Here is a 57,671-nt window from a genome sequence, read left to right on the forward strand (position 1 = left end):
GAGAAAAGCAAAACACTGTAACCTAGGATGTGGCAAGGCAACACTACATACTAAAAACGCCTACCAGAAACAGACAGCAAAAACAAAAAAGCCATCGTCCGTCAGACAATGGCTTTTTTTAAAATAAGTGGCGTCCCCACGGGGATTCGAACCCCGGTTACCGCCGTGAAAGGGCGATGTCCTAGGCCTCTAGACGATGGGGACGCAATCGCACGAGGTGCTCTAAGCAGACTTAATAGTGGTGGAGCTAAGCGGAGTCGAACCGCTGACCCCTTGCATGCCATGCAAGTGCTCTACCAACTGAGCTATAGCCCCATTTTGGGAATTATTTAGACTGCTTTGCCTAAGAGTGCGCGTATTTTATTGAAAACTTATTTTGCTGTCAAGATGATTTTTGCCTAAAAGCACAAAATTTTTACCCATTCTTGCTATAATGATGCCTGCTTAATGTTGCCTTCATATAACGACTGTAGATTAGTTATATTTTGTTGTTTTGTCTAAAATTATAAGGATAGCCCATGTGGTTGGTAAATTTTATTTTGCATATCGGTGATCATTTACAAGAGCTGGTCAACAACTATGGCAATTGGATTTATGCGATTTTGTTTGCCATTGTGTTTTGCGAGACGGGTCTGGTGGTGTTGCCATTTTTGCCAGGGGATTCGATGTTGTTTGCGGCAGGCACCATTGCCGCAGTGGGCGATATGAATATTTTTGTGCTAATTGGTTTATTGATTGTGGCGGCAGTATTGGGCGATTTTGTCAATTTTGAGATTGGCAAACACTTTGGGCAAAAGTTATTTTCCAATCCCAATTCCAAGATTTTTAAGCAAAGCTATTTGCAAAAAACCCACGATTATTATGAAAGATACGGCGGACGCACCATTATTATTGCCCGTTTTATTCCCATTGTACGCACGTTTGCGCCGTTTGTAGGCGGTATGGGTAACATGAATTATGCCCAGTTTGCTCGCTACAACATCGTTGGCGCGGTATTATGGGTCGTATCTTTTACCACGCTAGGTTATTTTTTTGGTCAATTACCTTTTGTCAAAGAACATTTTTCGTGGATTATGATTGCCATTATTGTGTTTTCGGTGGTACCAATGATTGTCGAAATCATTCGCCATCGCAAGGATAAATAATTGAATTAGTGTTCAAAAATAACGCTAACTGCCAAAGTCAATCTAGCATTTAGCGTTGCCTTCCAAATTTATATTTTATCAGCCACCTATCATCGCTAGGATTCAATTTATAAAAATTCGATAGTCGGCTATAATAGCCGCTAATTTGAAATTTTTGTAAAATTGAGAAATCCATGTCAAAAGTCCGTACCCGTATTGCCCCAAGCCCCACAGGCTTTCCCCACGTTGGCACCGCCTATATCGCACTATTTAACCTTGCCTTTGCCAAAGCGCATGGCGGTGACTTTATCCTACGCATTGAAGACACCGACCAAACGCGCTCCACCACGCAATCTGAACAAATGATTTTGGACGCCCTGCGCTGGGTCGGTCTTGACTGGGCAGAAGGTCCAGACGTCGGCGGTCCACATGCACCGTACCGCCAAAGCGAGCGTAAAGACATCTACAAACAATACGCCGAAGAACTGTTGGACAAAGGTCATGCATTCCGCTGTTTTGCCACCAGTGATGAACTCGACCAAATGCGAGCCGAACAGATGGCGCGGGGTGAGACCCCAAAATATGACGGTCGCTATGCGAACCTTACGCGTGAACAATCGGACAAGCTCGCCGCCGAAGGCAAGCCATTTGTCATTCGTATGCGTGTGCCAGACGAGGGTGTCTGCAAATTTGACGATATGCTACGTGGCGAGGTCGAGATTCCTTGGGCACAAGTGGATATGCAAGTGCTACTTAAAACCGACGGTCTACCAACCTACCATTTGGCAAACGTGGTCGATGACCATTTGATGCAGATTACCCACGTCATCCGTGGCGAAGAGTGGATTAACTCTGCCCCAAAACATCAACTGTTGTATAAATATTTTGGTTGGGATATGCCCGTACTCTGTCATATGCCACTGCTTAGAAACCCCGACAAATCCAAACTATCCAAACGCAAAAACCCAACGTCTATCACTTATTACCGTGATGCAGGTGTATTGCCAGAAGCCTTGCTTAATTATTTGGGACGGATGGGCTATTCGATGCCAAATGAAGCCGAAAAATTCACGTTGGATGACATGATTGCCAGTTTTGACATCAAACGGGTGTCGCTTGGCGGTCCGATTTTTGACGTGGAAAAACTCACTTGGCTCAATGGCGAATGGTTGCGCTCACTGTCACCCGAAGCCTTAAAAACCAAAATTCTCGATTGGGCCAATGACAGCGACAAACTTACCGCGATTGCCAAAGCCATCCAGCCACGCATTAACTTGTTGTCAGATGCGGTGAATTGGTCGGGCTTTTATTTCCAAAACTTGCCAACGATTAGTGAGGTGGACTTTGAGCATAAAGTGTTATCCACTGAGCAAACCGTGGAGATTCTGCAACTTGCGCAATGGCAGTTAGAAACCTTGCCTGTATGGACGGAGGAGCATATCCAAGCGGTATTGTCTGGTTTGGCAGGCGAGATGGGCATTAAGTTGCGTGATTTTATGTCGCCATTTTTTATTGCCATCGCAGGTAGCAAGTCAAGCACGCCTGTGATGAATTCAATGTATTTGATTGGGGCGGATATGACATTGCAGCGCCTGCGTCATGCCATTGAGGTATTAGGCGGTGTCAGTAAGAAAAAAGCCAAAGAATTGGAAAAACGTCAAAAAGCATTGCCAAGCTTTTTGACTCCATAAGCTTAATTGTTTTGTATAAAAGTCCGTCGCTGTGGCGGATTTTTTATTTTAGTGCGAGTAACTCAGGGTCATGCTAAATAACATGAATAAACCTAACAAAGATGGTATCATACCTAGCAAAATCAGATTCTAATTTTTACAATTTAAAGGTAATCATCATGGCAAATCTTCAAAACGAACTCGCCCAAGTACAGCATATCAGCGGTGAATTACACACCAATGCCCACGCCAAAATCGGTATGGTGGTAGGACGTTTTAACAGCTTTGTGGTAGAAAGTTTGGTCAGCGGCGCGATTGATACCTTACTGCGTCATGGTATCGCAGGTAGCAATATTACTGTCGTGCGTGTACCGGGTGCTTGGGAAATTCCACTGGCGGTTGCCCGTATGGCACAAACCGATAAATTTGACGCTATCATCGGCTTAGGCGCGGTGATTCGTGGTAGCACGCCGCACTTTGATTTTGTCGCTGGTGAATCTGCCAAAGGCTTGGGCGCGATTGGGTTGGATTATGACGTGCCTGTTATTAATGCGATTTTGACCACAGACAGCATCGAACAAGCCATTGAGCGCTCGGGTACCAAAGCAGGAAACAAAGGCTCAGAAGCAGCCATGGTCGCGCTTGAGATGATTAACGTGTTGGGTCAAATTGACGCACAAATGGCTGGTGAATAAGGTAGCAATATGACTGACAATTCAACCCACACCCCACCAGAGCAGGCGAGTCAAGACAACGCCATCAATTATAAAACCAGCCTGACCGCGATTCGTAAAGCACGCCGTTTTGTGGTGCAAGGGCTATATGAATGGCTGTTGACAGGCAACCCATCGCACGAAATCGAAGCGCATACCCGCAGTGAGAATGCCATGCACACGGTGCATTTGGGCTATTATCACGAGCTACTAAGCAAAATCATTGAGCAAAGCGATGACTTAATCGCCTATATCGACAGCCTACTTGATCGCCCTTGGACACGTCTAGATAAAGTGGAGCAAGCGGTATTGCTTGTCGGTGCCTATGAAATGAAGCAGCACTTGGAAGTGCCTTACAAAGTAGTGATTGATGAAGCGATTCAGCTCAACACCCATTTTGGCTCATCAGATGGTTATAAAATGATTCACGTGGTGATGGATAAAATCGCCAAAGAGGTGCGTATGCCTGAAGTAGAAGCAGATGCCAAAAAAGCCAAAACAGAGGATGCGCCGCAGCCGCCATCGCAAGCGACCACTGAAGAAGAAAAATAATACCGTAAAGGGTGTAGCCAATATGCCCTTTTATGCTCGATACGGATGGCTAAGATGTCCGAATTTTCTTTGATTTATCAACATTTTCAACACTGTACACGCAACAATCCCTTGACCCAAGTGGGTATTGGGGATGATTGCGCAATAAGCAGCATGCCGAGTGATTGCGAACTGGTGAGCTGTATTGACACGCTGGTTGCAGGTCGGCATTTTCCCTTCTCAACATCCGCTTATGCCATCGGCTATAAATCGGTCGCGGTCAATTTATCCGATTTGGCAGCGATGGGTGCGACACCCTATGCGATATTGCTGGGTATTAGCTTGCCTACTAAGCTTGCACAGGATGACTGGCTCAAACCATTCGCCCAAGGCATCGCGGACATTTGCAACCGATTTGATGTCGAGCTCATCGGTGGCGATACCACCCAATCTAACACCTTAACCATCTCTGTCACTGCACTGGGTTTTGTGCCAACCGGGCAAGCTATTACCAGAGGGGGCGCAAAAGTCGGTGATATCATCTGTGTGAGCGGTGAGATTGGCTCAGCAAGTTTTGCGTTACAGCAGATTTTACACGCTGAAAAATCTGAGCGGCACAATATCGCTTTACAACAAATCGCTTTACAGCCGGCACTCGATTTACCTGTTCCGCAAGTTGAGCTCGGGCAAAAATTACGTGGGTTTGCCCATAGCATGATTGATATTTCAGACGGGCTAGGGCAGGATTTGGGTCATATCCTAACTGCATCCAAGGTGGGCGCGGTGGTCGATTTGGCTAGCATTCCAACGCATCCACGATTACAGGGTTTACCAAATACTGAAAAGTGGCAACATCAGCTCAATGGCGGTGATGATTATCAGCTGTGCTTTACCATGAGTGAGCAAAATTTTGTCAAATTTAATCAACAGTTTTCGGATAAAATTTTTGCCATTGGCAAAATTGTCACAGAAAACGGCTTGAGGCTGACTTATAATAACCAACCAATTGAATTTTCGATCACTGGCTATCAGCATTTTTAGCCAAAGAACGCCCTATGACTCAACTGCACAAACCCGACGTCCGTAAAGCCAATGTTTGCCCGCCTTGTCCGCCAACCGCGAGCGTTTGGGAAAAGCTGATTTATTGGCTCGGTATCGGCTTAGGCTCAGGATTGCCAAAGCGCGCTGCTGGGACGTGGGGCACGGTGGGTGGACTGGTGGTTGCCATTCCGATGTTGTGGCTTGGCTTTTGGGGGTTTTTGGCGGTGACGGTGGTGGGCGCTCTAGTCGGTAGTTATATCTGTGGCAAAACATCGGATTTGATGGGTGTACACGATGACCCGCATATCGTTTGGGATGAATGGGTCGGGATGTGGGTGTCACTCTTGCCAATTTTATGGCTGCATTTCTATGATGATGCTTTATTGCAAGGTCATCAGTTAAGTTTACTGCTACTATACTTTGCTGCATTTGTCGCGTTTCGTTTTTTTGATATTTTAAAACCCTTTCCGATTAAATGGGTGGACAAAAATGTCAGTGGCGGTTTTGGTATTTTGATTGATGACATTTTGGCGGGGCTGATGGCGGGGGTTGTGCTAATAGTTTTTGTAAGTGTACTCGTTACTTATGTTTAACCTGTTGTATCATTAAAATTAATTTAAAAAAGAATAAGGAATTCCCATGACCAACTTAACCATCATCATCATGGCAGCAGGCAAAGGCACTCGCATGAAATCGAGCAAGCCAAAAGTACTACAACCGCTGGCAGGCAAGCCTTTGCTACATCACGTACTCGCCACTGCCAAACAGTTGGGTAGCCAAAAAAATATCATTATCTATGGTTTTGAAGGTCAGCAAGTCAAAGATGCCTTTGCCGATGAACAAATTGATTGGGTCGAGCAAGCTGAGCAATTGGGCACGGGTCACGCGGTGCAAATGACTTTGCCGGTGTTGCCTAAAGAGGGTAAAAGCTTGATTTTATCAGGCGACGTGCCACTTATTGGCGTCGATACCTTGCAGAAATTGACAAATACAGAGAGCCGTTTTGCCATGCTGACCTTAAACTTAGCCAACCCATTTGGCTTGGGGCGTATTGTGCGTGACAACAACCAAGTAATCGCCATTGTCGAAGAAAAAGATGCCAACGATGAGCAAAGACAAATCACTGAAATCAATAGCGGTGTGTACTGTGTCGCCAATGATATTTTGCATCGATATCTCAATAACTTGACCAATAACAATGCCCAAGGCGAATATTACCTGACCGATATCGTCAAAATGGCGGTGGATGATGGCATCGAAATTGCCACCGTATCGCCGACCCATCAGTTTGAAATCGAAGGCGTGAATGACCGTCTGCAGTTGGCAAATCTAGAGCGTACTTGGCAAACGCATCAAGCCCAAGCGCTGATGAAACAAGGCGTACATTTGATTGACCCAAGCCGTTTTGATTTACGCGGTTCGCTAAAAGTTGGCAAAGATGTGCAAATTGATATTAATGTCATCATTGAAGGTGACTGTGAGCTAGGTGACAACGTCAAAATCGGCGCAGGGTGTATCATCAAAAACAGCAAAATCGCCAGTGGCACCGTGGTGCAACCTTACAGTTTATTTGACAATGCGGTAGTAGGCGCAGACAACCAAATCGGACCATTTGCCCGTCTGCGCCCCAATGCGGTCACTGATAAAGACGTGCATATCGGTAACTTTGTGGAGCTTAAAAACACCCAAATGGCAAGCGGCGCCAAAGCCAATCATTTGGCGTATTTGGGCGATGCCACCATTGGACAAAAGACCAATATCGGCGCAGGCACTATCACTGCCAATTATGATGGCGTCAATAAGTTTAAAACCGAAATCGGTGATGAAGTTAGAATTGGCTCAAATGCGGTGCTGATTGCCCCTGTGACCATTGGTGACCGTGCCACCATTGGCGCTGGTAGTGCCATCAGTAAAGCCTGCCCTGCCGAAAAACTGTCCATCGCCCGTGGCAAACAAGTCACGATTGAAGGTTGGCAACGTCCTGTTAAAGTGAAATAGTGAGAAAATATGAAAATCTTAGAATTTGAGCTTTTTATAAAACAAGCATCACTAAATGCTCTACTAATAACATTCGCTAACTCAAAACCCTTCGATAGTAAAGGTGCAAAAGGTTTTGTAATTGAATCATCTTATAAAGCGTCAAAATATGCTCCTTATCCATTAACTGAAGAGATCTATCAATTAAACAACCAATTATTATCAGAATTTTCAGGGCTGGATTTTCAGTTAAATGGTACGAAACACCAATTTTTTATAAAAAGCTTATTCGTAACTGATGAATTTTTTAAACATATCTATAAGCAAATTCAAATCAAACGTATTGAAAGTCAAATTTCTGATGATGAGTTTTCAGATTTGATTTTATTGGCATTTTTTGCGTTTCGTGGTAGCCCTGATTTTAAACTGAATTTTTATAGTTTGGATTTACCTCGCCAAATTGTCAGCTCATTTTATTTAGATAGTTTATTTAAACTCTTAACTAATATTAATGATTTACGTCAATTAAACTTGAACTTTAGAGAATTACAAGATCAGTTTATTACTGGCGAAAATGAACGTAATACCCAATTTCGCATAAATTTACGGTATTTTGCTGATAATTTTACCAACCAATTATCTCGAATTAATCAATTCAAAGCTGATATCTTAAAACAAAATCAAGCCTTAATTCGTACCAAAAACATCGCCCAAGAAAGTAAAACCTTTATTGAAAGATTGATGTTTTATAAAGACAATGTTCTAAATCAACAAAAAACCGAGCGAGAAATTGAGCAGTTACGCAAAGATTTGGGCTTTTTATATGACAATGTAATTGATGAAAAAATCAAACGCAATCAAGGAATTGTTCAATATGTGCGTGCTTTTTTTGATGATGAATGCGTATGTTGCAAAAATCATTATCCACTTGATAATCGTACCTTTAAACTTCGCAATTCCGACCGTTATTATTTAGAAATTCATCACGTTATTTCATTTTCAGCAGACAAGACACTTGACCAAATTGATAATTTGGTGAAAGTTTGCCCTACCTGTCATCGTGCTTTAACCAAAAATCGAGCGGAAGAAACGTATCAAAAACAAATGATTTCTGAAATTTTAGTCAATGCTCCGAATGTGAAAGAATTTTGTTTAAACTTTACTGATAATAATAATTGCGTGCAATTTATTTACGATAGATTAAGATAACATAATGAGAATACTAGATTTATTTTGTGGTGCTGGTGGATTGTCGTATGGTTTTGAACAGGCAGGGTTTGAGCCTGTTTTGGGCGTAGATTTTAATGCCCAAGCCTTAGAAACTTATCAAAAAAATCATAAAAATAGCCAAATTTTATGCGGTAATTTGACATCACAAGAGCTAAAACAACAAATTATTGATTTTGCTAAACAACACCAAATTCAAGGGATTTTGGGAGGACCTCCTTGCCAAGGTTTTTCGTTAAAAGGCAAAAAATTGGGCTTAGAAGATAGCCGAAATTATTTGTTTAAAGAGTATTTGGCAATTGTTCAAGCCATTAATCCTGAATTTATTGTGATGGAAAATGTCAAGGCTTTGACCAATAAAACCAATGAGTATTTTTTAAATCAGATTTTATTAGGTCTAAAAAATATGGGGTTTTTTGTGCAATATAAGGTATTAAATGCCAAAGATTTTGGCGTACCACAAAGCCGTGAACGGATATTTATTATCGCAACCAAAAAACAGGCGTTTGATTTTAATACCATTGAAAAAAAACCTTTGGTGACGGTGGCAGATGCGATAAGTGATTTACATTTTTTGGTAAGTGGAGATGGGCAATTTTTACAAGATTATCCTACTTTACCACAGTCTGATTACCAGCTTGAGATGCGGAAAAATTCAGAAAAATTATACAATCATCAAGCCACTAATCATAATGCAGTAGCTTTGGCTAAATTAGCATTAATTCCCCCTGAAGGAGATAAGTCTAGCTTACCAGAATATTTGAAAGGTAAGCAAAAATTTGATACAACGTGGGGACGATTAAAATGGCAAAGTGTATCGCCAACGATTGATACACGATTTGATACGCCAAGCAATGGTTGCAATTCACACCCAGTTTTAGATAGAGCAATTACCCCAAGAGAAGCTTCTCGGTTGCAAAGTTTTCCTGATGATTTTGTGTTTTATGGTAAAAAAACTGAAATTTGTAAACAAATTGGTAATGCTGTTCCACCGAAATTGGCGTTTGAAATTGCTAAAGCCCTGCAAAAGCTGATTAAATAAAGGGGATAAGTTTGAATATTACTTTATTTAATTCAGATATACATTATCAATTATTTAATGATGATTGTATGAATGTAATGAAAAATTTACAACAGCAAAGCAAAATGGTTAATCACATTATCACCGACCCACCGTATGCCATTTCGCAAAATAATAATTTTCATACGATGAATAATCCAAGAAAAGGGGTGGATTTTGGCGATTGGGATTGGAATTTTGACCCATCAGCTTGGCTAGATTTGGCGTATCCGCTACTCGACAAAAATGGCTCAATGATAATTTTTTGTTCATACCGTTTTATTTCTCAAATTACTCAAAAAATTGAATATTTGGGTGGCGTGGTTAAAGATATTATGATTTGGCAAAAAGCAAATCCGATGCCAAGAAATATCAATCGGCGATATGTGCAAGATATGGAATTTATGATTTGGGGGGTAAAATCCAAAAATAGCAAATGGATTTTTAATAAACCTGAAAACAAACCATATCAACGTGGTTTTTTTCAAACGCCAACTTTACTTGGCAAGGAAAGAACGGCTCACCCCACCCAAAAACCCATTACGTTAATGCGAGAAATTATTCAAATTCATAGCAATGAAAATGAGTTAATTTTTGACCCTTTTATGGGAGTGGGTTCAACAGGCGTGGCAAGTGTAAATCTAACTCGTGCGTTTATTGGTGTAGAGCGAGAGAAACAATGGTTTGATATTGCCAAACAAAGATTAAACTGTTCTGTATTATGATAGATTAACAATAGCTTACTTAACGACTTGGAGTAAGTTTTTACCGATAATATATTTAAATTTTATCAAAAACCTGATACTAAGGAACATTTATGTGCGGTATCGTTGGCGCCATTCGTGCGCAAGACAATGTGGTAGATTTTTTAACCGATGGCTTAAAACGCCTAGAATATCGGGGTTATGACTCATCGGGTATTGCGGTGCAAACCGATGAAGGACTCAAACGCGTGCGCCGAGTAGGGCGTGTTGCCTTGATGGAAGCCGCTGCCAAAGAGCGCGGCGTGTATGGTCACACCGGCATCGGTCATACTCGCTGGGCGACCCACGGCGGCGTCACTGAGCCAAATGCGCATCCGCATATCTCGGGTGATTTGATTTCGGTGGTACATAACGGCATCATCGAGAACTTTGAAGCCGAGCGCGCCCGCCTTCAGCAAAATGGCTATCATTTTGAGTCACAAACCGACACCGAGGTCATCGCCCATGCGGTGCACCAGCACTATGTACAAAACGGTGGTGATTTATTCAAAGCGGTACAAGCGGCGACCCAGCAATTTCATGGCGCGTATGCGATTGCGGTGATTGCCAATGATATGCCACAAAACATGGTGGTGGCGCGTATGGGCTGTCCGTTACTCATTGGCTTAGGTGAACATGAAACCTTTATCGCATCCGATGTCTCAGCAGTTGTCGCCTTTACCCGTCAAATCATGTATCTTGAAGATGGTGATATTGCCCAGTTGACGGCAGATGGCGTGGTACAAATGATTGATAAACAAGGCAATCCAGCGACCCGCAAAGCCACCACTTCGCAAGTGTCCTTAGCGTCTCTTGAACTAGGGGCTTATAGCCACTTTATGCAAAAAGAAATCTACGAGCAGCCAAAAGCAGTGTCAGATACCGCCGAAATCTTTTTGGATGCCGGGTTTATCGCCAACAACTTTGGTGAAAATGCTGAAGCCGTCTTCAATGATATCGACAGTATTAAGATTCTTGCCTGTGGCACGTCGTATTATGCTGCATCGACCGCCAAATATTGGTTGGAAAGTATTGCCAAAATTGCCACCGATGTCGAAATCGCCAGTGAATACCGTTATCGTGAGGTGATTGCCAATCCAAAACAATTGATTATCACCATCTCGCAATCAGGGGAAACGCTAGATACCATGGAGGCGCTAAAATACGCACAAGCCATGGGCCACAAACATAGTCTATCCATCTGTAACGTGATGGAATCCGCCTTGCCTCGCGCCAGTGAGCTAGTAGTCTACACCCGAGCCGGTGCGGAGATTGGGGTCGCCTCAACCAAAGCCTTTACTACCCAGTTAGTGGCTTTATTTGGTTTGGCGGTGACACTCGGTCGTGTGCGTGGCTATGTGGATGACACTAAACTGGTCGAATACACCAATGCGCTGCGCAGCTTGCCCAATGATATTCAATATGCGCTCAATCTTGAGCCACAGATTAGCAGCTGGTCAAGCAAATTTGCTGATAAGCCAAGCGCGCTGTTTTTGGGACGTGGTATTCATTACCCGATTGCATTAGAAGGCGCATTGAAGCTCAAAGAAATCACTTATATCCATGCAGAAGCCTATCCTGCTGGCGAGTTAAAACACGGTCCACTGGCATTGGTTGATGAAAACATGCCTGTGGTGGTGATAGCGCCAAATGACAGCCTACTCGACAAAGTCAAAGCCAATATGCAAGAAGTCTCGGCGCGTGGCGGTCAGTTGTTTGTCTTTACCGATCTTGACAGTGATTTTTCTGATAGTGAAGGCGTACACGTGATTCGTACCCCACGTCATATTGGTGTGTTATCGCCCATAGTACACACCATTCCTGTACAATTGTTGTCTTACCATGTTGCGCTTGCCAAAGGTACAGACGTTGATAAACCCCGTAATTTGGCCAAGAGCGTCACGGTGGAATAAACTAAGCTATAAGTTAAGCTGGCACAAAAAAACCGCTAATCGTTAGCGGTTTTTTTGTGGAAAAGTATTAAGAAGGGTCATCATCGTAGGTATAATAGCTATTTGCAGTTTCATCGAAGCTGTCGATACGCTCAGGGTAATTACCTTCATTAAAGCGCTTTTCGTTGTGCTCATGGGCGTGACGTACATCGTGATTGTAAGCAATTAACGCCTCATTATTTGCCAAAAAGCTATCAGGATTTGCCATGACCCACATTTGGTTAAAAACATCTGAGCGCGCCGATAAATCCAGTAACACGCCAGGTTCCGTAAAATAATAAAACTTGGATAATAGCTTAATCTGCCCATTTTCCAGGCGTCTGGCGATATGATACGCTTGTAAATCTTTTGGGTGTTTTAAACCTACCGCACCGACAATCGCTGCCAATGATTTAAGCGTGTTTTTATGAAAATTATAGACCCGCTGTGCCTTATCAGGAATATGTAATGCCCGTTGACGATACGGGTCTTGGGTAGCAACCCCAGTTGGGCATTTGTTGGTATGGCACGCGCGTGATTGGATACAGCCCACCGCAAACATAAAGCCACGCGCTGAGTTACACCAATCTGCACCTAGCGCTAGCATGCGAGCGATATCAAAGGCAGAGATGATTTTACCACTGACACCGATTTTGATTTTGTCACGCACCCCCGCACCCACCAGTGTGTTGTGCACAAGCAAAAAGCCATCGAGTAGTGGCATGCCAACATTATCCATAAACTCAACAGGCGCAGCACCTGTACCGCCTTCTGCACCATCAACCACGATAAAATCAGGGTAATTATCTGCTTCAATCATAGCTTTGACAATCGCCATAAACTGCCAAGGCTGTCCGACACACAGCTTAAAACCAACCGGCTTGCCCCCTGACAGTTCACGCAGCTGTTGCCAAAACTGCACCATTTCACGCGGGGTGGTAAAGGCTGAGTGGCTCGCTGGGGAAACGCAGTCTGCATCCATCGGTACATCACGGGTTTCGGCAATTTCGGGGGTGATTTTTTCTTTGGGCAATACCCCGCCTTTACCAGGTTTTGCCCCTTGCGACAGCTTGATTTCAATCATTTTGACTTGCTCAATGCGCGAGCGCTCAGCGAATTTTTCGGGACTAAACGTGCCATCGTGATTACGGCATCCAAAATACCCGGTACCCAGCTCCCAAATCAAATCGCCGCCGTGTTTTTTGTGGTACGGACTAATCGCACCTTCACCTGTATCATGAGCAAATCCACCGAGTTTTGCGCCCTGATTGAGCGCTTCGATTGCCGCGGCTGAAAGACTGCCAAAACTCATGGCAGAGATATTAAACACCGACATCGAGTAGGGCTGCAGGCATCGTTCACCGCCCACCATAATACGAAAATTGGTTTCTTTGAGGGGGTAGCTAAGGGTGGATTGTAAAAACCATTCTTTGCCAGACTGGTATAGATTTTCTAAGGTACCAAAGGCATTGGTATCACTGACGTTTTTGGCACGTTGATAAGCAAGCGCACGCTGCTGGCGCGAAAACGGCACGGCGGCTTGGTCATCTTCAATCAAATACTGGCGCAGTTCAGGTCGAAACTCTTCCAATAGATAACGAATATGTCCCGAAATTGGGTAGTTACGTAAGACGGCATGGTGGACTTGTATCAAATCATAAATGCCCACCACAAAGCCCACCAGACCAATCACTATCAGCCACCATTTAAGTAGCACAATCCCCAACGCAAGGATAGCAAAGGCAATGACAAACACGCTGTAGCGAAACACAACGCCTTGCAAATAGGGCTCTTTATGGGTAGGGGTTACCGTGATATCAGTGCGCTTGTCAACCATGACAATCTTCCTTATCAGATAGGATCGCGGACAAAATAATCATCGCAAATTTGTGGTTATTTTAAATGTCGGAGGGGGTAATGCGATTACAAAATGGTCAATCACTTGTCAGCAAGGTGGTGTGACAAGTGATTGTGTGATTAAGCTTGAAGGGCAGCGGCGTGGTGAGCAAAATGGTCAGCGATAAAACTACTGATAAAATAGTAGCTATGGTCATAACCGTCGTGCATACGCAGCGTCATCGGATAATTGGCATCCTTGGCAGCTTGCGCAAAAAGCTCAGGTTTGAGCTGCTCAGCCAAAAACTCATCCCCACTACCTTGGTCAATCAATAGCGGTAATTTTTTGCTATGCGCAGACTGTTTCATCAACCCTAAGCTATCGTAGTTTGCCCAGGTGCTTTGGTCATCGCCTAAGTAAGCGCTAAAGGCTTTTTGTCCCCAAGGCACTTGTGACGGTGCGACGATGGGTGAAAAAGCCGACACGCTGGCATAGCGCTGCGGATTGCGTAGGGCAATCATCAGCGCGCCATGTCCACCCATACTATGACCAAAAATACTGCGCTGGTCACTGGCTGGGAAATGCTGTTCAATTAGATTAGGCAACTCATCGACGATATAATCATACATCTGAAAATGCGTTGCCCAAGGCGCTTGGGTGGCATTCACATAAAAGCCTGCCCCTTGCCCCAAATCATAAGCGCTGTCATCAGGCACATCATTACCGCTAATATCAATACCCCTAGGACTGGTATCGGGTGCTACCACAATCACGTTGTGACGACTGGCATACTCAGCAAACCCAGATTTTTGAATAAAGTTTTGCTCAGTACACGTCAGCCCTGATAGCCAATACAGCACCGCACATTTTTGAACTGTTGTTTCAGTGGTTTTGGCTGCTTCATGGGCGATGGCTTTGGGTGGCAAATAGATGGCAAATTTCATCTCCGTGTGTGTGGTAGCACTGGTATGCTGCCACACTTGTAGGTCACCACCGTGCAATTTATGCGATTCAATTTTTTTCATGGTGAATTTCCCATTCTTTATAATGCCAAGTTTGGTAATGGTTTAGTAATGCAACACTGAACGAATGGACTCACCTTTATGCATCAAATCAAATGCGGTATTAACATCTTCAAGCCCCATGGTATGGGTGACAAAAGGTGCCAGTTGGATATCACCGTGCATGGCTTGCTCCACCATACCTGGCAGTTGTGAGCGACCTTTCACCCCACCGAATGCAGAGCCTAACCAGCGGCGACCTGTCACTAGTTGGAACGGACGAGTGGCAATCTCTTGACCTGCGCCAGCGACACCAATAATTACGCTTTGACCCCAACCGCGATGCGCGCATTCAAGTGCCGAGCGCATGACATTGACGTTACCGATACATTCAAAACTGTGATCCACACCCCAACCTGTCATCTCAACAATCACTTGTTGAATGGGTTGGTCATAATCTTTTGGATTGACAAAATCGGTCGCGCCAAACTCACGGGCTAACTCAAATTTGTCGGGGTTGGTATCAACCGCAATAATGCGGCCTGCTTTGGCAAGTTTGGCGCCTTGAATAACAGCAAGCCCAATACCGCCAAGCCCAAACACCGCGACGCTATCGCCTTCTTGTACTTTAGCGGTATTTTTTACCGCACCTAGTCCTGTGGTCACGCCACAACCTAATAGACAGACTTGCTCAGGATTGGCTTCAGGATTGATTTTGGCAAGCGATACGTCAGCAACGACAGTATATTCACTAAACGTTGAGCAGCCCATGTAATGATAAATTGGCTGACCCTGATAGCTAAAACGGGTAGTACCATCAGGCATCACGCCTTTACCTTGGGTGGCACGCACCGCGACGCATAGATTGGTTTTGTCACTTTTACAAAATAAACATTCACCACATTCAGCCGTATACAGCGGAATGACATGATCACCAGGTTGTACACTGGTTACCCCTTCACCGACTGCCATCACAATACCTGCGCCTTCATGACCCAAAACCGCTGGAAAAACCCCTTCAGGGTCATCGCCACTCAAGGTGAATGCGTCCGTGTGGCAAACGCCCGTATGAGTAATTTTGACGAGTACTTCACCTTTACGCGGTGGTTCAACGTCGATTTCGACGATTTGTAATGGTTCTCCCGCAGCAAAAGCTACCGCAGCACGCGATTTGATAGGTTTGCTAAAATCTAATGGCGCTGTGGCCGCAGTCATATCTGTCATCGGTTTATCCTTGTTATATTGGTTTTATTAAAAATGCCTTTGGTCGGCATTATAACATAACCAATTATCGCATGATTAAGCTTGAAATTGTAAGCAATTGGGTTTAATTAAATCATCATTAAAATTAAAAATTTGAATTGGATTTTTAAAAATATTTAACAAGAAAATTTTGCCCATACCTTACAAAAAGTCATCGATAAAACGCCCGTTAAAAGAGTAGTGATTATCACGTTGGGTGATTTGCTAGGCGTTAAAGGCAAGTTTGTCAATCTTGGCGTCAAATATGTCAAAAAACTGGTAGCACCTTACCAAATTGACAACAACTATCAGCCGTTACGCTTAAGTCAGGTATTAACAGCTGCTCAAAATTTACCTTATCAACCGCCAAATAAATCACTGGATGATGTTGCCTTTATTCAATACACAGGCGGCACCACAGGCAGGCCCACGTCATTATGCATTTATTGAACAATTGCCCAAAACCGCGGTTGGCAAAATTCAAAAGACTCAATTACGACTGATTGATCAATAGGGCTTTTTACCGCTTTTTACGCCATTTTTCTTTATACAACCGCTTAATACAAGCGCTTAGATAAGCTGGGGCAACCTGATAGACTAGAACAGGCTGGGCATTTGATGGCTAGTGTAAATCACTTGTCACTATTTTATCAACTTTTCAGCCTGTTTTTTCAATCATCACTTTTTTATTCAATGATACTTTTACATTTAACAATCATCCATAGGGTTTTTTAAGCAACCCTATGATTATTAAGCACATTTTTTCAGCCTAACCGACACGGTTTTAAAGGCAGGCATGCCTGATTTTTTATCAAAATCTGTCATCGCAATCAGTGGATTGGCTTCAGGGTAGTACATGGCTAGATTGCCTTTAGGGATATCATACAAAATGACTTGAAAGCCTGTGACTTTTCGCTCAATACCATCGCCGTATTCACTTTGGATAGTCACCTTATCACCTGCTTTTAAATCCAATCTATCAGCATCATCAGCATTCATAAAAATTACTTGCCGCGTGTCAAAAACGTTGCGATAGCGGTCATCCAACCCATAAATGGTGGTATTGAATTGGTCATGAGAACGGATACTGGTTAGTGTTAATAAATCATCGGGCTGAGCCGTCAATTTATCTGCATAAATCTCGGTTAACGGTGTAAAGAAAAAGGTGGCTTTACCAGATTGGGTCTGCCATTCATAACGGTTGGCAGGATGCGGTAGATGAAAGCCTTGTTTGGTATAGACTTTTTGGTTAAAGTTATCAAAGCCTTCAATGGCTTTAGCAATGTCATTACGAATTCGGTCGTAATCTTCTACATACCAAGCCCAACGAATCGGGCTATGCCTAAGTGTAGCCGCAGCGATACTTGCGATAATCTCAGTTTCAGCGCGCAATTTATGTGAAACAGGCTGACGCGCTCCTTGTGACAACACCACATTACACATGGAATCTTCAATACTAATGTATTGGTTATTGTCGCCTTGCTTATCAATTTCAGTTCGTCCTAAACAAGGTAAAATAATGGCTTCTTTACCATGAATCAAGTGGCTACGATTGAGCTTGGTCTGTATCTGTACCGTTAACTCACAGCCGCGAATACCCGCTTCTGTACGTGCTTTATCGGGGGTTGCCACTGCAAAATTGCCCGCTAGGCTCATAAATACTTTAACCTTGCCTTGTTGCATGGCTTCAAGGGTCTCTACAACGTTATAGCCATGCGCTCTAGGGGACTTAATGCCAAAAACTTTGTCGATTTGATCAAGTAGCTTATCTGAAGGCTTGTCCCATACACCCATGGTACGGTTACCTTGAACATTACTATGCCCACGAATCGGCGCAAGTCCCGTCCCTGTCTTGCCAATATGCCCCATAACCAAGGCTAAATTTGCCAACATATGCACATTGTCCGTACCATGACGATGCTGGGTGATGCCCATACACCATGTTAAAATAGGACGTTTACTCTCTCGATAAAGCTGGGCTAGTTGCTCAATTTGCTGCGCGTCTAACCCTGTAATATGATAAATGGTTTGCCAATCGGTCGCCCTTACCCCTGCAATCATTTCATCAAAGCCTACGGTCTGGGCTTGAATAAAGTCATGATCAAAAATAGCGGCTTTACCGTTATCCCGTGCCTCGCGATCCCAATTATCTAAATGCTTGAGTATGCCCGTCATTAACGCATAGTCTGAGCCAATGTTTAGCTGGAAAAAATAGTGACTAAGTGGCGTGCTACCATTTGTCAGCATTTGGCTTGGGCGTTTTGGATCTTGAAAACGGGTAAGTCCCCGCTCTTTAAGCGGATTAATCACAATGATTTTGCCACCACGCTCAGCGACATTTGCCAATGTTTCTAGCATACGTGGGTGATTGGTACCTGGATTATGCCCAAAACTCCACACGCTGTCACAATGCTCAAAGTCATCCATTACGATGGTTGCTTTACCTAAGCCGATACTATCTTTTAACCCCACACTGCTTGCTTCATGGCACATATTGGAGCAATCTGGCATATTGTTCGTGCCATAGCATTTGGTAAATAACTGATACAAAAACGACGCTTCATTACTGGCTCGACCAGAGGTATAAAAGACAGCTTCATTCGGGTCATCCAATCGATTGAGATGACTGGCAATCAACTGATAAGCAGCTTCCCATTCGATGGGTTCGTACTTATCAGTCGCCGCATTGTACTGCATAGGCTCAGTCAAGCGTCCTTGGTTTTCCAAGAAATAATCACTTTGCGCGAGCAGTTCAGTGACGGTATATTTGGCAAAAAAATCAGCCGTCACGGTTTTTTTGGTGGTTTCAAATGCCGTTGCTTTAGCCCCATTTTCACAAAAATTAATGGGCTTTTTTTTGCCGTTTGGAAATGCACAACTTGGGCACTTAGTGCCAAATGGCTGATTTAGGTCTAATAATGTGATTGGCGCACGGGTCAATGCCTGCTGCTTTCGCATATTACCTTGCACGGCTATCAACGCACCCCAACCCCCAGATGGCGTAATAAGCGCATCAAGTTTATTATCGGTTTGGTTCAAATCGGTGGTATGAGTCAAACTATGAGGAAGATTGACATAGTCAAAAATTTGATTCGTCAACGTATGGAAGGGTTGCATTAATCGCATGGCGTTTTCCAAAATATTTGAGGAGAGATAAATTAGAAACCTTTGCACGAACAAATAAACAAAAGTTTGTAAAATTGATATAATAAAGTAAAATTAACCAGATAGCGAAAGATACCAATATGGCATGGAAACAAACAGGGCAACTCTCCCTAGCAGACAGTCTCATTAACGCTCACAAAGCCATCAAAGAATTAGATGAACTACATAACCTAATCAACTGGCAAACTATCGAGCAAACCTTACGCCACGTTCATAGCAGTGACCGTGGCGAAAGTGCCTTTCACCCTGTCATCATGTTTAAAATCTTACTACTACAAAAACTCTATAACCTATCCGACCCAGCCATGGAAAAACAACTGGCAAGAGATTTACTATTTCGTCGCTTTGTTGGTCTATCGCTTACCGATAACGTACCCGACCACAGCACCATCTGGCGATACCACAAACACTTAGGTGAACTTTGACTCATTGAACCCTTATTCAACCAAATCAATGAGCAACTAGCCGAGCAAAATATCATCATCAAAGCAGGCAGTGTTAGCATCATTGATGCCAGTATCGTTGAAGCCAAAAACAAACGAGCTAAAAAAGGCAAACATACCGACAATACCCAAGATAACGAAGCTGCATACGTCAGTAAAAAAGACAGCACAGGCAAAGTAAAAACCACCTACGGCTTTAAAATCCATCTTAATTGTGATGAAGACAGCTTTGTCAAAAAGATTCAAACTACCCCAGCCAATGTCCATGATTCACAATGTTTTACCACGCTTTTAACAGGTGATGAATCTGCCGTTTACGCCGACAGTGCGTATAAAAGCCAAGCCCATGACAACTATCTTGCCGAGCATGAACCGCCTATCAACAATCATATCCATGATAGGGCATGGCGTAATACACCACTTACCGAACAACAGAAACGTACCAATACCCAAAAGAGCCAAACCAGAAATACGGTAGAACGGGTATTCGGTCATTTTAAATTATGGGATGAGCAAGGCTCGTCATCTTGGCTTAATGCAATTTCATACCCGTACATTGCTTGCTAGCATTGTGCATAATTTAAAAACTGCCCTAGGTTTGAAGCGAAAATACGGACTATCTTAGGATTATTGTGTCTGTTGGTTGGCAAAACTAGCCAATAGACGTTAATTTACTGCAATTTAGGAGACTTTTATGCCAATTCGGTGACTTTTTTCGCTTTTTTAACACCAATTCCAGTTTTTAGTTGAGTTTGAAATTGGTGTCGAGAGATAGTCGCTGGTTTGTGCAAAGGTCTCTAACAATTAAAAAACCATGAAAAAACGCCTGTAACTACAGACGTTTTTTCAATTTTGGGCAGAAATTAAGCGGGTTGTTTATCGGCTTTAACCACATTGATAAGGTTATCAACCACCTCTGGTTCTGCCAAGGTTGAGGTATCGCCTAAACCTTCAAATTCATGCGCGGCAAGTTTACGCAGAATACGGCGCATGATTTTACCGGAGCGCGTTTTTGGTAAGGCTTCGACCAAATAGAGCGAATCTAAGTTGGCGATTGGACCAATCTCACTACGGACATGACGGTTGATTTCACCTTTGAGCATCTCGCTTGGCTCTTCGTCTGATTTTAAGATGACGTAAGCGGCAATGCCTTGTCCTTTAAGCTCATGCGGCATACCCACAATCGCCGCTTCAGCGACTGAAGGGTGCGATACTAAAGCACTTTCAATCTCTGCTGTACCTAGGCGATGCCCAGAGACGTTTAAGACATCATCCACACGACCTGTAATCCAATAATGACCGTCTTCATCGCGCAGGGCACCATCACCTGTGAAGTAAGCGCCTGGATAGGTGCTAAAGTAAGTTTCTAAGAAGCGTTTATGGTCTCCCCAAATGGTACGCATTTGACCTGGCCAACTGTCTTTGATGATTAAGTTGCCTTCGGCAGCGCCCGTTAATTCAGTACCTTCGGCATCGACAATCGCTGGCTTGATGCCATACAGTGGATTCATCGCGGCGCCTGGTTTGAGATCAACCGTATTGGGGATTGGGGCCATCAAAATACCGCCGGTTTCAGTTTGCCACCAAGTATCAACAATCGGACAACGACCTTCGCCCACCACCTTATAATACCAGTTCCAAGCTTCAGGATTGATAGGTTCACCCACCGAGCCCAATAGACGTAAGCTAGAACGGTTTGATTTACGAACGTAATCATCACCTTCTTTCATCATCGCGCGAATGGCGGTTGGCGCAGTATACAAGATGGTAACGTCATGCTTATCAACGATATGACCGATACGCGCCCAATCTGGGTACTGTGGCACCCCTTCAAACATCACGGTCGTTGTGCCGTTGGCAAGCGGTCCATACACCACATAGGTGTGACCTGTGACCCAGCCTACATCCGCGGTACACCAAAATACGTCATTGTCTTTGATATCAAACACATCACGGAAGGTGGATAGGGCATAGGTCAAATAACCACCCGTTGTATGTACCACGCCTTTGGGCTTGCCAGTTGAACCTGAGGTGTAAAGTAAAAATAGCGGGTCTTCGGCATTCATTGGTTCTGGTGGACAGTCTTCCGACGCATTGTCGATTAAGTTGTGATACCAAATGTCGCGGCGTCCGCTCATTGGAATGGATTCACCGGTACGGTACACCACAATGACCTTTTCAACACATTCGGTACCGTCCTGGTCTAGCGCACGATCCACATTTTGTTTAAGCGGCGTATGTTTGCCGCCACGCACAGATTCGTCAGCGGTGATGACAATTTTTGATTGGCTATCGATGATACGGCTGGCTAGACTCTCTGCTGAAAATCCGCCAAATACCAGTGAGTGAACCGCACCAATCCGCGCACAAGCCAGCATCGCAACTGCCGCTTCAGGAATCATCGGTAAATAAATAGTGACGCGGTCGCCTTTTTTGACGCCTTTACGACGCAGTGCATTACCAAGGCGGCATACTTCTGAATGTAGCTCTTTGTATGAGATAATTTTGTGAAGTGAGGGGTGGTCGCCTTCCCAAATAATCGCAGGTTTGTAAGGGTTTTCAGCCACATGACGGTCAAGGCAGTTGACCGATAGATTAAGCTCACCATCTTCAAACCATTTAATGCTAAAATTGTTTAGGTCATAGTTGACGTTTTTGATTTTGGTGGGTTTTTTTATCCAATCAATCCATTCAGCGCGTTTTGCCCAAAACGCTTCGTTATTTTCCACAGACTCTTGATAGGTCTCGGCGTATTTTTGGGGAGTGGTGTTGGCTTTAGCGGCAAATTCAGCGCTATGAGGGTAGCTCTTCATAAAACATTCCTTGTTGTGACTCGTAGGTTGGTGGGGTAATACGCTAACTGGCTACGAACTGACAAACGGCTCAAATAGGTAGCGGGCTTAACTTAAAAAACAACATTTTCACCTTGATAAACTAACATTGACAAGCTGGCAGTAACACGGGCTATCAACAGAGCCATGAAACGAGCCATCAATAAACGTCCGCTCACTATGAAAATGCAATACAATCTAATCCTTGATTTTAGAGTGCCTTTTCCTTAGTTTGGCAAAAAATCACAAATTTTGCAATGTTACTCAAGATATTTTAGGGATATTTTTTCAGATCTTGGGCAAAAATCTTGATTCTAAGCGGATTCCACTTTCGTCTTTTACGTAATAAATAGCGGTTATTATGCAGCAACAACATACTTCACCAAGTACTTCACCAAAGATTGACACGGCTCAAAATCACGCTGGGTCAACCAGCGCACCGTCCGCTTTTGCATATGATGTCATCATCATCGGAGCAGGGGCATCAGGGCTATTTTGTGCATTGACAGCGGGCAAGCGCGGACGGCGTGTACTCGTAATAGATCATGCCAATAAAGCGGGCAAGAAAATCCTTATGAGTGGCGGTGGGCGCTGTAATTTTACCAACTATGACATTGAGCCCAAGCATTATTTAAGTAGCAATCCGCACTTTTGCAAATCAGCATTGTCACGCTATTTAAATTGGGATTTTATTGGCATGGTTAGCCAGTATCAGATTCCCTATCATGAGCGTGAGCATGGACAACTGTTTTGTGATAACTCTGCCAATGATATTTTGCAAATGCTGCTGACCCAATGCCGCGCCAATCAAGTAACCATTCAATTAAAAACCGCCATCCAGCAAATCCAAGCGTTACCCGATAATACGGGGTTTGTTTTAACGGTCAATCAACCAGCTAGTCAACAGCCTCATCAACAGGCTAATCAACAAGCCAATCAAAAAAGTAGCGAGCAAATCTTAACTTGTCAATCCTTGGTAGTCGCCACAGGCGGGCTGTCAATTCCGACCATGGGTGCGACAGGGTTTGGTTACCAAGTAGCGCAGCAATTTGGGCATACCATTGTGCCAACATCGGCAGGACTCGTACCCTTTACCTTTACCGATAAGATTGGCGATGCGATTAAATCGTTATCGGGGGTTAGTTTTGAGGTCATTGCGTTTAACGAGCGTATCAGTTTTAGGTTGCCCGTGCTATTTACCCATCGCGGTTTATCCGGGCCTGCGATGTTACAGCTATCGAATTATTGGCACGTGGGCGAGCCGATTTTTATCAATTTATTCCCAAGCCTTGATATGGCAGCATTTTTAGCTGAGCAAAAAAAACAGCACCCAAAACAGCTGATCAGAACCGTACTAAATGACCACATAGGCGCGGCGGCGCTACCTAAAAAAGTGGTGGCTACTTTGCAAAATTTATTGTGGCAAGACATGGCTGAGACTGAGCTTGCCAATATCAAAGACGAGAAGTTAGCGCAGCTCGGTGAGCAGCTCAATGCTTGGCGTTTGACGCCATCAGGCACTGAAGGTTATCGTACAGCTGAAGTCACCCGTGGTGGCGTTGCTACTGATAAAGTTTCTTCAAAAACCATGCAAAGTCAGTTACAACCGAATTTGTATTTTATCGGCGAGGTGCTCGATGTTACTGGTTGGCTAGGTGGCTACAATTTTCAGTGGGCTTGGGCAAGCGGGTTTGTGGCTGGCGAAGTGGTTTAGTTATAAAATGGTTTAGGTTTGAAATGGGTTAGGTATTGATAAACCTAAAAAAACGGTTAAAAAAGGCATCAGCGAAATGCCTTTTTTATTTTAACCGATTTATTTTAACGCAATTATTTTAATCAAGTTTGGTAGGTGTTTAGTGTTGGCGGGCAACCGGTTGTTGCAGTGCTTGAGGTAACTCAAGAATGGTCAGATTACTGGCGGCAATATCATCGGGACGCCCGACGACCAAGGCTTCAAAACCTGTGTCAGTGGCAATGCTATTGACCACATCCACGTTGCCAATTTTTTCACCTGCATTAGGTACATCACCGGTACCTGCTACGCGGTGGAGCCAAGCTTTTGGGCTGGCTTTAAAATATAACCGCGCAATGATTTCTTGACCTAAATAACAGCCTTTATCATAGTCCACTCCGCCTTGTTGGTGTAGACGCAACTCTTGGGGTTGCCACAAGCCTGCGGTGGCTTTGACAATCCAGTAATTGCCTGTAGCGATACTTGCTTTTTGCCATGCTTTGCGATTAGCGTCGGTGTCAGTGCCATTGTCTGACTCGCTAAAACTAGGTACCCCATTGTCAACAACCGCAAAAATATCACGTGGGGCTGATAGGGTGAGTTTTGAGAACGCCGCATATTTTTTGATATGCTTGGCAAACTCATCGGCACAGTCTTGGCTGATGACGATTTGGTAAGCGTCATCCGCTATTTTTCTAATCCAAATACCCAACGCAACGCGCCCTTTGAGATTACTAATCGCGGTCGCTTGGAATTGATCGCTGAGTTTGGTGACGTTGCAGGTTACTTGTCCTTGCAAGAATTTTTGGGCATCGGCACCGGTTATATCAAAGACGACGAAATTTGTCATGGTGTCTCTCTTTTTATTGGCTAAAAAAATTATAATCAAAGTTTTGCACAATTGGGCTCGGACTGCAATCATGCTTTATTAGGTTCTGCTTGACTAAATGCTGTTACTAGGTCATCTGTCAGCGGGTTTGTCTGTGCTAGCTGATTACTATTATTGAGGTGACTTATCGCGTACAATACACTACCTGACGACTATTAAATTTTTTTTCAGATAATTGAGCGTGTGCTATGAGTTTACCTGCCTGTCCCCCATGCCCCAAGTGTAAAGAAAATTATACGTACCAAGATGGCGATTTATTGATTTGCCCGATATGTGGCTTTGAAGCACAGCAGCAGGCATGGCAAGCGGGCGAAACCGAAGCAGCCAGCGAACAAATTATTAAAGATGCCGTCGGCAATGTGTTACAAGATGGGGATAGTGTGACGGTTATTAAAGACTTAAAAGTCAAAGGCGCAAGCACGCCCATTAAAGTTGGCACTAAAGTCAAATCCATTCGCCTGCTCCATGATGCGCCCGATGATCATGATATTGATTGTAAAATTGACGGTTTTGGCGCGATGAAACTCAAATCCAGCGTCGTCAAAAAAGCCTAGCTTGGGGAGGGTTTGGGCTTTGTTTGGGGCTTTGGGTATGCAACAGATATTGACACCCAAAGCTTATCCTCTGTTGCCGTAAAACCACCGACTTCAGGCGGTGGATATAAGGCAACTCCGTAACCATGCTTACGCACAAAATTTTGCTAAATGTGTTAAAATAAACCCATGAAAACACTCAAGCTACGCATACGAGATAAACATATAGACCAACTGAACCGTCTAAGCGGTTCGGTGAATTTCGTATGGAACTACGTCAATGACTTGAGTTATAAGCACCTACAAAAAACCGGCAAATTCTTTAGTGCTTATGACCTAAACGACTACACCAAAGGTAGCGGTGAACTACTAGGCTTACACAGTCAGACCATTCAAGCCATTAATGAAACCCACGCCAAAGCTCGAAAGCAATTCAAAAAGGCTAAACTTAGCTGGCGCACTAACCACTCAAACTCTAAGCGTAAATCATTAGGGTGGCTACCATTTAAACAATCTGCCATTAAGCATATTGCCACGCACCAAACTGGTAAAAAGGGCTTAAAATCCACCTTGCAACTAAGCCTAGCCAAAGGGCAAAAACTTATCATCGACTTATGGGACAGCTACAACCTTAGCCTATACCAAATCAACACCCTTGAGGTCGTGCAAGACAGCCGTAATCGTTGGTATGCCTGTGTCACCGTCAAAGAATACCCAAAACAGCAATGTGGTACAGGTAGCGTAGGCATAGACTTAGGCTTAAAGGAAAGTGCTACCACATCAAACGGTGACAAACTTACTATCAAGCAAACGCTCAAATACGCCAAAGATTTAGCCATTGCTCAAAGAGCCAAAAACAAAAAACGTGTAAAGGCTATCCATGCCAAAATCAAACATACACGGCAAGACCTAATTCACAAATTCACCACCCAATTAGTCAAAGACAATGCCCTAATCGTGGTGGGTGACGTTAAAACCAATCAATTTAACAACAAAAAAGGCAAACTAGCCAAATCGGTTTACGATGCTGGTTGGTTTGAAATGAAACGACAACTGACCTACAAATGCGAGAACGCAGGTTGCCGTTTTGAAATCGTGAATGAACGATACACGACCCAGCGATGTTCGTGTTGTGGTGAAATCACCGACAATAGTCCGAAAGGTAGAAAATCGCTTGGAATAAGGGAATGGACTTGTGCTAAGTGTGGCACATGGCATGATAGAGATATTAATGCCGCCAAGAACATTCTTGCGGTCGGGCTTGACCGTCTTGTAGAAGGAATCCCCTTGCTAAAGCAAGGGGAGGAAGTCAAGACCTCCCAAAAGCTGTCACAATAAATTCAGTAGGTGATTGTAGAAAAATACGTTACAATAAGGCTATTTTTCTACAAATTTAATCATATACTTTTTTGTTAGTAGGTAATTGTGACCGCCTTATCTCATATTCGTAATTTTTCTATTATTGCCCATATTGACCACGGTAAATCTACGCTTGCCGACCGCATTATCCAAATGTGTGGGGGGCTACAAGCACGTGAAATGCAGGCGCAAGTACTTGACTCGATGGACATTGAGCGCGAGCGCGGTATTACCATTAAAGCCCAATCTGTCACGCTGTATTATAACCACCCAAACGGTGACAAATACCAATTTAACTTTATTGATACCCCAGGGCACGTCGATTTTTCGTATGAAGTATCGCGTTCACTGGCAGCTTGCGAAGGCGCTTTGCTGGTGGTTGATGCCGCACAAGGCGTAGAAGCGCAGTCGGTTGCCAACTGTTATACCGCGATTGAGCAAGGTCTTGAAGTATTACCGGTACTCAACAAGATTGACTTACCGCAAGTGGATCCTGAACGGGTGATTCAAGAAATTGAAGACATTATCGGGATTGAAGCGATGGATGCACCGCGCGTTTCTGCCAAGACAGGGGTGGGCGTGGATGATTTGCTACAAGCGATTGTTGAGCGTATTCCTGCCCCTGAAGGCGACCGTGATGCCCCTTTGCAAGCGTTAATTATTGACTCATGGTTTGACAATTATCTTGGGGTTGTGTCACTGGTACGTGTACGTCAAGGCACGCTCAAAAAAGACGATAAAATCCATATCAAATCGACCAAAGGCACGCATATTGTCACGTCAATTGGGGTATTTACCCCAAAATCGTTTGAGACCAATATCTTAGAAGCCGGCGAAGTGGGTTTTGTGATTGCCGGTATCAAAGACATTGGCGGCGCGCCTGTGGGCGATACCATTACCCTTGCCAAAACTCCAGATGTAGATAGCATACCAGGGTTTAAAAAGGTCAAGCCGCAAGTCTATGCCGGTATGTTCCCTGTCGATTCGAGTGACTTTGAGGCGTTTCGTGAAGCGCTACAAAAACTGCAAGTCAATGACGCTGCGTTGTTTTTTGAGCCTGATACCTCTGATGCCCTTGGGTTTGGTTTTCGCTGTGGTTTCTTGGGGATGCTGCATATGGAAATCATCCAAGAACGTCTTGAGCGTGAATACGATTTAGATTTGATTACCACCGCCCCGACCGTTATCTACGAAATCAAAAAACGGAGTGGTGAGATTATCCAAATCGATAACCCATCAAAAATGCCTGACCCAGGTCTGATTGATGAGTTTCGTGAGCCCATTGCGCGCTGTCACATTCTGGTACCACCCGATTATCTGGGTAACGTGATGACATTATGTATCGAGCGTCGTGGTATCCAAGTTGATATGAAGTTTATGGGACAGCAAGTGCAGTTGACCTTTGATATTCCGATGGGTGAAGTGGTCATGGACTTTTTTGACCGTCTAAAATCGGTGTCACGTGGCTTTGCGTCACTTGATTACGGCTTTGAGCGCTTTGAAACAGATAAATTGGTGCGGGTAGATGTGCTGATTAATGGCGAAAAAGTTGATGCATTGGCGATGATTTGTCATGCTGAGCAAGCGCGCTATCGCGGTAATCAGCTGGTTGAAAAAATGAAAGAATTGATTCCGCGCCAAATGTTTGACGTGGCAATTCAAGCGGCGATTGGTAGCCAAATCATTGCCCGCAGCACTGTCAAAGCCATGCGTAAAGACGTACTTGCCAAATGTTATGGCGGTGACGTGTCACGTAAGAAAAAACTACTGTCAAAGCAAAAAGAAGGTAAAAAACGCATGAAGCAAGTGGGACGTGTTGAGATTCCACAAGAAGCGTTTTTGGCGGTGTTAAAAGTGGATAACCAGTCGTAGAGGCAAGTATGGATTTTGATTTTAATTTGATTCTTGTCCCTGCGACCTTGATTTTGGGCGCTATTTGGCTACTGGATAAATTGGTACTAAAGCAAAAGCAAAGCAAAGGATTGGAGAAATCGACTGCGCCGGTGCGATGGGCTTATGATTTTTTTCCGATTTTAGCCATCGTCTTGGTGGTGCGCTCGTTTTTGATTGAGCCATTTAATATTCCCTCATCGTCGATGGTGCCAACCCTGTATACGGGTGACTTTATTGCGGTCAATAAATACGCGTATGGTATCCGCTTGCCACTGGTCAATACCAAGGTGCTTGATTTGGGCGCGCCACAGCATGGTGATGTGGTGGTATTTCGCTATCCTGAGAACCCAAAAATTTATTATATCAAGCGGGTGATTGGCGTGGGTGGTGATACGGTGAGTTTTAACAACGGGCAGTTAAGCGTCAATGGCAAAGCGATTGCGACCACGCCAGCAAACTTTACCCCTGACCCTAAGATGACAGCGCAGCTATATCCGCCAGGTAAAACCGAGACTGGTGAGCTTGTAACAGCTGAACAAGCAGCGCAACTGGGCAATCAAGAAGAACAAACAGCCCAGTATGTGCAAGAATCGCCCAGCAGTAATCATCAACATTTGGTGCGCTATTTGGGTGACAAAAATTGGTTTCAATATGCCAGCTTTTTGCAGCAAGCCTCACCTCAATTGATGGTAAGCCAAGGTCAACAATGGCAACTAACAGTGCCTGAAGGACACTATTTTGTGATGGGCGATAACCGTGATCGCAGTGCTGATGGTCGTTTTTGGGGGTTTGTACCCGATCAAAATTTAGCGGGTAAAGCCGTGTATGTGTGGACGCACAAAGCCAGTGGATTAAGTCTACCCACCTTTAATCGCAATGGCGCAATACACTAACCGCTTGCTTTAAAAAATTGGATATCAAAGCCTTTGTTGTTGAGAATATTTAATTAACTAAAGCTTACATTAACCTATCTTGAGCGATGATAAAAGGAGAATACGGCATGAACCTACCAAGTCATCAGCGCGGCGCCAGCGTAACGGGTATCGTGATTATGATTGTACTCATCGTCGTGTGTGCCAAACTCGGTTTAGCTATTATCCCTGCCCAAGTCGGTCACTACCAACTCAAAAAATCGTTGGCTTTTGAACTCAAAAAGTCCAATGACAATAAAGAAAGTGTCAAAGAGTTTTTAGGTAATGTCAATTCCCAATGGCATATCAACGGTCTCAGCCAAAAGGCAGAGGACGTCGTGGAAGTGGTGGATAATACGCCAGGTGCGATGTCAGTGAAACTGACATACGATGAAGCAAACAACTTTTTTGGTAACGTCGATATCGTCAATCGCTTTGAAGATACCATTAGCGCAGAAGATGCCAAAGTCGCCAAGCAATAGTTATCCCCAATCTTAAGTAAGTGATAGCCATGTGATGATTTCACTGGCGAATACTTTTCTAACAATTTGAAGCAGATGAATTTACCAATCACTATCCCCACCTTTAATCTCAAAAAACTACCGCCACAAGTGCGTCAATTAACCGCGCTGTTTTATCAAATGGGTTATCAGTTTGATAATGTGAATTTACCCATTATGGCACTCATGCATCGCTCATTTGATAGCGAACACAATTATGAGCGATTAGAGTTCTTGGGAGATGCATTGCTCGGTGTGATCATCGCAGAAGCCTTATTTTTGCGCTATCCCGACTATAATGAAGGTCGGCTCAGTCGCTTACGTGCATCGCTTGTGCGCGAAGAGACCTTGGTGATTATCGCAAAGCAGCTCAATTTGTCAGATTATTTGATTTTAGGGGTGGGCGAGCGTAAAGGCGGTGGTCGTCAGCGCGCCTCAATCTTGGCAGATAGCGTTGAAGCCTTGATTGGCGCTATTTATCTTGATAGTCAAAATTTTGATACGGTTAAGGCTTGTGTGCTGGCGTGGTTTGAAGATTTGTTCGAAAAAGTGAAAGAACAAAAAGTGCTAAAAGATGCCAAAAGCCGTTTACAAGAGCTGTTGCAAGCACACCAACTTGCGCTGCCCCGCTATGAAGTGACCGAAACCATTGGCAATGCCCCCAATCAAATTTTTGTGGTCAGCTGCCAAGTCGAAATTATTTTTGACAATAAAACCGCCAAACCCATAGCACCGACCCAAGCTTTAGTCACAGCACAAGGGGAAAGTCGCCGTATTGCCGAGCAGCGCTGCGCCGAAGCCATGCTGGCTAAAATCAGTGATTTGTTACCCCCGCTGCGCTAATTTGCCGACCTGCCATAACGTCAACACCCAAATTTGCTGAAATGCTTACTGAAATTTGCTCAAAACTATTCTACAATAATTTGTACCCTTTAAACCAATGTTGAGATCCCACTTTATGTCTAACCAAGCAGACGCTACCCAACAAACCACCACTGACCCAGCTGTCGACAATCCATCAGCGGACAACAACCAGGATGTTATCAGTCAATTCTTCAGTGGGCAAAGTGAAGCAGCGCCCGTGCGCGCAGTGGATTTTCGCACGGGGTATGTAGCCATTGTCGGACGTCCAAACGTGGGTAAATCAACATTGATGAATCATGTGTTGGGTCAAAAATTGTCGATTACCTCGCGAAAACCCCAAACCACCCGCCATCGCATTATGGGAATTTTGACCAACGAGCAATTACAAGCGATTTTTGTTGACACCCCAGGTATCCATAGCCGCGAAGTGCGCGCTATCAATGAGCGCATGAATAAGGCAGCAACTTCGGCTTTGGCAGACGTTGATGCGGTATTGTTTGTGATTGATAGCCTAAAATGGGTGGAAGATGATGAGCTGGTGTTTGCCAAAGTGCAAAATTTGGGTGTACCTGTGATTGCAGTGATTAATAAAAGCGACACCATTAAGGACGAGTCTCAGCTGTTCGCGCTACTACAAAAACTGCATGATACCCAAGTATTTAGTGATATCGTGCCCGTATCTGCATTACGTGCGCATAACTTAGATGAGCTAGTACGAGTCATCGGTAAGCATTTACCGATTGCAGCGCCCATCTATGATGCAGAACAAGTCACTGACCGTTCAGAACGCTTTTTAGCCAGTGAAATCATTCGTGAAAAAGTGATGCGCGCATCGGGCGATGAGATTCCTTACGATTTAACCGTACAAATTGATACCTTCAAGGATGAGCCCGCACATCAAGACCCAAAAACAGGCAAATGGCGTAAAGCTGTGACCTTCATCGATGCCACGATTTTTGTCGAGCGTCAGGGTCAAAAGGTGATTGTCATCGGTGATAAAGGCGAAAAAATCAAACAAATCGGCATCGAAGCGCGCCAAGACATGGAAAAAATGTTTGATAAAAAAGTGATGCTAACGCTGTGGGTCAAAGTCAAAAAAGGCTGGTCAGATGATGAGCGTGCGCTAACGAGCTTGGGCTACTAGGTTATAGGCTAAAGGCTACTATGCGCAATCAACTGCTAACAGGTTATATTCTGCACCAGAAGCCGTATGGTGAAAGCCGTAGTTTAATTTACCTGTTTAGTGAAGAATGGGGCGTAGTACATGGTATCGGTAAAAAAAACTTACCGCTATTTGTCCCCATACAATTTTTTGGCAATGGTAAAAACAGCCTAAAAACCTTTAGTCAAAGCCAAATTTTGCAAAATCACATTACCCTTACAGGACAAAGCCTGTATGCAGGCATGTATCTTAACGAGATTTTGCAAAAACTATTGCCTGTTGAAGAGCCGTTTGCTGAGATATGGCAAGCATACCAGCAGTGCGTTGCAAACATGGCAACGCTGTTTGTCGACCCAGCGCAATCGCCATATGATATGACCCGTTTAAAGTGGTATTTAAGACGCTTTGAAAATGTATTGTTTGAACAATTAGGCTATGGGTTCGATTTTGCTAAAGATGCGTTAGGGGATTTAATAATCCTATCGCAGCATTATCAATACCAACTACAGCAGGGATTTATGCCAGTTTTACCCTTGGATAAAACCGACATAGCATTAACAGGTGAGCAGCTGCTAACTTGGTATCAATGTTTGCAAGATGAAACGATGTTTAACCAAATGATGCAACAAGATTTTGATTTAGCCAAACAATTGGTCAATAGCATCAGTGCGATGCACCGACATTTGATGGATAATTTACTCAATTATCAAACCTTGCAAAGCCGAGAACTTTGGCAGCAGCTTACCCAATATCAATAAGCTTACTCAGTATCAATCATAGACAAAATAGGGAATGTCATGACCAGCAATCAACCCTTACTTGGTGTCAATATCGACCATATTGCAACCTTGCGTCAAGCGCGTGGCGTGGCGTATCCCGATCCTGTGGCAGGTGCGTTAATTTGTGAGCAGGCGGGGGCGGATGGTATTACGCTGCATTTGCGTGAAGATCGTCGTCACATTCAAGATGATGATGTTTATCGGCTCGCCAAAGTCATAACCACTCGTATGAACCTTGAAATGGCAGTCACTGACGAGATGGTAGCGATAGCCTGTGATGTTAAGCCAGCTTGGGTGTGCTTTGTCCCTGAAAAACGCCAAGAACTGACCACCGAAGGCGGGCTTGATGTGATTGGTAATCAGCACAAAATAGCCAGTGCGATTCAACAGTTACATCAAGTCGGCACTCAAGTATCACTATTTATTGATCCAGAGTTGGCACAAATTGATAAAAGCATTGCGCTCGGGGCAGATGCCATTGAACTACACACAGGCGCTTATGCTGACTATTGTTTGCAACATGACCAAGTTAAAATTAGCCATGAAATCACCCGTATCAAAACAGCCGTGACTCATGCCCACGAGGCAAAAGCAAGTTTACTGGTCAATGCAGGGCACGGTCTTACCCGTGACAACGTTGCACCCATTGCTGATATTGATGGCATCCATGAACTAAACATCGGTCATGCCATTATTGCAGACAGTGTGTTTATGGGACTTAGCGAAGCGGTGAGCGCAATGAGAAAAGCATTTACAGCAAAAGCCTAGCTATTAGGGGCAATTAAATTGTTCAACTGAGTAGGGCTTATATTTAATAATGCCTGTTTTACTAAAACTTACCTTTAGTCGATTATCGACCTTACCATCTAAAGGGCAGTATTGAATATTACCCATATAACCAATGGGTCTAGCGTTTTCTGGCTTAAAAATAATATAGTTGTTATTCAGCGAGATATTTGCCGTCAGCACCCCCCAGGACAAATCTAACGTAAGCTGATGATTGAGTTTATCTACCGCTGCCTCATAGCTGTTATTGTTATTTTTATCGATAAAGCTAATCAGCTGATGACCGCCAGTTGTCACGCAAGCCAAGTTATCATTGGCGACACAGGCTATCACAGGGTTTTGATAAATCAACGCCTCTTGTTTTGCACTGCTTAAAAAATTCATTAAGCTTGAAGCGGTGCTTTTTGCTTCCATTTGCTTTAAGCTGTTGGTAATAGTAATCGAAGCCATCGCTACGATGATAGATAAAACAGTCAAAACGACGACTGTTTCAATTAAAGTAAACCCCTGTCTTTTTATTGAGAATACGTTGGCTTTCGAATCATTCATGCTATTAAAGCTACCGGTTAAGTGATGATGGGATAACACAATAAAGGACTTTAGTTCATTATTATATAGAGTTCAAAAGAATTAACAAACAAATATTGAACTATAAGGTAAGGCTGGTGGCTAGAAAGTGAATGAAAGCGACTAAACGACTGATGTTATCAGGTAATGGAATGTCTATTCTAGATAGTAAGGATTTCATAGGCACAGATGGGTTTAAATGTTCAAATACCTATTGTTACTGGTTCTAAAACATTATTGAGAAAAAACTGTTGTGCCTGAAACGTAAATGTCTCATTTATTTAGTAAGTGAATGTCACTAGAATGTATCATTTAGTGACAGTATGAATTTAAGATATGGTAAATTTAAATAGACTGTATTAAAATCCTTTTCGAGAGAAGTGTATAGTTTTGATGTGTAATGTCGAATCATGATGGTTGTTGAATTCTTAGTATCGAGCGTAAGCGATTAGCTTGGCTACTAAAAAATAAAAATATAACATATTGTGATGTTCGTGTAATATTGTGTAGCAATGTAAAAAAAAGAGTTGTAAACACAATTTTTAGGCGTTAAGCTATATTTAACAAGTTCATAAAGTACATGTTTTTTGATGTATTATTTTGTGAATTAACTATCAGGTTATTTTAATTTAAAATGAGCCAATCCTTTGGAGGACTTCTATGAAGCTAAATAAAATCGCTCTAGCAGTTGTTGCTGCAGCTGTTATGCCAGTAGCCGCTAACGCAGGCGTTACTGTTACACCTTTACTACTAGGTTATCATTATGTAGATGGTATCAGCAAAACTGAAGACAAACAAGGCGAACAATTCGCAGGTACTCACCAAGATAACGACTTGTACACTGGTGCAGGTATTGGTATTGAATTGACACCTACTATCGCACTTGAATTAGAGTACGGTGAAACTGATTCTGACGCATTAAATGGCAACGGCGATAAAGTTAACGGACATAAGTTTGAACAAAAATCATACTCAGGTAACTTTACTATCGGTACTGAAACCTTTAGTGGCTATACTAACAGCCCATTCAAGCCATATGTGTTAATCGGTGCAGGTCAATCAAAAACCTCAATGGCATTTGATGATGGCAGCAAAGCAACTTCTAAAGACACTATCGGTAACTTAGGTCTTGGTGCTTACTACCGAATCAATGACGCATTAAGCTTACGTGGTGAAGGTCGTGCGATCTATAACTTCGATAATGATTGGTGGGAAGGTCTAGCGTTAGCAGGTCTTAACGTGGTTCTAGGTGGTCACTTGGCACCAGCCGCCCCAGTAGTTGAGCCTACACCTGTTGAGCCAATCGTTGTGACTGATGGTGATGACGACCAAGATGGCGTACCAAATAGCGTTGACAAATGCCCAGGTACACCATTAAACGTTGTTGTAGATGCTGATGGTTGCCCACGTGAAATCCCAATTGACGATGCGTTGCGTATGGAATTACGTGTATTCTTTGACAATGACAAAACTGTCATCAAAGATCAGTACAAACCAGAAATCCAAAAAGTTGCTGAAAAAATGAATGAATATCCAAATTCAACAGCTTCTATTGAAGGTCATGCTTCAAAAACTGGTCCATCTGCGCGCTATAACCAACGTTTGTCTGAAGCACGTGCAAATGCGGTTAAATCAATGTTAGTTAACCAATTTGGTGTTGCACCACAACGTATTAGCACAGTGGGTTACGGTTATGACCGCCCAATCGCAGACAATAATACTGCTGAAGGTCGTGCAATGAACCGTCGTGTATATGCTATCATCACTGGTAACAAATCTGGTACAACCGTTCAAACTAAAGACATGAACGTACAATAATTAGCTATTAAATATAAAAAGCTACCCTCGTTGGTAGCTTTTTTTATTTTTATTATCAGCTATAAACTCAACTTAGATAAATTTAATCTATTTTTAATGATAAGATGTTATACTACCGCGTGTTTTAATTTCCCTTCCTAGCCGAATTTTCAAGAGCTATTTTTTTATGTCAGATTCAATCAAAAATCTTCGCAATATTGCGATTATTGCCCACGTTGACCATGGTAAAACTACTTTAGTCGATAAACTGTTACAACAATCAGGTACTTTTGGTGAGCGTGCCGCAGAAGTTGAACGTGTCATGGACTCTAACGCATTAGAGCAAGAGCGTGGTATTACCATTTTAGCCAAAAATACGGCGATCAAATGGACCAATCCTAAAGACGGCGTTGAATACCGTATTAACATCGTCGACACCCCCGGTCACGCCGACTTCGGTGGTGAAGTTGAACGTGTGATGTCGATGGTTGACTGTGTGTTGTTATTAGTTGATGCCGTTGATGGTCCTATGCCACAAACCCGTTTTGTGACCTCAAAAGCATTTGCCCGTGGCTTAAAGCCAATCGTGGTGATTAATAAAATTGACAAACCAAGCGCACGTCCAGACTGGGTCATGGATCAGGTGTTTGATTTGTTTGATAATTTGGGTGCGACAGATGAGCAGCTAGATTTTCCCATCGTTTATACCTCTGCAATGAATGGTATTGCAGGGTTAGCGCCTGACGAGCTTGCAGAAGATATGCAGCCATTGTTTGAAACCATCGTTAATGTTGTTGAGCCACCACAGGTGGATACGGACGGTCCATTCCGTATGCAGATTTCAAGCCTTGATTATGATAACTTCAAAGGTTTGATTGGTATCGGTCGTATTCAGCGTGGGTCAGTTAAAACCAATACACCTGTAACGATTGTTGATAAAGAAGGTAATAAACGTAACGGCCGTATCCTACAAATCATGGGTTACCATGGTCTTGACCGTATCGAAGTACCTATGGCACAGGCAGGTGATATCGTCTGTATCACGGGTATCGATGCGTTAAATATTTCTGATACAATCTGTGATCCACAAAATGTAGAAGCCTTACCACCGCTAAGTGTCGATGAGCCAACCGTATCGATGACTTTCCAAGTGAACAACTCACCATTCGCGGGTAAAGAAGGTAAATTCGTGACGTCACGCAATATTCGTGAGCGCCTAGAACGTGAGTTAATTCATAACGTGGCACTTCGCGTAGAAGATACCGACAGTCCTGATAAATTTAAAGTCTCAGGTCGTGGGGAACTTCACTTATCTGTATTGATTGAGAATATGCGCCGTGAAGGTTTTGAGCTGGGTGTGTCACGTCCAGAAGTAATTGTTCGTGAAATCGAGGGTGAGAAACAAGAGCCGTTTGAAAATGTGATTTTTGACGTTGAAGAACAGCACCAAGGCGCGGTAATGGAGCAAATGGGCTACCGTAAAGGCGAATTGACCAATATGGAAGTTGACGGTAAAGGTCGTATCCGTATTGAAGCGGTAGTACCGTCACGTGGTTTAATCGGTTTTCGCTCTGAGTTCTTAACCATTACCTCAGGTACCGGTATCATGACCTCAAGTTTCTCACATTATGGTCCTGTGAAAACAGGCGATGTGGCAAAACGCCAAAATGGGGTGTTGATTTCTATGGTGAATGGTACTGTATTGGGCTATGCGCTATTTAACCTTCAAGAACGCGGTCGTATGTTTGTATCGCCACAAACTGAAGTCTATGAAGGTATGATTGTCGGTCAAAACTCACGTAGCGATGACATGGTAGTCAATCCAACCAAAGCAAAACAGTTGACGAACGTGCGCGCCAGTGGTACCGATGATGCGATTATTTTAACGCCGCCAATCATTTTCACCCTTGAACAAGCGCTTGAATTTATTGAAGATGATGAGCTGGTTGAGGTGACACCAAAATCAATTCGTCTACGCAAAAAATACTTGACTGAAAATGAGCGTAAACGTAACGGTCGTAAATAATAGCGAATCTACGCGATAAAAATTTTGAAAAAGCCTAACATTTATTTACAAAAAGCTTGTACCTGTTACAAGCTTTTTTAATTTAATCTACACACTGGCAAAGCAAAGGTTTAAAATTTTATACAATTCCTTATGATAATAAGGGCTTTTTAGTCAACGATTGTAGCAATTATTTTGAAAGTAGGAGAAGTTATATGAGTATGATGTCAGAATTTAAAGAGTTTGCCCTCAAAGGCAATGTGATGGATTTGGCAGTGGGTGTCATCATCGGCGGCGCATTTGGTAAAATCACCACGTCGTTGGTAGAAGATATTATTATGCCGATTATCTCTGCGATTATGGGCGGCAGAATCGACTTTACCAATATGTTTGTGGTGTTAGGTGATGTACCTGCAGGCACCGCTATGACGTATGATGCGCTCAAAAAAGCGGGTGTGCCTGTATTTGCATATGGTAATTTTGTCACCATCTTAATCAACTTTATTATTTTGGCATTTATCATTTTTATGTTGGTGAAAGCTATGAACCGCCTACGCCGTCAAAGCGAAGCACAAGAAGCGGCTGCACCAGAACCTTCAGAAGAAGTACTATTGCTGCGTGAAATCAGCAGTAAATTAAGCAAATAACGGTTTGTAAAAAAGCTGATAGATTAAAATTTCAGCCCATGTTATTTATAAATGAAAAAAAGCCTCCATGATAACTGGGGGCTTTTTATTGATTGCTAGTCAATCTACCTTTTTTATCTATACATATTCATCAGCTAATGACAGTAAGGCAAGTTATGACAAAGCAGGTAATCGTGCTTGGTGCAGGGGTGGTGGGTGTCACCACTGCTTGGCAGCTTCGACAAGCAGGGTTTGAGGTAACGGTAATCGAGCGCGAAAGTAGCGCGGCATTGTCAACATCGTTTGCCAATGGTGGGCAAATATCTGTGTCACATGCTACGCCTTGGGCAAATCCTGATACACCCTATAAAGCGCTAAAATGGTTATTTCGAGAAGATGCGCCATTGTTGTTTCGCTGGCGTCGGTTGTTGGGTTTGCCGGGCAACGCGGGACAAGATGCAGCCCCTGATATGGCGCTGTGGCGATGGGGTTGGCAGTTTTTGCAGCAGTGTAATGCGAAAAGTGCCGATGCTAATTTGGTGCAGATGGTCAATTTAGGATTATATTCTCGGCAAGTACTCGGCGAAGTCAGGGCGCAAACGGGCATTGATTATGACTGTTTGACACGCGGTATTATGCATTTTTATACCGATCATGCTGAGTTTCAAGCAGCGATAGCACCCACTAAACGGATGCAGCAATTGGGTTGTGATCGGCAAGTAATTAGTGTGGATAAAGCGATAGAATTAGAGCCTGCGTTAACTGGTATTGGCAAAGAATTGGTTGGGGCGACTTATACGGCACTTGATGAATCAGGGGATGCGCAAAAATTCACCCATCGCTTGGCCGCACTTTGTCAACAGCAAGGGGTAACATTTTTATTTAATACTGCCATCAAACGACTTATTTATCATAACCAACACATTGACGGTGTGGAAGTAATGTCCGTTGATAGCAGAGATAATGCCGCTTTGCCAGCGCAGTCACAGATACTGTCTGCGGATGCTTATGTACTGGCGTTAGGGAGTTATAGTCCTGCCTTAGTCAAAGATTTGGGTATCAATCTACCCATCTATCCTGCCAAAGGCTATTCAGCCACGTACCCCGTGTTGCGACCCGATGAGACACCTTATGTGAGCTTGATTGATGATGAGTTTAAACTGGTATACTCGCGCTTAGGCGATCGCTTGCGAGTAGCAGGAACGGCTGAATTTAACGGTTTTAACCTTGAGCTAAATCCCGTTCGTTGCCAAGCCATTACGCGGCGGGTAAGAGAGGTGTTTGGGGATGCGGTAGATTTGACTCAGCCAAATTATTGGACAGGGCTGCGACCGATGACACCGTCAAATGTGCCAATTATCGGTCGCGCGGTCAATCGCCACGGACGTATTGATAATTTGTATCTCAACACCGGACATGGCACTTTGGGCTGGACGCACTCGAACGGCTCAGCAAAAGCGATTGCTGATATCATGCAAGGGCGTCAGCCACAAGTAAATTTTAACTTTGTGGGCATGCAGGATTAAGGGATTGGGTTGGAATACTGGCGGATTTTGGAAAGGTCACAGTAAAGGTCGAGCCTTTGCCAACCGTGGAGGTGATATCAAGGGTGGCATGGTGCTGATATAAGACATGCTTGACAATCGCTAGCCCCAAACCGGTACCCCCTGTGTCACGGCTTCGACCCGTGTCCACGCGATAAAAACGCTCGGTTAAGCGCTGAATATGGCGCTGCTCGATACCAATGCCATTGTCGGTCACGCTAAAACATACCCCCGCGTCACACTCATGCCAGCTAATACTAATCTCCCCACCTTTGGGGGTGTATTTCATGGCATTGGTAATCAGGTTACTGAGCGCACTTCGCAGATAATCTTCATAACCCAAAATATGTAACGTGCTGTCGATATGCAAATGAATCATATGGTCGTATGACTTGTTGTACATTTGCGCATCGTCAAACAATTGCATCAGCATTTTGGGAATATCAATGTCTTTGGGCTCAGCGGGCTTTTCATCGTTCTCTAGTCGAGATAATAACAGTAAGTCATTGATGATGTTATTCATGCGCTGACTTTGCTGCATCATCTGAGTAAACGCGCGAGCAATACGCGGATCTAAATCAGGCTGTTCACTCAAAGTCTCCACATACCCCATGATGACGGTAAGCGGCGTGCGAAGTTCATGCGAAACATTTGCCACAAAGTCTTTTCGCATCTGTTCTAAATGCTGAAAACGGGTGACATCATAAATCAGCAGTAATTTTTCTTGCCCAAATTTGGTAATCTTGCACTGCACATAGCGCTCGATATTAGACGGGTTATGGATACGCACACCATCTGGATAGTCTTCAATGTGGTGATAATATTGATGAAAAAGCGGGTTGCGAATAATGGTCAACACATTGCGACCTTGGTCGGGCGCTTTAAATTGAAAAAGCCGCTCGGCAGAGTTGTTCCACCATTCGATACAGTCATTTTTGTCAATCAGCATAATCGAGTCTTGCAATGCGCTTAGCGAGTCGCGCACTTTTTGCACCAGCGAAACGGTTTGCTGATGCGCCAATTTCTCTTGGCGATTGACTTGGTAGATATTGCTGGCAACGACACTAAGGTTGGACTCAAATGCAGGCGGCGGCTCATCGGGATTTTTGTTATACCATGCTTTAAAGCGTTGTATTGACCATAAAAAATATAGCTGATACAGGCACAGCCCTATCGCCAGTCCCCAACCCCAAAACCCTAATAGCCCGCCAATCAACAGCCCGGCAACCCCAGCTGTGACGACGGGTGAAATGCTCGCCCACATATTAATTTTTCTAGCATCCATTGAGAAAGCTTACTATAGCGAAGTTGGGATAAGTTGGCAAAAATTTCAATGCGATTAATAAGGCTATTGTTAGTCGATTTTATTAGAAAAGCGATAGCCTGTGCCACGTACAGTTTGGATATAGTCCGCAAACCCAAATGGCTCAAGCACTTTACGCAGGCGGCGGATATGCACGTCAATGGTACGATCTTCGACATACACATTGCCACCCCACACTTGATCGAGTAGCTGGGTGCGGGTATAAGCGCGCTCAGGATGACTCATAAAGAAAGCAAGTAGCCGATACTCTGTCGGTCCGATATCTACCGCTTTGTTATTGGCACTCACGCGCTGACTGGCAGGGTCTAGCGACAAGCCGCCTACGTCAATGGGTTTTTCGCCTGACAATGCGCTACTACGGCGCAATACCGCTTTGATACGGGAAACCAATTCACGGGTGGAAAACGGCTTGGTGATATAGTCATCTGCCCCAGCGTCAAGTCCTTGGACTTTGTTGTCCTCTTCGCCTTTGGCGGTGAGCATGATGATAGGAATTTCAGAGAGCATTTCATCTTTTTTCAGGCGGCGGCATAAATCAATGCCTGATAGCCCATTGGGTAACATCCAATCTAATAAGATAAGGTTGGGGCGATGATCTACCGCCAAATGATGGGCTTGAGAGACTTCTGAGGCTTGCAAACAATCAAATCCTGCCATCTCTAGTGTGGTTACGATCATTTCTCGAATGGCAGGCTCATCTTCCACTACCAAAATAGTTTCATTTTTCATAAATTTCTCAAGCGATAAAGTAAGCAACTGTTTACCAAAATAATTTTATGACAATAATATTACAATGCCCATATTACAACTTCAGAATATGACAAAAAAATGACAACGATAAGTTTTTAGAGGTTTTATTTGTGCTGTTGTAAAAAATTCGGCGTTTCACTCAATTTTTATTACTTAATATAGGTCGCATCACAGTTCAAAAATAAAATTTATCGGACCATCATTGCAACTGCTGACTTGCATATCTGCGCCAAATTCGCCTGTTTGCACAGCTGCATATTGCGTCTTGGCATACCCTACTATCTGGGCAAACAAAGCTTCGGCCGTGTCGGGTGCCATCGCAGGCTTAAAATCAGGACGTCTACCCGATTGGGTATTGGCAAGGAGGGTAAACTGCGACACTAACAGTAAGCCGCCATTAACCTCTTGCACATTTTTATCCATTTTGCCTAGCTCATTTTCAAATACGCGATAGGTGAGGATTTTATCAATCATTTTTTGCCCCATGGCGAGCGTATCATCATGCCCAAGGCCAAGGTAAACAAGTACGCCGTGTGCAATCTCGCCGACGATTTGTTGTGAGTGAGGCGCTTGGTTAACTGCTACTTTGGCAAATTTCACCCGTTGTAGTACTGCTTTCATGATTTTTCCTATCCGTCAGTTTGAGCGTAAGCGGCTTAACTTAACAGCTAGCTTGTCGCTTAACTCGTAGCCCAGTGTTTAATATACCGTGATTCTAAGGGGGATTTTGATTATAATAAGCCAACTTTAAAATGCCAATCTCGAGTAACTTATGACCTTGTTTACCACATTACAATCGCTTGTCCCACAACAAAAAATCAGTGAAATCGCAGGTCGTCTTGCCCAAAGCCGTCATCCGATGGTGAAAAAAACCTTTATTCGTACCTTTGCTTCGGTGTATGGCATCAAGCTAGAGGAATATGCGCGCGGTAGTTTTTCTCAGTATGACAGTTTTAATGATTTTTTTACCCGTGAGCTCAAAGACGGCGCGCGCAAGATTGATGATGACCCAGATGCGCTTATCTGTCCTGCAGATGGCATGATATCGCAATTGGGGCAAATCGATAAAGACCAAATCCTGCAAGCCAAAGGCAAATCGTATGAAGTTGGGCAATTGCTCGCGGATTATGAACTTGGTAAAGCCATGCAAGAGGGGAGTTTTGTCACCGTGTATTTGGCACCGACCAATTATCACCGCGTGCATATGCCGTTTGACGGTACCTTGGTAGAGACCATCTATGTGCCAGGACAGCTATTTTCGGTCAATAACGAGACCGCTGAAAACATTACCGATTTGTTCGCCCGTAACGAGCGCTGCGTGTGTGTGTTTGATACCGAATTTGGTAAAGCTTGCGTTGTGCTAGTCGGGGCGATGATTGTAGCAGGGATTGAAACAGTGGCCACAGGCAAAATCAAACGTAGCGATCGCGTGCAGCGTCAAACCCATCACATGACGCTGAAAAAAGGCGATGAACTTGGGCGGTTTTATTTGGGCTCAACGGCGATTGTGGTATTACCAAAATCAGCGGGCATGGCTTGGGGTGCAGGTCTTTATAATTCAGTGCCTGTGACAATGGGTCAACGTTTGGGTACTTTTTTGCAGTAAGCTGTCAAGGTATAGGCTAAAAAAGGTAGCAAAGGCTGCCTTTTTTATGCTGTGTTTTAGCCAATCTGCATGGTTGATTGCTCACATAAACTAAACGATAACGAAAAATATTTTAGGGAAATTTGTTTATAATAGCCGACTTATAATTTTTGCCTGCTTTTTTATTTAGACGCGCTTTTTTATTTAAATTGATCACTATGAACCTACCGCCAACACCGCACCCCCAACCATCGCACGACTTAGACTATCCAACCGTTTGGATTATGATTTTGGGGTTGATTATTGCCATCGGTCCGCTGTCGATTGATATGTATTTGCCGGCTTTGCCCAGTATGGCACAAGATTTTGGCGTGGCAACGGCTTTTATGTCCAATTCGGTGCCTGCCTATTTTGTGGGATTGGTGGTCGGGCAGTTGTTTTATGGTCCGATTTCGGATCGGATTGGGCGCATTAAGCCCTTGTATGTGGGCATGGTACTGTATGTGATTGCTTCGGTGATGTGCGCCACCACCACCAATGAATACGTGTTGTTTGTCTCACGAACGCTACAGGCGTTGGGCGCGTGTGTGGGAACGGTGGTGTCGCGGGCGATGATTCGTGACCGCTTGCATCCCAAGCAAATGGCAAAGGCATTTTCGCTGATGGTCCTAGTGATGGGGATTGCGCCGATTTTGGCACCAAGCTTGGGGTCGTTGTTGTTAAAAGTCGCCAGTTGGCGGGTGATTTTTTGGTTTTTGGCAGGGTTTGGTATTTTAAATATCGTGCTGACCCGGCTGTTTCTGCATGAAACCTTGACCGATGAGTTTCGCAACAACCGTCCGATGAATGACGTGCTCAGTCAATACTGGGATTTGCTTAAAGACACCCAGTTTAATTATCCTGCGATTGGTGCAGGGCTGCTGATGGGTTCGATGTTTGTGTATATCAGCGCGGCACCTGAGCTAATTATGGAAGGGTATGGGGTGACGCCGCAGCATTTTAGCTGGATTTTTGGCATGAATGCGGCAGGTTTTATTGGGTTGACACAGGTCAATCAATGGCTGGTGAACCGTTATCGTCTAGTCAGCTTGCTGCGATTTGGGGCGGTGATGCAAGTAATCGCGGCGGCGTGTTTGATGCTGCTAGGCTTAGTTTTTGGCACGCAAGCTTGGCTACCGTTGGTGCTCGCCAGCATTTTTTGTTGTATTGCAGGGTTAGGACTCACTCAGCCCAATTCAGGTGCCATTGCTTTGGCATTTCAAAAACGCCGCGCTGGCATGGCGAGTGCCTTGCAAGGCTCACTTAACTTTGTCGTCGGTATTTTTGGCGGATTAGTATTAAATATCCTGCCCTTTAATCCCGTGGCCAAGCTGGGTATTACCATGTTTATGCTCATGACTATTGGCGCATTTTTGGTATTTCAAATCGACAAAAACCTCGATGTGGCGGATGTGGACTAAGGATTAATCAAACCGATACACATCCATACCCAAACTAAAATGGGCAAAACTTTCATGCACGATGCTCATCTTTGTGCCTGCGCCTGCCGCAAAAAATAACGGCAATAAATGCTCAGGGGTGGGGTGATTGTGATGGGCAAATGGATGTGACCGCCAATCTAAAGCCGTTGGCATATGTTGTTTGAGTTGATGAATCAACCAATATTTAAATTCACGTGCCTCAGCATCCACCTCACCGCTATCAAACTGTACCTGCGCCAAATTATGGGTGACACTGCCAGAGCCGATGAGTAATACTTGCTCTGCCCGTAGGGGCGCCAATAAAGCCCCTAGCTGAAAACACGCATAACTATCAAAATGCTGCGGTAGCGAAAGCTGCACAATCGGCACATCTGCCTGCGGATACAAATGCACCAGCGGCGACCATACCCCATGATCAAACGGACGCAGTCGATTGACCGACGTGTTAACGCCCAAAGCCTGCAACTGCTGTGCCAGCTGCTCGGCAATCAGGCTATCACCTTTGACAGGATAATCGATTGTATACAGCGCTTTTTGAAAGCCGCTAAAATCATGCCAAGTAGCGGGCGCGGCATTGCCATTAATTTCTAGATGCTGGCTTTGCCAATGCGCAGAAATGATGATAATCAAGCGTGGTTTTGGCATATTTTGCCCAAATTTATTCAGCGCTTGGGTAGTACGGTTGTTTTCGATGGCAATCGTCGGCGCCCCATGTGAGATAAACAAACTGGGCAAGGTATAAAGCGGGTACGGTGTTTTGGGTAAAAATGGCTGCAGGCTGATTGGTTGTTTTTCGGTTTTTTCCATCAATTTTCTTAAAGTTGCCGTGATAAATAGAAATGATAACGAATGAATAAGGATTAACTAAAAAGGATAAGGATTAACTAAAAAGGATTAATAGGATAAATAAGGGAAAAATTCGCAAAAACAAGCCATGTCAGCGATTCCATACATAATCAGATATAACAGGTTGACGGGAAAAACTTAAAAATAATCACCGCGATGATACGGATGATGATGGATAATGGTCATAGCGCGGTACAGCTGCTCCATCAGTAGCACACGCACGAGTGGATGCGGCAAGGTAAGATTGGACAGCGACCATTTGAATGTCGCATGGGCTAATACCTCTTTTGAAATGCCATCAGCACCCCCAATCACAAACGCCATATCGTCACCCAACTGCATGGCTTCGCCAACTTTAGCCGCTAAATCTTCGGTTGATAGATTTTTGCCGCGGACGTCTAGGCAAATCAGCTGCTCGCGTTTGCCTGCTGAATTTTTGGCTTGGTGCGCTTGCAGAATTAGCCCGCCTTCGGTGATGGCATATTTTTCAAGTTCGGCAGGCGAGGGGTTTTTGGTACGTTTGCAGGCGGGGATTTCAACGATTTCGGTGCTGAGCATCGGCTGAATACGTTTATAATAGTCGTCAAATCCCGTCTGCACCCAAGCTGGCATTTTTTGTCCAACGGCTAAAATTCTTGCTTTCATGGGTTCCCCTCTGTTATTTTTTTGACCAATCTATGTCGCTGTCTATATCACTGTGGTAATTCACCGTTAGCCATTGAACACTCGCTATCGAAGCCAGCTATATTAAGGCTTAATTCCAGCTATATTAAAGCTTAAAACGAACCATTTAAAAACCCACCATTTAAAAACGCTTGCAACGCACCCATATACAAGGCGATAAAGCCTAAAAACCTAAGCTGAGCTAAAGCCTGAACTAAAACTAAGCTTAGCAACAAAATTTTAACATGATTTTATCGCTGTGATGGATAATACTTCCCCTAGCATTTAACTAAGGTGATAAAATAATTTGCATGACAAAGTTTAAATGACAAATTTTAAATGATAAGAAAAGACGACAACAATATGAAAAATTGGCAAGACCCCAATGCCGCTGTTGAAGCAGCCAACTATGACAACCCGATTCCAAGCCGCGTACTGATTTTGCAAACCCTACTTGAGCGCGGACAAGCTACCCAACACGAGCTTGCGACGATTTTTGATTTAGATGACAACGAGTACGATGCACTGGGTAACCGTTTAAAAGCCATGCTGCGGGATGGACAATTAAGCCGTGATGCCGACGGCGGCAATCCTTACATTTATCGCCCATTGACTGAGAACGATGCTGTGACTGGCGTGGTCGCTGCTCATGCCAAAGGCTTTGGCTTTGTCGTGCTTGAGGATATGCCGGATTTGTTTTTGAATGAAACTGAAATGCGCTGGGTATTTCATGGCGATAAAGTAAAAGCCATCGCTACTAGCACCGACAACCGTGGTCGTATGATGGGACGTGTGTTGTCGGTGGTATCCCATGCCCAGCTACAATATATCGGTAAACTTGCAAAAGATGACGATGGTTACTTTGTAGAACTCATTAGCCCAAACAATCATCAACCGATTACGGTGACGGAAGAAAACGTCGAAGCGCTACAACTTAAAATTGGCGACCCCGTCAAAGTCGATATCATCGACTATCCCACCCAACATGAATACGCAACGGGAAAAATTACTGAAAGCTTGGTCGATGATAACGAGCGTGAATTGATTATCAAAACCACGCTGCTAAATTACGATATTCCCCATGAGTTTAGCCCAAAAGTCATGCAGCAAGTCGATGCGTATAAAGAGCCGACGCAAAAAGATTATCAAGACCGTATTGACTTACGTGCCTTGCCGCTAGTCACCATTGATGGCGAAGACTCGCGCGATTTTGATGATGCCGTCTATGCCGAAAAACGTCGCGGCGGTGGCTACCGCTTGGTGGTCGCGATTGCCGATGTTAGTCATTATGTGACTGCCAACTCAGTACTTGACCAAGAAGCCTATGAACGTGGTACATCGGTGTATTTCCCGCATTTTGTGGTGCCGATGCTACCTGAAAAACTCTCCAATGGGCTTTGCTCTTTAAACCCAAGTGTTGACCGCTTGTGTATGGTAGCCGACATCATACTATCGCGTAGCGGCAACGTGACCAGCTATGAGTTTTATCCAAGCGTGATGCACTCTCAAGCGCGATTGACTTATAACCAAGTCAATGATTATTTTGCCCAAGCGCAAGGGGAAACGCCCAAAGCCGAAGTGCCTGTCACTATCACCAGTAATAAAGCGGTCAAAAAATCGATTGATGTGCTGTATGATTTGTACAAAGTGCTATTGGTCAAACGCGAACAGCGCCATGCGATGGATTTTGAAACCCAAGAGACTTATATCAAGTTTGATGAAGCAGGCAAAATCAGCGCTATCGTGGCACGGACGCGTGGTGACTCGCATAAGCTCATCGAAGAGATGATGCTACTTGCCAATACCTGCGCGGCTGAATTTTCGCTCAAGCATGAATTGCCGGTTTTGTATCGCAATCATGATACCCCAGAGGCAGAAAAAGCCGCTCGCGTCAGTGACTTTGTGAAGCATTTTGGTTTGTCATTTCCTGAAGAAAACCCGACACAGGCAGATTATCAGCGTATCATTGAAGCGACACGCGAGCGCCCTGATGCGATTAGTATCCATAGCGTGCTACTGCGCTCCATGCAGCAAGCCAACTATGCACCGACTAATATTGGACACTTTGGGCTTGCGTATGAGGAATACAGCCACTTTACCTCACCGATTCGCCGTTATCCCGACTTGATGCTACACCGTGCCATCAAAGCGAAAGTGACAGGCAAAAAAGCGCCGCTGCCAGATTGGTCACTAGAAGATGCAGGTGAGCAGACCTCAATGACAGAGCGCCGTGCCGATGAAGCCAGCCGTTTTGTTGAGCAGTGGCTCAAAGCCCATTATATGAAAGACCATATCGGTGAAGCGTTTGATGCGGTGGTTACCACAGTGACCAATTTTGGCTTGTTCGTGACTCTCACCGATTTATTCATTGATGGCTTGATTCATATCTCGCATTTGGGCGAAGATTACTTTGTATATGATGACAAGGCGCAGCAGTTATTTGGTGAAAAATCAGGACTGGTGTTTGGACTCGGTGATAAAATCCGTGTCAAAGTCGCTGCCGTCAATATGGAGACCCAGCAGATTGATTTTGATTTGGTGGCACAGCTGGAAAAATCGTCATTTAATAATCGCGGTAAAGGCAAAAGTCGCGGTCAATCGCAAGCGGCCTCTAATTCTGTTCAATCCAATCCCAACGCGCTATCTAATCCTAACGCTCAATCTAAGCCAAATGAGAGTGCTAGGAAAGCAAAAAGCGCTAAAAATAAAAGTAACGCGCGTAATAAATCTCGTTAATGAAAAAAAGGGGCAATACAATTTGCCCTTTTTTTATCGTTCATACATATACCTGCTAGAACAAAAAACGTCTTTGACTACTTAATCTTAGCTATTTAATATTAGCCACTTGATGTTAGCGGTTTAACCAGTCTTATTTGGCGGTACTAGTAGCTAATACGCCAAGTTATTATTGCGTGGTTTTTTCTGCGCTTGCCAAGTTGTTGGATGAGGTCTGAGCGGCTTTATTCAAATCTGTTGTTGCCTTATCAAGCACTTGTTTAGGCTGCTCGCCAATCGATGAGGTATCGTTTGATGCTATGGCTAAGGGCGCTGAGGCGGCACTACTATTGGCTTGATTGGATGCAATGACTTGCTGGGTACGATGTGATGATATTAGGTTAAAAATAGCAAGTGCGGTGATGCCTAATATCGCAAAAATAATGAGTAATTTTGGTTGCATGAGGATTTCCAGTGTAGCGTCAATTTGGCTAACCGATGTCTAAAGCCTGACGTCTAAAATTTGTGGCTTAAAACGTCCAATCGGGTTTCGCTAGGACAAAAATTGACAGTCATATCTATAAAAATTGCTAGGCTACCTTGCTGCAAAAATCATGCAAGTTTAATCTGTTAATCTTTAGTTTGGCAGCAGACTGACTTCGGCACTAACCGGCAAATGGTCAGAGAGATTTGACCAAGGTTGTCCCTTATGCACCCAAGCACGGTGTACTTGTAGATTGCGCACATAGATACGGTCAAGGCTTAATACCGGGAGTTTGGCAGGGAAAGTGGGCAGTAATTTGCCATGGTGGGTCAGCACAGCTTCTTGTAAATTAAGGTCACAGCCAAGCTTTTGACAGGATAATTTTTTCCAGTCATTGAAATCGCCTGCCAATATCAGCGGCGTGGATTGGTGGATTTCGTTATTGATATACTGGCTTATCACCTCATATTGTTTTTCACGGTCATTTTCCATCAGATTTAGATGCGCACAAAGCACGATAATGGGCGTATGCCAGCCTTCGGGCTGGATTTCGCAGTGCAAAACACCACGCTGCTCAAGGCGGCTCACTGTGATATTGACATTGTGTTTGGGGTCGAGCGGATGGCGACTTAGCACCGCATTGCCATGATGACCGTGGTTATATTCGACGTTTTTGCCATAGCTGTTTTCAAGCTGTAGATACTCGCCAAACCATTCATGTTGGGACTGGTCGGGAAATTCATTGTATTTCACCACCCGTTTGAGATTTTGACCTTGGACTTCCTGTAAACAGATAATATCAGATTGCACTTGGTTAAGGGCAGCGGCGATGCCTTCCATTTTGACAAAACGATTGAGGGGTGACATGCCTTTATGGATGTTATAACTGGTGATGATTAGGCTGTTTTTTGGTTGTTTGGCGTCTGCTACTTCGTTTGATGCTACTAGGTTAGGTGTTATTTTTTTAGGTGTTAGTGAGCGCATAATAAAATCACAATGATAAACATGGCATTATTTTAACGTGAAATTGTATGGCTGGCTTGTTTTGACAAAAAATTGTCACAATATAATGGTTGTCGACATTTATGTCGCAAACGCATGTAGTAAACCTATGTAGTAAAATGGGGTAGCTTTGCCAAGCATTGCGGTTTTTATGCTAAAATTTTGGGCAATGACGACTTTTACTCTCAATCATCAACGAGCGATAAAAAATTGGAAAACAATATGACCAACGATGTAGAAAATCCGACAAAAAATTTGCACCTTGTTGAATTTAATCAGTTAGCGCTTGAGCGACTCAAGACGGCAATCGATGAGGCGTTGGCGAATGGACATGCGTTTTTGACTATGCTCGATGATGAAGCTAGGCTCGATAACAAAGCTGCGCAAGCTGATAGCCAAGTTAACGATACAAAACTCAGCAGCCAGCAAGCGCTCAATGATATCATCGCTTTTGACCATGTGAATTTAGCATTAGACCGCAGTTGGGGCTTGCTATCGCACTTAAATAGCGTGGTCAGTGATGAGCCAATCCGTGAACTGCACCATGCATTATTGCCCGCGCTTTCTGCCTACGGTACGGCGGTTGGTCAACATCTCCCGCTGTATCAACGCTATCAGCGTGTGGTGAGCGATCAGTCATTTTTTGAGCGTTTAGAGCCTGCGAGACAACGCTCGTTGACATTGGCGCTACAAAGTTTTGAGTTATCCGGTGTTGGTTTAGCGGAGGCGCAAAAACAGCAATTTGCCACCCTTGCCAGCGAGTTATCTACGCTATCGGCTAAATTCTCCGATAACGTGCTCGATGCCACCCAAAGCTACTTTTTACCGTTAAGCGAATCGCAACTGGCAGGACTGCCTGAATCTGCGCTTGCCATGCTGGCAGATGCGGGCAGGCGATACACAGAAAAATTCCCGGAGCAAGTATTGGCAACGCCTTATGTCGCGACACTTGATATCCCAGTCTATCTTGCGGTGATGACGTATGCCGATGACCGCGAGTTACGCGAAACCTTATATCGTGCGTATGTCACTCGCGCCTCTGAATTGTCAGCGCAGCCAGAATTTAATAATGCCGATATCATGGCGGATATCTTGGCAAAACGCGCACAAAAAGCCCAGTTATTGGGGTACGACAATTTTGCTGAGTTATCGCTTGCCACCAAAATGGCGGACAATGTCGACACTGTAGAGCAATTTTTACGGGATTTGGCAGACAAAGCACGACCCTTTGCCATGCAGGATTTAAAACAACTGCAGGTTGAAGGTATGGCGTTTGGCATCGGTGATGAGGGCGATGAGGTGCGACCCTGGGATACGGCGTATCTGGCAGAAAAAGTTAAACAACGTCAATTTAATCTATCACAAGAACAAGTGCGTCCGTACTTCCCAGTGCCGACAGTCATCGCAGGCTTATTTGAGATTGTGCAAAAACTGTATGGCATTCAGATTGAAGATAAAACTGCAAGCACACAGCGCTGGCATGATGACGTGCGTTTTTATCAAGTTTTTGATGAACATCAGCAGCTTATCGGTGGTTTTTATTTTGATTTATATGCCCGTCCTGGCAAACGCGGTGGCGCATGGATGAGTGGCTTTCAAGCGCGTTATCAACACGATGATAGTGGTTATCAGCAGTTACCCGTTTGTTTTATGGTGGCAAATTTTAGCCCTGCGCCAACGGGTACACAGCGCGGCAAACCCAGCTTATTAACCCATGATGAAGTGTTAACCCTCTTTCATGAGTTTGGACATGGACTGCATCATCTGCTTACTGAAGTGAATGTTGGCGATGTGGCAGGCGTGAATGGGGTCGAGTGGGATGCAGTTGAGCTACCCAGTCAGTTTATGGAAAACTGGGCATGGCACCCTGAAGGGATTGCATTAATCAGCCGCCATGTCGATACGGGCGAAACACTGCCAGAGAGCATGCTGCAAAGTATGCTCGCTGCCAAAAATTTCCAAAGCGGCATGCAAACTCTGCGCCAGCTAGAGTTTGCGCTATTTGATTTGTTATTGCATGCCAAAACCCCAGCACCCGACTATCCCCAGTTATTGGCGTTACTCGACAGCGTGCGTGCCGATGTGTCGATTATGCCGACCGCCAGTTATAACCGTTTTGCCAATGGCTTTAGCCACATTTTCGCAGGGGGCTATGCGGCAGGGTATTATTCTTACAAATGGGCAGAACTGTTGTCAGCCGATGCATTTAGCAAGTTTGAGGAAACGAGTATTTTTGATAAAAACGCTGGCAAATCCTTCCGCGATAACATTTTAGCCAAAGGCGGTAGCCAATCTGCAAAAGCCAACTTTGAGGCATTTCGCGGTCGTGAAGCACGTATTGATGCGCTGTTACGCCACTCAGGATTTTTAACCAGCAGCTATGATGAACTGCTGAGCGATGACACCGATAACGCCAACACCCAAGCTCGGTAACACGGTTGTCAAAATACAGGCTAGTAAAAAGAAGAAACTATGAGATATCAATCCAATCGCCCCAAACGTCAATTTTTGGCAGGGGTGGCTTGTCCAAGCTGTAAAGCACTGGATAAAGTTGTTCAGATTCAGCTATATCAGCCCGAGTATGATGAGTATATCGAGTGTACGGCATGTGGCTATACCGAGCGTCGCCCAACACCCGATGAGATTGTTGACATTCAGCAATCCAATCATCAGGAAACTGCTCATTATGGCGACGATGGCGCGGGTATTGTCAGGTTTAAATAAGCCAAGTTTAAGCGGTTTGGGTAAATTTTGACAAGGTTAACTATTTAAGTGCCCGTCATACAATTAGGGTGGTCAACGTATGGCGTTCAAAGTAGGTTTTTATCTCAAAAGTTGTTATTTTTGATTGCGGTTTGTTATAGTAACAAGCAAACGAATGTACACCATCATTTTCATGCCAGCTTGGCATATACATCGCTAGCATGAAATCGTACAGACATCTGACCCGCCCGACATGGATAGGGATTTGACCCAACATGAAATTATTTAGCCTAAAAAAAGACAATGACTCTATAGCCCCGACTAGCGAAGATGCCAATCCATCATCACAGCTGGCTGAAAATCCAACGACAGGTGTGTCAGATAATCCGTTGCAGCTTGATACAACTCAGGCGCCGATGCAAGCGACTAAATCCCCAGACACATCTCCAAACACGACAGCAATCAAAAATGCGTTTTCGCTAGATAGCATTGATTTGAACCAGTTAGAAGATGAATTACTTCATGGCAAAACCGACTATACCGCAGATAACACAAAAGCGGCTGATACTGTCGCGCCTAAAAAGCTGAGTTTTGATGATTTTGATTTGGATGAGCTACCCAGTGATGTTGAACCCAACACCACTGTGACTATCGAAGACACTGCCAATACATCGACAGTATCACAGCCCGTACCGTCACAGACAACCGATAACGCGCTGATATTTGATATTGATAACCTACCGCTAGAAGCTAAGCCAGACCTAAACCTAAACCTAAACCTAGAACCAGACAGTCATAGCGCGCAACCACAGCCCATTGCATCACAAAGTAGTGATGAAAATAGTGATAAAAAAATTATCGAGGCTATTGAGACTATCGAAACTATCGAAACTATCGAGACGACGCCACCCGTTCTATTAACCAAAACAAAACCCGAAATTAAACCGATTATCGCCCAGACGCCAAACCCATTTTTAAGGCCGGCAGGTAAAACACTAGCGAAACGGACGTTAAAAAAACGCAATCAACTTGGGTTGCTAGTGGGTGCAGGGTTGGCACTGGCTGCCTTGGCATGGTTTTTTATGGGGCAGTCAAGCGAGCCCAACAAATCCACCGCGCAGTCACAGAAACAGACACAGACGCAGACCCAAGCACACGCAATAACCAAAACTACAGCGCCTATAGTAAAACCACAAGCTAGCGCTAGCTTGCCTACCGCGTCAACCGTCGCAGCGGAGGCAACCACTAGTTCAGTCCATGCGACCGCAGCGCTACCGGCAATCACGCCAGAAGAAATTCTTGCACCGACACTGCCTGAAGATCCGGCGATTGCCAAAGAAGAGCTAAGTCGATTGTCAGAGCAGAGCGCGCAGCTAAAAGAGCAAGAAACCATGATGCAAGACCAGCTGCGTATGATGAATGAGCTGAGTAGTAAAAAAGAAGAGCGTATCCAGCTGCTAGAACAGCAAGTTGCACAGCTTGAGCAGCAAAAAGCCGCTAACAAATAACCACCCACAAATAATAATCAATAAATAACTGGCAGGCTAAGTAGTGCTGACCCAAGTCGATAAAAAAACCTTGTTTCAAGACCGCTATCAAGCGCTCATTATGCCCGTCCCGGTGTCAGGTATTTTTCGTCATCGCGCCTTACTTAAATACCAATCGCTATATCCTGAGCATTATACCGTTTACAAGCAAGCCTGTGAGCGTTCGCAGCTGTTACTCGGTGATGTGTTACAGTTTACGCCGCAGCGTGATTTGGCGGGTATGGCAGTCGGTGGGGCGTTGTCAAAGCCACAGTTCATCGTGGATATGGCAATCACAGAATTTGCCGAAAATCCGCCGCATGTTGAGTATATGGTGTCAGCGTTACAAAAGTTAGAGAAAGTTGTGTTTGATTGGGGACGGTATCAAGGTATTCGCCGTGTGGCAATATTGGCAAGTGATGAACTCATTTTGCCAAAAGACAAAAGTTTTGATGAAGATATTTTGCCATTAATGGAAAAATACCTTCAGCCCGTGAGTAATTTGAATTTGGTGGTTTATCGCTAACGCTATTAGTTTAAATAGTTTTCAATGGTTGAGGTTTTATCGAGGGCTACTCAGCGATTCATTGTCGCCATCGGCGTATTGCAAGTAGTAAAATGCCAACGGGGTCAAAACCTTCTTATTATCGGGCATTTTTTCTAATTACTGTAATGATGGTTTCATAGCATTTGCCAAAATTTATCCCAAAAAAACCGCTTTATCTGACGATAAAGCGGTTTTTAATTTTTGATAGCTAAATTTTAATAAAACTATTCAGCCGCTGGCGTTTCAGTATCAGCAGGTGCAGTTGGCGCGATGGTTTGATCCACGCCTTTCATGGTAAGTTTAATGCGACCACGGTTGTCGATGTCTTGTACCAGTACATTCACCATTTGACCTTCTTTTAGCACATCATTCACGTTCTCGATACGTGCATCAGAGATTTGTGAGATATGCACCAGACCGTCAGTGTTAGGTAATACATTAACAAACGCACCAAACTCAACAATACGAGCCACTTTACCTGTATAAGTCTTGCCGACTTCTACCTCTGCCGTAATCGCTTCGATCTTAGCAATCGCGGCTTTGGTCGCTGCTTTGTTTTCACCAAAGATACGAATGGTACCGTTGTCATCAATATCAATCACTGCGCCTGTTTCTTCAGTCAGTTGGCGAATGGTTGCACCACCTTTACCAATCACGTCACGGATTTTTTCAGGGTCGATATCAATCACCGCAAAGTTTGGTGCATGGGCGTTGATTTCTTTACGGCTGGTTGAAATGACTTCATTCATCGCATTTAAAATATGGATACGACCCGCATGCGCTTGGTGTAGGGCTTTTTCCATAATCTCTGGGGTGATACCTTCGATTTTGATATCCATCTGTAACGCAGTCACGCCATTGGCAGAACCTGCGACTTTAAAGTCCATATCGCCTAGGTGGTCTTCATCACCCAAGATGTCAGACAGCACGGCAAAACGCTCACCTTCTTTAACCAGACCCATTGCGATACCAGCAACAGGCGCTTTTAGTGGTACGCCGGCATCCATTAACGCCAGTGATGCGCCACAGACAGATGCCATTGATGATGAACCATTGGATTCGGTGATGTCAGATACGATACGAATCACGTATGGAAAACGGTCACTATCTGGCAGCATGGCTTGTACACCGCGACGTGCTAGGCGACCATGACCGATTTCACGGCGTTTTGGACCGCTGTCACGACCCGTTTCGCCCACTGAGTAACTTGGGAAGTTATAATGCAGCATGAAGTGGTCTTGTTTGGTGCCTGCAAGGGTGTCAATCATGTTCACATCACGGCTGTTGCCAAGCGTGGTGGTAACGAGCGCTTGTGTTTCACCGCGGGTAAATAGCGCTGAACCATGCGTGTAAGGCAGTACGCCAACTTGGATGTCTAAGGCACGGACAGTTTGCAAGTCACGACCATCGATACGGGGTTTGCCAGACAAAATATTGTCACGGACCGTACGGTATTTTAGGGTTTCAAATAGCTCTTTGATTTGTGCCACGTTGTCGGCATAGCCTTCGGCTTCTGCGTCACCGGCTAAGGCTTCAAGCGCTTGGTTTTTGATTTCATCAAG

At 44.2% G+C, this 57,671-nt stretch carries 48 protein-coding genes, 2 tRNA genes and 1 pseudogene (1 of these 51 cut by a window edge); 34 read left to right on the forward strand and 17 right to left on the reverse strand.

Going from position 1 to position 57,671, the window contains the following annotated elements; genetic code table 11:
• Positions 1–128: 128 nt before the first annotated feature.
• Both RNZ41_RS00800 and RNZ41_RS00805 read right to left on the reverse strand, forming a co-directional pair.
• Positions 129–204, reverse strand: a tRNA-Glu gene (locus RNZ41_RS00800).
• Positions 205–239: 35 nt separating this feature from the next.
• Positions 240–315 (reverse strand) — tRNA-Ala (locus tag RNZ41_RS00805).
• 203 nt (positions 316–518) lie between these two features.
• Between RNZ41_RS00805 and RNZ41_RS00810 the strand changes: the two genes are divergently transcribed.
• From RNZ41_RS00810 to glmS, 11 genes are all read left to right on the forward strand, one after another.
• Positions 519–1,145, forward strand: a complete 627-nt coding sequence (locus RNZ41_RS00810; protein WP_060994646.1) for a DedA family protein — start codon at positions 519–521, stop codon at positions 1,143–1,145.
• A gap of 173 nt (positions 1,146–1,318) precedes the next feature.
• A complete protein-coding gene (gene gltX, locus RNZ41_RS00815) occupies positions 1,319–2,815 on the forward strand; it encodes a glutamate--tRNA ligase (RefSeq protein WP_314027346.1) in 1,497 nt (498 codons plus the stop codon).
• A gap of 158 nt (positions 2,816–2,973) precedes the next feature.
• Positions 2,974–3,489 (forward strand): 6,7-dimethyl-8-ribityllumazine synthase, encoded by a 516-nt coding sequence (gene ribH / locus RNZ41_RS00820; protein WP_007115135.1) that lies wholly within the window; start codon positions 2,974–2,976, stop codon positions 3,487–3,489.
• 9 nt (positions 3,490–3,498) lie between these two features.
• Positions 3,499–4,059, forward strand: coding sequence for a transcription antitermination factor NusB (gene nusB, locus RNZ41_RS00825; RefSeq protein ID WP_248147335.1), 561 nt, complete (start codon positions 3,499–3,501; stop codon positions 4,057–4,059).
• Positions 4,060–4,113: 54 nt separating this feature from the next.
• Positions 4,114–5,079, forward strand: coding sequence for a thiamine-phosphate kinase (gene thiL / locus RNZ41_RS00830; protein ID WP_314027347.1), 966 nt, complete (start codon positions 4,114–4,116; stop codon positions 5,077–5,079).
• A 14-nt stretch (positions 5,080–5,093) separates the two neighbouring features.
• Positions 5,094–5,672 carry a phosphatidylglycerophosphatase A family protein gene (locus RNZ41_RS00835; RefSeq protein WP_062333543.1) on the forward strand — a complete coding sequence of 193 codons (579 nt, stop codon included), beginning with the start codon at positions 5,094–5,096 and terminating at the stop codon, positions 5,670–5,672.
• A 46-nt stretch (positions 5,673–5,718) separates the two neighbouring features.
• Positions 5,719–7,077, forward strand: coding sequence for a bifunctional UDP-N-acetylglucosamine diphosphorylase/glucosamine-1-phosphate N-acetyltransferase GlmU (gene glmU / locus RNZ41_RS00840; protein ID WP_314027348.1), 1,359 nt, complete (start codon positions 5,719–5,721; stop codon positions 7,075–7,077).
• 9 nt (positions 7,078–7,086) lie between these two features.
• Complete coding sequence (locus RNZ41_RS00845) at positions 7,087–8,265, forward strand: HNH endonuclease signature motif containing protein (protein WP_101964379.1); 1,179 nt, start codon at positions 7,087–7,089, stop codon at positions 8,263–8,265.
• 4 nt (positions 8,266–8,269) lie between these two features.
• Complete coding sequence (locus RNZ41_RS00850) at positions 8,270–9,325, forward strand: DNA cytosine methyltransferase (protein ID WP_180949423.1); 1,056 nt, start codon at positions 8,270–8,272, stop codon at positions 9,323–9,325.
• A gap of 77 nt (positions 9,326–9,402) precedes the next feature.
• Positions 9,403–10,068: a DNA-methyltransferase gene (locus tag RNZ41_RS00855; RefSeq protein WP_227715548.1), complete on the forward strand. Its 666-nt coding sequence runs from the start codon at positions 9,403–9,405 to the stop codon at positions 10,066–10,068.
• A 92-nt stretch (positions 10,069–10,160) separates the two neighbouring features.
• Positions 10,161–11,999, forward strand: a complete 1,839-nt coding sequence (gene glmS / locus RNZ41_RS00860; protein ID WP_314027349.1) for a glutamine--fructose-6-phosphate transaminase (isomerizing) — start codon at positions 10,161–10,163, stop codon at positions 11,997–11,999.
• Positions 12,000–12,066: 67 nt separating this feature from the next.
• Here the strand turns inward: glmS and RNZ41_RS00865 are convergent, their stop codons facing one another.
• From RNZ41_RS00865 to RNZ41_RS00875, 3 genes are all read right to left on the reverse strand, one after another.
• Positions 12,067–13,854: an FMN-binding glutamate synthase family protein gene (locus RNZ41_RS00865; RefSeq protein ID WP_314027350.1), complete on the reverse strand. Its 1,788-nt coding sequence runs from the start codon at positions 13,852–13,854 to the stop codon at positions 12,067–12,069.
• 140 nt (positions 13,855–13,994) lie between these two features.
• Positions 13,995–14,879, reverse strand: a complete 885-nt coding sequence (gene fghA, locus RNZ41_RS00870) for an S-formylglutathione hydrolase (RefSeq protein WP_314027351.1) — start codon at positions 14,877–14,879, stop codon at positions 13,995–13,997.
• Positions 14,880–14,921: 42 nt separating this feature from the next.
• The gene (locus tag RNZ41_RS00875; protein ID WP_036595305.1) at positions 14,922–16,031 is read right to left on the reverse strand and encodes an S-(hydroxymethyl)glutathione dehydrogenase/class III alcohol dehydrogenase; all 1,110 of its coding nucleotides are present in this window, start codon (positions 16,029–16,031) and stop codon (positions 14,922–14,924) included.
• A gap of 267 nt (positions 16,032–16,298) precedes the next feature.
• Here RNZ41_RS00875 and RNZ41_RS00880 point away from each other — a divergent pair, with 267 nt between their 5' ends.
• On the forward strand, positions 16,299–16,547 hold the full coding sequence (locus tag RNZ41_RS00880) for an AMP-binding protein (protein WP_007115126.1): 249 nt from the start codon (positions 16,299–16,301) through the stop codon (positions 16,545–16,547).
• Between the two features lie 300 nt (positions 16,548–16,847).
• Here RNZ41_RS00880 and RNZ41_RS00885 read toward each other — a convergent pair whose 3' ends face one another.
• Positions 16,848–19,223, reverse strand: coding sequence for an FdhF/YdeP family oxidoreductase (locus tag RNZ41_RS00885; protein WP_138018379.1), 2,376 nt, complete (start codon positions 19,221–19,223; stop codon positions 16,848–16,850).
• Positions 19,224–19,342: 119 nt separating this feature from the next.
• Here RNZ41_RS00885 and RNZ41_RS00890 point away from each other — a divergent pair.
• A pseudogene (locus RNZ41_RS00890) lies at positions 19,343–20,330 on the forward strand (IS5 family transposase).
• Between the two features lie 238 nt (positions 20,331–20,568).
• Here the strand turns inward: RNZ41_RS00890 and acs are convergent.
• On the reverse strand, positions 20,569–22,518 hold the full coding sequence (acs, locus tag RNZ41_RS00895; protein WP_314027352.1) for an acetate--CoA ligase: 1,950 nt from the start codon (positions 22,516–22,518) through the stop codon (positions 20,569–20,571).
• A gap of 379 nt (positions 22,519–22,897) precedes the next feature.
• Between acs and RNZ41_RS00900 the strand changes: the two genes are divergently transcribed.
• A complete protein-coding gene (locus RNZ41_RS00900) occupies positions 22,898–24,250 on the forward strand; it encodes a BaiN/RdsA family NAD(P)/FAD-dependent oxidoreductase (RefSeq protein ID WP_314027353.1) in 1,353 nt (450 codons plus the stop codon).
• A gap of 139 nt (positions 24,251–24,389) precedes the next feature.
• Here RNZ41_RS00900 and ygfZ read toward each other — a convergent pair whose 3' ends face one another.
• Positions 24,390–25,118 carry a CAF17-like 4Fe-4S cluster assembly/insertion protein YgfZ gene (gene ygfZ / locus RNZ41_RS00905; RefSeq protein ID WP_100270793.1) on the reverse strand — a complete coding sequence of 243 codons (729 nt, stop codon included), beginning with the start codon at positions 25,116–25,118 and terminating at the stop codon, positions 24,390–24,392.
• A gap of 227 nt (positions 25,119–25,345) precedes the next feature.
• On the opposite strand from ygfZ, the gene RNZ41_RS00910 reads away from it, so the two are divergent.
• The 9 genes from RNZ41_RS00910 to pdxJ all read left to right on the forward strand — a co-directional run bounded on the left by RNZ41_RS00910 (position 25,346) and on the right by pdxJ (position 33,926).
• Positions 25,346–25,711, forward strand: coding sequence for a zinc ribbon domain-containing protein YjdM (locus RNZ41_RS00910; RefSeq protein WP_101964373.1), 366 nt, complete (start codon positions 25,346–25,348; stop codon positions 25,709–25,711).
• 168 nt (positions 25,712–25,879) lie between these two features.
• Positions 25,880–27,028, forward strand: coding sequence for an RNA-guided endonuclease InsQ/TnpB family protein (locus RNZ41_RS00915; protein ID WP_076774810.1), 1,149 nt, complete (start codon positions 25,880–25,882; stop codon positions 27,026–27,028).
• An 87-nt stretch (positions 27,029–27,115) separates the two neighbouring features.
• On the forward strand, positions 27,116–28,921 hold the full coding sequence (lepA, locus tag RNZ41_RS00920) for a translation elongation factor 4 (protein WP_076774812.1): 1,806 nt from the start codon (positions 27,116–27,118) through the stop codon (positions 28,919–28,921).
• A gap of 8 nt (positions 28,922–28,929) precedes the next feature.
• Positions 28,930–29,835 (forward strand): signal peptidase I, encoded by a 906-nt coding sequence (lepB, locus tag RNZ41_RS00925; RefSeq protein ID WP_065253829.1) that lies wholly within the window; start codon positions 28,930–28,932, stop codon positions 29,833–29,835.
• A 107-nt stretch (positions 29,836–29,942) separates the two neighbouring features.
• On the forward strand, positions 29,943–30,335 hold the full coding sequence (locus RNZ41_RS00930) for a DUF4845 domain-containing protein (protein WP_083106410.1): 393 nt from the start codon (positions 29,943–29,945) through the stop codon (positions 30,333–30,335).
• 75 nt (positions 30,336–30,410) lie between these two features.
• The gene (rnc, locus tag RNZ41_RS00935; protein WP_040403111.1) at positions 30,411–31,196 is read left to right on the forward strand and encodes a ribonuclease III; all 786 of its coding nucleotides are present in this window, start codon (positions 30,411–30,413) and stop codon (positions 31,194–31,196) included.
• Positions 31,197–31,311: 115 nt separating this feature from the next.
• The gene (era, locus tag RNZ41_RS00940) at positions 31,312–32,361 is read left to right on the forward strand and encodes a GTPase Era (RefSeq protein WP_314027354.1); all 1,050 of its coding nucleotides are present in this window, start codon (positions 31,312–31,314) and stop codon (positions 32,359–32,361) included.
• 20 nt (positions 32,362–32,381) lie between these two features.
• Positions 32,382–33,137 (forward strand): DNA repair protein RecO, encoded by a 756-nt coding sequence (recO, locus tag RNZ41_RS00945; protein ID WP_314027355.1) that lies wholly within the window; start codon positions 32,382–32,384, stop codon positions 33,135–33,137.
• Positions 33,138–33,176: 39 nt separating this feature from the next.
• Complete coding sequence (gene pdxJ / locus RNZ41_RS00950) at positions 33,177–33,926, forward strand: pyridoxine 5'-phosphate synthase (RefSeq protein ID WP_096489452.1); 750 nt, start codon at positions 33,177–33,179, stop codon at positions 33,924–33,926.
• Between the two features lie 3 nt (positions 33,927–33,929).
• Here the strand turns inward: pdxJ and RNZ41_RS00955 are convergent, their stop codons facing one another.
• On the reverse strand, positions 33,930–34,493 hold the full coding sequence (locus RNZ41_RS00955) for a GspH/FimT family pseudopilin (RefSeq protein ID WP_050324852.1): 564 nt from the start codon (positions 34,491–34,493) through the stop codon (positions 33,930–33,932).
• Between the two features lie 678 nt (positions 34,494–35,171).
• Between RNZ41_RS00955 and RNZ41_RS00960 the strand changes: the two genes are divergently transcribed.
• From RNZ41_RS00960 to RNZ41_RS00975, 4 genes are all read left to right on the forward strand, one after another.
• A complete protein-coding gene (locus RNZ41_RS00960) occupies positions 35,172–36,329 on the forward strand; it encodes an OmpA family protein (RefSeq protein WP_007115111.1) in 1,158 nt (385 codons plus the stop codon).
• Positions 36,330–36,495: 166 nt separating this feature from the next.
• Positions 36,496–38,334 (forward strand): translational GTPase TypA, encoded by a 1,839-nt coding sequence (typA, locus tag RNZ41_RS00965; RefSeq protein ID WP_065253822.1) that lies wholly within the window; start codon positions 36,496–36,498, stop codon positions 38,332–38,334.
• Positions 38,335–38,528: 194 nt separating this feature from the next.
• Positions 38,529–38,960, forward strand: coding sequence for a large conductance mechanosensitive channel protein MscL (gene mscL, locus RNZ41_RS00970; protein WP_036595296.1), 432 nt, complete (start codon positions 38,529–38,531; stop codon positions 38,958–38,960).
• A gap of 155 nt (positions 38,961–39,115) precedes the next feature.
• Positions 39,116–40,465, forward strand: a complete 1,350-nt coding sequence (locus RNZ41_RS00975; protein WP_314027356.1) for a D-amino acid dehydrogenase — start codon at positions 39,116–39,118, stop codon at positions 40,463–40,465.
• Here the strand turns inward: RNZ41_RS00975 and phoR are convergent.
• The 3 genes from phoR to dtd all read right to left on the reverse strand — a co-directional run bounded on the left by phoR (position 40,440) and on the right by dtd (position 43,178).
• Positions 40,440–41,768 carry a phosphate regulon sensor histidine kinase PhoR gene (gene phoR, locus RNZ41_RS00980; protein WP_314027357.1) on the reverse strand — a complete coding sequence of 443 codons (1,329 nt, stop codon included), beginning with the start codon at positions 41,766–41,768 and terminating at the stop codon, positions 40,440–40,442. The genes RNZ41_RS00975 and phoR overlap by 26 nt on opposite strands.
• A gap of 69 nt (positions 41,769–41,837) precedes the next feature.
• On the reverse strand, positions 41,838–42,536 hold the full coding sequence (gene phoB / locus RNZ41_RS00985; protein WP_036595303.1) for a phosphate regulon transcriptional regulator PhoB: 699 nt from the start codon (positions 42,534–42,536) through the stop codon (positions 41,838–41,840).
• Between the two features lie 189 nt (positions 42,537–42,725).
• Positions 42,726–43,178 (reverse strand): D-aminoacyl-tRNA deacylase, encoded by a 453-nt coding sequence (gene dtd / locus RNZ41_RS00990; RefSeq protein ID WP_314027358.1) that lies wholly within the window; start codon positions 43,176–43,178, stop codon positions 42,726–42,728.
• A 151-nt stretch (positions 43,179–43,329) separates the two neighbouring features.
• On the opposite strand from dtd, the gene asd reads away from it, so the two are divergent.
• Positions 43,330–44,163 carry an archaetidylserine decarboxylase gene (gene asd, locus RNZ41_RS00995; protein WP_007115104.1) on the forward strand — a complete coding sequence of 278 codons (834 nt, stop codon included), beginning with the start codon at positions 43,330–43,332 and terminating at the stop codon, positions 44,161–44,163.
• A 197-nt stretch (positions 44,164–44,360) separates the two neighbouring features.
• On the forward strand, positions 44,361–45,602 hold the full coding sequence (locus RNZ41_RS01000) for a multidrug effflux MFS transporter (RefSeq protein ID WP_128680778.1): 1,242 nt from the start codon (positions 44,361–44,363) through the stop codon (positions 45,600–45,602).
• Positions 45,603–45,605: 3 nt separating this feature from the next.
• On the opposite strand, the gene RNZ41_RS01005 is transcribed toward RNZ41_RS01000, so the two are convergent.
• Positions 45,606–46,430 carry a DODA-type extradiol aromatic ring-opening family dioxygenase gene (locus RNZ41_RS01005; protein ID WP_314027359.1) on the reverse strand — a complete coding sequence of 275 codons (825 nt, stop codon included), beginning with the start codon at positions 46,428–46,430 and terminating at the stop codon, positions 45,606–45,608.
• Positions 46,431–46,607: 177 nt separating this feature from the next.
• A complete protein-coding gene (gene rlmH, locus RNZ41_RS01010) occupies positions 46,608–47,114 on the reverse strand; it encodes a 23S rRNA (pseudouridine(1915)-N(3))-methyltransferase RlmH (RefSeq protein WP_076775891.1) in 507 nt (168 codons plus the stop codon).
• 357 nt (positions 47,115–47,471) lie between these two features.
• On the opposite strand from rlmH, the gene rnr reads away from it, so the two are divergent.
• Positions 47,472–49,868 (forward strand): ribonuclease R, encoded by a 2,397-nt coding sequence (gene rnr / locus RNZ41_RS01015; protein WP_314027360.1) that lies wholly within the window; start codon positions 47,472–47,474, stop codon positions 49,866–49,868.
• 169 nt (positions 49,869–50,037) lie between these two features.
• On the opposite strand, the gene RNZ41_RS01020 is transcribed toward rnr, so the two are convergent.
• Both RNZ41_RS01020 and RNZ41_RS01025 read right to left on the reverse strand, forming a co-directional pair.
• Positions 50,038–50,310 carry a hypothetical protein gene (locus RNZ41_RS01020; RefSeq protein WP_309596611.1) on the reverse strand — a complete coding sequence of 91 codons (273 nt, stop codon included), beginning with the start codon at positions 50,308–50,310 and terminating at the stop codon, positions 50,038–50,040.
• A gap of 174 nt (positions 50,311–50,484) precedes the next feature.
• Positions 50,485–51,315, reverse strand: a complete 831-nt coding sequence (locus RNZ41_RS01025; RefSeq protein WP_314027361.1) for an endonuclease/exonuclease/phosphatase family protein — start codon at positions 51,313–51,315, stop codon at positions 50,485–50,487.
• A gap of 240 nt (positions 51,316–51,555) precedes the next feature.
• Here RNZ41_RS01025 and RNZ41_RS01030 point away from each other — a divergent pair, with 240 nt between their 5' ends.
• From RNZ41_RS01030 to RNZ41_RS01045, 4 genes are all read left to right on the forward strand, one after another.
• On the forward strand, positions 51,556–53,766 hold the full coding sequence (locus RNZ41_RS01030; RefSeq protein WP_314027362.1) for a M3 family metallopeptidase: 2,211 nt from the start codon (positions 51,556–51,558) through the stop codon (positions 53,764–53,766).
• Positions 53,767–53,805: 39 nt separating this feature from the next.
• A complete protein-coding gene (locus RNZ41_RS01035; protein WP_065253813.1) occupies positions 53,806–54,057 on the forward strand; it encodes a YheV family putative metal-binding protein in 252 nt (83 codons plus the stop codon).
• A gap of 254 nt (positions 54,058–54,311) precedes the next feature.
• Positions 54,312–55,544 (forward strand): hypothetical protein, encoded by a 1,233-nt coding sequence (locus RNZ41_RS01040; protein WP_314027363.1) that lies wholly within the window; start codon positions 54,312–54,314, stop codon positions 55,542–55,544.
• 43 nt (positions 55,545–55,587) lie between these two features.
• Positions 55,588–56,088 (forward strand): hypothetical protein, encoded by a 501-nt coding sequence (locus tag RNZ41_RS01045; RefSeq protein WP_312522575.1) that lies wholly within the window; start codon positions 55,588–55,590, stop codon positions 56,086–56,088.
• Between the two features lie 245 nt (positions 56,089–56,333).
• On the opposite strand, the gene pnp is transcribed toward RNZ41_RS01045, so the two are convergent.
• Positions 56,334–57,671, reverse strand: partial view of a polyribonucleotide nucleotidyltransferase gene (gene pnp, locus RNZ41_RS01050; RefSeq protein WP_312540213.1) — the 3' portion only. It continues 804 nt past the right edge of the window; 1,338 of the gene's 2,142 nt are visible here — the last part of the coding sequence; its start codon lies beyond the right edge, outside the window; the stop codon is at positions 56,334–56,336.

This window comes from Moraxella sp. DOX410, from assembly GCF_032248735.1.
Classification (GTDB): domain Bacteria; phylum Pseudomonadota; class Gammaproteobacteria; order Pseudomonadales; family Moraxellaceae; genus Faucicola; species Faucicola tetraodonis.

Coding starts and splice junctions, on each gene's coding strand:
- pdxJ (WP_096489452.1), top strand. CDS start 33,177: ATGACCAGCAATCAACCCTTACTTGGTGTCAATATCGACCATATTGCA.
- typA (WP_065253822.1), top strand. CDS start 36,496: ATGTCAGATTCAATCAAAAATCTTCGCAATATTGCGATTATTGCCCAC.
- recO (WP_314027355.1), top strand. CDS start 32,382: ATGCGCAATCAACTGCTAACAGGTTATATTCTGCACCAGAAGCCGTAT.
- RNZ41_RS01030 (WP_314027362.1), top strand. CDS start 51,556: ATGACCAACGATGTAGAAAATCCGACAAAAAATTTGCACCTTGTTGAA.
- ribH (WP_007115135.1), top strand. CDS start 2,974: ATGGCAAATCTTCAAAACGAACTCGCCCAAGTACAGCATATCAGCGGT.
- RNZ41_RS01020 (WP_309596611.1), bottom strand. CDS start 50,310: ATGCAACCAAAATTACTCATTATTTTTGCGATATTAGGCATCACCGCA.
- ygfZ (WP_100270793.1), bottom strand. CDS start 25,118: ATGACAAATTTCGTCGTCTTTGATATAACCGGTGCCGATGCCCAAAAA.
- RNZ41_RS01025 (WP_314027361.1), bottom strand. CDS start 51,315: ATGCGCTCACTAACACCTAAAAAAATAACACCTAACCTAGTAGCATCA.
- lepB (WP_065253829.1), top strand. CDS start 28,930: ATGGATTTTGATTTTAATTTGATTCTTGTCCCTGCGACCTTGATTTTG.
- nusB (WP_248147335.1), top strand. CDS start 3,499: ATGACTGACAATTCAACCCACACCCCACCAGAGCAGGCGAGTCAAGAC.
- mscL (WP_036595296.1), top strand. CDS start 38,529: ATGAGTATGATGTCAGAATTTAAAGAGTTTGCCCTCAAAGGCAATGTG.
- RNZ41_RS00810 (WP_060994646.1), top strand. CDS start 519: ATGTGGTTGGTAAATTTTATTTTGCATATCGGTGATCATTTACAAGAG.
- RNZ41_RS00850 (WP_180949423.1), top strand. CDS start 8,270: ATGAGAATACTAGATTTATTTTGTGGTGCTGGTGGATTGTCGTATGGT.
- RNZ41_RS01000 (WP_128680778.1), top strand. CDS start 44,361: ATGAACCTACCGCCAACACCGCACCCCCAACCATCGCACGACTTAGAC.
- thiL (WP_314027347.1), top strand. CDS start 4,114: ATGTCCGAATTTTCTTTGATTTATCAACATTTTCAACACTGTACACGC.
- phoB (WP_036595303.1), bottom strand. CDS start 42,536: ATGAAAAATGAAACTATTTTGGTAGTGGAAGATGAGCCTGCCATTCGA.
- RNZ41_RS00900 (WP_314027353.1), top strand. CDS start 22,898: ATGCAGCAACAACATACTTCACCAAGTACTTCACCAAAGATTGACACG.
- RNZ41_RS01005 (WP_314027359.1), bottom strand. CDS start 46,430: ATGGAAAAAACCGAAAAACAACCAATCAGCCTGCAGCCATTTTTACCC.
- glmU (WP_314027348.1), top strand. CDS start 5,719: ATGACCAACTTAACCATCATCATCATGGCAGCAGGCAAAGGCACTCGC.
- phoR (WP_314027357.1), bottom strand. CDS start 41,768: ATGGATGCTAGAAAAATTAATATGTGGGCGAGCATTTCACCCGTCGTC.
- RNZ41_RS00855 (WP_227715548.1), top strand. CDS start 9,403: ATGAAAAATTTACAACAGCAAAGCAAAATGGTTAATCACATTATCACC.
- rnc (WP_040403111.1), top strand. CDS start 30,411: ATGAATTTACCAATCACTATCCCCACCTTTAATCTCAAAAAACTACCG.
- RNZ41_RS01040 (WP_314027363.1), top strand. CDS start 54,312: ATGAAATTATTTAGCCTAAAAAAAGACAATGACTCTATAGCCCCGACT.
- asd (WP_007115104.1), top strand. CDS start 43,330: ATGACCTTGTTTACCACATTACAATCGCTTGTCCCACAACAAAAAATC.
- RNZ41_RS00845 (WP_101964379.1), top strand. CDS start 7,087: ATGAAAATCTTAGAATTTGAGCTTTTTATAAAACAAGCATCACTAAAT.
- RNZ41_RS00930 (WP_083106410.1), top strand. CDS start 29,943: ATGAACCTACCAAGTCATCAGCGCGGCGCCAGCGTAACGGGTATCGTG.
- dtd (WP_314027358.1), bottom strand. CDS start 43,178: ATGAAAGCAGTACTACAACGGGTGAAATTTGCCAAAGTAGCAGTTAAC.
- RNZ41_RS00885 (WP_138018379.1), bottom strand. CDS start 19,223: ATGCGATTAATGCAACCCTTCCATACGTTGACGAATCAAATTTTTGAC.
- RNZ41_RS00915 (WP_076774810.1), top strand. CDS start 25,880: ATGAAAACACTCAAGCTACGCATACGAGATAAACATATAGACCAACTG.
- RNZ41_RS00960 (WP_007115111.1), top strand. CDS start 35,172: ATGAAGCTAAATAAAATCGCTCTAGCAGTTGTTGCTGCAGCTGTTATG.
- RNZ41_RS00835 (WP_062333543.1), top strand. CDS start 5,094: ATGACTCAACTGCACAAACCCGACGTCCGTAAAGCCAATGTTTGCCCG.
- RNZ41_RS00955 (WP_050324852.1), bottom strand. CDS start 34,493: ATGAATGATTCGAAAGCCAACGTATTCTCAATAAAAAGACAGGGGTTT.
- fghA (WP_314027351.1), bottom strand. CDS start 14,879: ATGAAAAAAATTGAATCGCATAAATTGCACGGTGGTGACCTACAAGTG.
- RNZ41_RS00865 (WP_314027350.1), bottom strand. CDS start 13,854: ATGGTTGACAAGCGCACTGATATCACGGTAACCCCTACCCATAAAGAG.
- glmS (WP_314027349.1), top strand. CDS start 10,161: ATGTGCGGTATCGTTGGCGCCATTCGTGCGCAAGACAATGTGGTAGAT.
- RNZ41_RS01035 (WP_065253813.1), top strand. CDS start 53,806: ATGAGATATCAATCCAATCGCCCCAAACGTCAATTTTTGGCAGGGGTG.
- rnr (WP_314027360.1), top strand. CDS start 47,472: ATGATAAGAAAAGACGACAACAATATGAAAAATTGGCAAGACCCCAAT.
- RNZ41_RS00975 (WP_314027356.1), top strand. CDS start 39,116: ATGACAAAGCAGGTAATCGTGCTTGGTGCAGGGGTGGTGGGTGTCACC.
- era (WP_314027354.1), top strand. CDS start 31,312: ATGTCTAACCAAGCAGACGCTACCCAACAAACCACCACTGACCCAGCT.
- rlmH (WP_076775891.1), bottom strand. CDS start 47,114: ATGAAAGCAAGAATTTTAGCCGTTGGACAAAAAATGCCAGCTTGGGTG.
- RNZ41_RS00910 (WP_101964373.1), top strand. CDS start 25,346: ATGAGTTTACCTGCCTGTCCCCCATGCCCCAAGTGTAAAGAAAATTAT.
- acs (WP_314027352.1), bottom strand. CDS start 22,518: ATGAAGAGCTACCCTCATAGCGCTGAATTTGCCGCTAAAGCCAACACC.
- gltX (WP_314027346.1), top strand. CDS start 1,319: ATGTCAAAAGTCCGTACCCGTATTGCCCCAAGCCCCACAGGCTTTCCC.